We start from the raw sequence: 54,960 nt of genomic DNA, 5'->3' as shown, positions 1-54,960 counted from the left end.
GCGGGGGGATCGACGGCATCCCCTACCTCGGCCAGCTCCCCTGGGCCGTTCTCATCGCCGCGGCGGCGGCCGTCGCCGCGGTGCTCCTCATGCGCTCGCCCTTCGGCCGCTCTCTCATGGCGACCGGTGACAACGACACGGCCGCCGCGTTCTCCGGGGTGCGAGTCCAGCGCGTGCGCACGCTGGCCTTCGTCGGCTCCTCTCTCATGGCCACCCTGGCGGCCGTCCTCATCGGCGGGTTCGCCGGTGTGACCGCGCAGGTCGGCGAGGGGCTGGAGTTCACCGCGATCACCGCCGTCGTCCTCGGCGGGGTCGTACTCGGCGGCGGCCGGGGCACCGTCGTCGCCGCCTGCCTCGGCGCTCTCACCATCGAGGCACTGTTCACCCTGTTCAACCAGCTCTATCTGCCCTCCACCCTCCAACCGACGGTGCAGGGGCTCATCATCATCGCCGCGGTGGCCTACGCCTCGCTGCGCGGTGAACCACGACGGCCGGAGCGCCCGCGACGGCTGCCGGACCATCAGACCGGGCAGCGACCCGGAACTTCCAGGAGGTAACCCCCCATGCGTATCCCCCGTGCAGTGTTCGCCGGCGCGGCCGGCGCGGTCCTCGCCCTGACCGCGTGTTCGGCAGAGGGCCCGGGCGGCTCGGACACGGACCTGACCCCGGACCCCGATTGGTTCGACCAGGCCGAGTTCGACGCCCAGCTCGCCCAGCGCGACATCGAGCCGGAGGGCCCCGCCGACCAGCCCTGGCTCCAGGCGATCGACCCCGAGTGGACCGACACCTCCGGGTTCGCAATCGACGCCCCCGAGGACGCCACCGTGTGCTTCTCCAACGCGTCGGTCTCCAACCCCTGGCGGGTCACCGGCTTCATCACCATGGAGCAGCAGGTGGAGGCGCTCCAGGCGGAGGGCCGCATCGGCGAGTTCCGCGTCTCCGACGCCGCCGACGACGACAACCAACAGATCTCCGACATCCAGGCGTTCGTGGACTCAGGCGACTGCGACACGATCATCATCTCCCCCTCGACCACCGCCACCCTCACCCCCGCGGTGGAGACCGCCTGTGAGAGCGGCGTGCCCGTGATCGTCTTCGACCGGGGCGTCAACACCGACTGCATGGCCACCTTCATCCACCCGATCGGCGGCTACGCCTACGGCGCGGACGCCGCCGAGTTCCTCGTGGAGAACCTGGAGCCCGGTTCGACCGTCCTGGCGCTGCGCATCCTGCCCGGTGTCGACGTGCTCGAACACCGCTGGGCGGCGGCACAGACGATCTTCGGCGAGAGCGAACTGGACGTGCTCGGCTACGAGTTCACCGAGGGCGACGGGGCACAGATCAAGGACCTGGTGTCCCAGCACCTCCAGCGGGGAGAGGTCGACGGCATCTGGATGGACGCCGGGGACGGCTCCGTGGCCGCGCTGGAGGCGTTCGAGGACGCGGGGCGGCCCTACCCGGTGATCTCCGGTGAGGACGAGCTGAGCTTCATGCGCACGTGGGACGAGGAGGGCCTGACCGCCATCGCCCCGGTGTACTCCAACTTCCAGTGGCGCACCCCGGTCCTGGCCGCCGCCATGGTCCTGGCCGGGGAGGAGGTCCCCTCCGAGTGGGTGCTTCCCCAGGAGCCCATCCGCCAAGACGAGCTCCAGGAGTATCTGGACCGCAACGCTGACATGCCGTCCCTGCACTACGCCAAGTTCGGCGGCGAGGACCTGCCCGGGTTCCCCGAAGCCTGGATGGACCGCTAGATGCGTGCGCTGGGGGTGAACACCTGGGTGTGGACGTCACCGGTCACCGACGCCGGTGTGGAGCACATCGCGCCGCGCACCGCGGAGTGGGGGTTCGACGTCCTGGAACTGCCCGTGGAGGAGGTCGGGGACTGGAGCCCCCGGCGCACCCGCACACTGCTGGACGGCCTCGGCCTGTCGGCGAGTGTCGTCCTGGTCATGGGACCCGGCCGGGAGCTGGTGGCCACGGACCCGGGAACCCGCACGGCCACGCAGGACTACCTGCGGCGGGTGGTGGACGCGGCGGCGGAGGTCGGCTCCCCCGTCGTCGCGGGCCCCGCCTACGCCTCGGTCGGCCGGACCTGGCGCATGGCGCCCGGCGAGCGGGCGGGGCTGCGCGCCGAACTGGCCGAGGCGCTCGCCCCCGTGGTGGAGCACGCAGCGTCGGCGGGCGTCGCCGTCGCGGTGGAACCGCTGAACCGGTATGAGACCAGTGTGCTCAACACGGTGGACCAGGCCCTGGACGCCCTCGCGGACCTGCCGGAGGAGCACTGCGGGCTCGCCCTGGACGTGTACCACCTCAACATCGAGGAACGCGGCCTGGCGGAGGCCGTGGAACGCGCCGCCGGTCGGATCAAGCACGTGCAGGTGTGCGCCAACGACCGGGGCGCCCCCGGCGCTGACCACCTGGACTGGCCCGGTCTGCTCTCCGCCCTCGACCGGTCCGGCTACGAGGGTCCGCTCGTCATCGAGTCGTTCACGGCGGACAACGCCGCCATCGCCACGGCCGCCTCGGTCTGGCGGCCGCTCGCGGAGAGCCAGGACGCGATCGCGGTCGACGGCCTGGCGTTCCTCCGCTCCCTGTCCTCCGAGACCGCCCGTCCGGCCCTCGGCTCCCGTTCACCGTCACCACGGAGGTAGTGAGACATGCCGCGCCCCGTCACGCTCTTCACCGGCCAGTGGGCCGACCTGCCCTTCGAGGAGGTGTGCTCCCTGGCCTCCTCCTGGGGCTACGACGGCCTGGAGATCGCCTGCTGGGGCGACCACCTCGACGTCGTACGCGCCGCCGAGGACGACGACTACGTGCGCGATCGGCTAGACGTCCTGGAACGGTACGGGCTCGGCGTCTGGGCGATCTCCAACCACCTGCTCGGTCAGGCGGTCTGCGACGACCCCATCGACCAGCGCCACCGGGACATCCTGCCCCCCCGGGTGTGGGGCGACGGCGACCCCGAGGGCGTGCGCCGCCGCGCCGCGGAGGAGATGCGCACCACCGCCCGGGCCGCCGCCCGGCTGGGGGTGTCCACCGTGGCGGGCTTCACCGGGTCGGCGATCTGGAAGTACGTGGCGATGTTCCCTCCGGTCGGCCCGGAGGTCGTCGAGGCCGGGTACCGGGACTTCGCCGACCGGTGGAACCCGATCCTGGACGTGTTCGACGAGGTGGGCGTGCGGTTCGCGCACGAGGTACATCCCTCGGAGATCGCCTACGACTACTGGAGCACCCAGCGGGCGCTGGAGGCGGTGGGGCACCGGCCCGCGTTCGGGCTCAACTGGGACCCCAGCCACATGGTGTGGCAGGGCATCGACCCGGCGGGGTTCCTGTGGGACTTCCGCGACCGGATCTACCACGTGGACTGCAAGGACACGCGTATGCGCGCCTCCGACGGGCGCAGCGGGCGGCTGGGCTCCCACCTGCCGTGGGGCGACCCCCGGCGGGGCTGGGACTTCGTGTCGACCGGGCGCGGAGACGTGCCCTGGGAGGACTGCTTCCGCACCCTCAACGCCATCGGCTACGACGGGCCGATCTCCGTGGAGTGGGAGGACGCTGGGATGGACCGGCTCGCCGGGGCCGCCGAGGCAGTGGACTTCGTACGGTCACACGCGTTCGACCCGCCGCGCGCGTCCTTTGACTCGGCCTTCGGGTCAGCCTGAACCCGGCCGGGGCGGCAGCCGTTGCGGGATGCTCGCGGGCGGTTCACATCATCGGGGCGATGACCACCCGGTAGCGGCCGCCGTCCCCGGTGGACACGTCCCGGCGGAAGTCGTTGACGCGGTTGACCGACCGCTGCACCGCGTCCCCGCCGATGCCGGAGGTGTCGGCGGTCGGCAGGTGCCTGCCCAGAGCGAGCAGCGCCTCGTCCACGGTCATGGCGGTCTCCCGAAGCTCCGGGGTGATCCGCCACCCGTCGTCGGTGAGGCGGCTGACGGCGATCCGGAACATACCGGTTCTCTCCCTGCGATGTGGGGGGCTGTGCGGGTATTCTCCCGCATCACCTCCGGCGGCGTGAAGGCCAGGTCCGGGGCGGAGCCTGGTATCGAATCGGGCAAGCTTCGGTGAATGTTACGTCAATGTTTCTTAAAACGACACATGGCTACTGACCAGGCACATCGCAGCAGGTAGATTGATGCGCTATGTCCCGCATTCTCCCGTTCACTCCGAACCCTGGTGCGACACGTCCGCTCGCCGCCGCGCTCCGGAGGGGAACACCGGAACGGGGCGCCACCCCCCACGGGACACCCACCGTCGGACCGATGACGGCAGCCTCCCGAGCACCACGAACCGAATAATCCCCCGGCAGCGTGGTAAATCGTTTCACGATTCTTTTCCGCAGCAGCCGGAGGAATGGAGAAGCACCAGTGATCGAGCACCTCCTTCAACACCACCAGCCGGGCGTTTTCCTGATCACCATCGTCGTCGCGGCGATCGGATCCCTTCTCAGCCTGGGATTCGCCTCACGCGCCCGCGGCGCCCAGGGTGCCTCCCGGTGGCAGTGGCTGGCCCTGGCCTCCCTGACCCTGGGTGGCGTCGCGGTGTGGTCGATGCACTTCATCGCGATGATGGGCTACTCCCCCGGCGACCTCACCGTGCGCTACGACCCCCTCCTGACGATCGTCAGCGGGCTGCTGGCCGTCGCCGTCATGGCCGTGGCCCTCACGCTCACCCTCAACCAGGACAGCCCCCTCCGGCTCCTCGCGGGCGGCGCCATCGCCGGCATCGGCGTCGTCTCCATGCACTACATGGGCATGTTCTCGATGAACTTCCGCGGCACCATGTCCCACGAGACCGGCTACGTGGCCACCGCCATCGGCATCGCCCTGGTCGCCGCCACCGTCGCACTCTGGTTCGCCACCCGCCTCAGGAACGCCGTTTCCCTGGTGGGGGCCTCCCTCATCATGGCCCTCGCGGTCAACGCCATGCACTACGTGGGCATGGCGGGTGTCCGGATCACCCCCGACGCCGAGTGGGACGGTGTGGCGCTCCAGGGCTCGGGCGTCACCGAACTCATGATCCCGCTGATCCTGGGCCTGTTCGCCATCGTCCTCGCGTGCAGCACCGCCCTGATGTTCACCGAGAACGGCCGGGACGACGCCCCGTCATCACACAACGGGCCGACCGACGCCCCGGAGACCGGCTCCGACCGCCGGGCCGCTCCGACCAGTCGGAACACCCCCGGGGACGACGTCTGGGGCAGACGCGGCTGACCCCCGCCCCCCAGCAGCGGAAACACACCCCATGGGCCCACCGGATTCGATCCGGTGGGCCCGTTCTCCATGAGCGCAACCCCCCTTATTCATATTGGCCGACATCGGCCATCTCTTGATAATCCTGCATATAAGTGTCGCAATTTCACTACTTTCGTACCGACTTACCCCCCAATAGGCCATGGAGAGCCGTACAGTGATCGAGCACCTCCTCAGCCACGGACCCGCATTCCCGATCTCCGTCGCAGTCTCGATGATCGGATCCTTTCTCGGCCTGGCCTTCGCCTCGCGCGCCCGCCGCGCCCAAGGCCCCCTCCGATGGCAGTGGCTGGCCCTCGCCGCCTTCTCCCTCGGAGCCATCGCCGTGTGGTCGATGCACTTCATCGCGATGATGGGCTACTCCCCCGACGGGCTCACCGTGCGCTACGACCCTCCCCTCACGGTCGTCAGCGGGCTGCTGGCCGTCGCCGTCATGGCCGTGGCCCTCACGCTCACCCTCAACCAGGACAGCCCCCTCCGGCTCCTCGCGGGCGGCGCCATCGCCGGCATCGGCGTCGTCTCCATGCACTACATGGGCATGTTCTCGATGAACTTCCGCGGCACCATGTCCCACGAGACCGGCTACGTGGCCACCGCCATCGGCATCGCCCTGGTCGCCGCCACCGTCGCACTCTGGTTCGCCACCCGCCTCAACGGGGCCGCCGCCCTGGCCTTCGCCTCACCGCTCATGGCCGTGGCGATCGCCTCCATGCACTACACCGCCATGATGGGCGTACGGATCACGCCCGACGCCGACTGGGGCGCCGCGCAGCCCCTCCCCGGCGGCAGCGCCACCGAATTCCTGCTGCCCCTGATCGTGGGCCTGTTCGTGACCATCCTCACGGCCAGCCTCTTCCTCATGCTCTCTGACGACATGGAGACCAGGCGCCCCCGCAGAACGCCCAGCCCCGCCGCCGCACCGCCCGTGGGCCGTTCGGCCCCAGCGGCCGACGACGTGTGGACCCGCCGCCGCTGACACGGCCACCCCGCGGAAGCGGGGAAAACCACTGGCGCCCCCGGAGCCGACCGATCTAGGATCGGCTGGTCCGGGGCGCCTCGCGCCCGGACCGGAAGCGACCAAGGAGAGGACCTCGCGATGACTGTGTTCGACCCCGCCCCCCGCAACGGTTCACCGATCATCAGCGAGCCCTGAAGCACTCACGGGGCTCACCCGTACAGAGAGCCCGACGTGTACCACCACGACCCCGACGCGCACGCGTCACACCCGCTCACCCGCCTCGGCTGGACCGACCGTGTCGCTGAGGCCTTCGACGCCCTCGTCCCGACCAGTCCGCACACCCTGGTCCCCGCCCGGGTGGCCGCCGCCCGACGCGGCGGCGCCGAGGTGCTGCTGCCCGGGCCGGAGAACGCCGAACACGCGCCCGCCGTGCGCCGGGCCGCCCGCACCGACCCGGCCGCCGCACCGACGAGCGGCGACTGGGTGGCCCTGCGCCGCTCCGGCGACACCTGGCTGGTCGAGGCCGTCCTGGAGCGCTCCTCATCACTCGTCCGCCAAGGCGTGGCCGCCGACTCCCACGACCAGGTCCTGGCCGCCAACGTCGACGGGGTGCTCATCTGCGAGGCCGCCGACCAGGGCCCGAACCCGGGCCGTCTGGAGCGGTTCCTCAGCCTGGCCTGGTCCGGCGGGTCCGCGCCCACCGTCGCCGTCACCAAGGCCGACCTGGCCGGCGACCGCCTGCCCGAAGCGCTCGAACTGGCCGCGTCGGTCGCCCCGGGCGCCGACGTCCACCCGGTCAGCGCCCACACCGGCGAGGGTGTGGACGCCCTGGCACGGATCCTGCTGCCGGGCAGCACCTGGGTGTTCCTGGGTACCTCCGGGGCGGGCAAGTCCAGTCTGGTCAACGCGATCGCCGGACGTACGCTCATGGCCACCGGCGAGATCCGCCAGGACAAGCGCGGACGGCACACCACCACCCACCGGCAACTGCTGGTCCTGCCCGGGGGCGCGCTGGTCCTGGACATCCCGGGGCTGCGCCGGGTCGACGTCACGGGTGACACCTCGGCGGTCGACCGCACCTTCGACGACATCCGGGAACTGGCGGAGCTGTGCCGCTTCGCCGACTGCTCGCACGGCCCCGAACCGGGCTGCGCGGTCACCGCCGCCGCCGCCGAGGGCGACCTCGACCCGGCTCGGCTGGGGCGGTGGAACAAGCTCCGCAGGGAGGCCGAGCGCAACCGCGACCGGACCGAGCACCGGCTGCGGGCGCGGGACAAGCAGCGGACGAAGACCTACGGCAGGATCGCCCGGGACGCCCGGCGCCGCAAGGGCGGCCGGTAGGAGGGAGAGGCCTCCGGCGGCGGGTGCTCCGCCGCCGGAGGCGCTCAGATACCGAAGGCGCGGCGGGCGTTGTCGGCGACGGCGGCGGCGAGGACGTCCTCGTCCATGCCCTTGGTCTGCGCCAGCGCGCGCAGTGTGTGCGGGACCAGGTAGGGCGCGTTGGGCCGCCCCCGGTAGGGCTTGGGGGTGAGGAAGGGCGCGTCGGTCTCCACCAGGACCAGCTCGGGCGGTGCGGCGCGCGCGGCCTCGCGCAGCGGTTCGGCGCTGCCGAAGGTCACGTTGCCAGCGAAGCTCATGAAGTAGCCGCGCTCGGCGCACACCTTCGCCATCTCGGCGTCCCCGGAGAAGCAGTGGAAGACCACCCGGTCGGGCGCGCCCTCCTCCTCCAGGACGCGCAGCACGTCCTCATGGGCCTCACGGTCGTGGATCATCACCGCCTTGCCGTGCCGCTTGGCGATGGCGATGTGGCGGCGGAAGGACTCCTCCTGCGCGCGCTTGCCCTGGGCGCCGGTGCGGAAGGTGTCCATGCCGGTCTCGCCGACCGCGACGACATACGGCAGAGCGGCCAGTTCGTCGATCCCGGCCAGTTGCTCCTCCAGGAGCCCGTAGCCGCCGCCGGGACGGGCCTTGCCCGCCCAGTCGGTCTCGTCGACCTCCACGCCCTCCGCGCCGTCGCCGTGCACGATACGCGGCGCCTCGTTGGGGTGCAGGGCCACGGCCGCCCACACCCGGCCCGGATACGCCTCAGCCGTCTCCGCGGCCCAGCGCGAGGAGGACAGGTCCACCCCCACCTGGAGCAGCGGCGCCACGCCCACGCTCTCCGCGGCGGCGATGATCTCCTCGACCCCGGGCTCCTGCATGTCCATGTGGGTGTGGCAGTCGGGCACCGCCGTGCGCAGGGGTTCGGGCAGGGGCGGCGGGGTCCTGCTGTTGCGCTCGCGTACCGCCCGGCCCTTGCGCCTACTCACCGTCGCCCTCCAGGCGGGCCAGCTCCTCGTCCACCACGGACGGGTCGAGCTTGGCGAACAGCGGCTGCGGGCGGCTGAGCGGGGTGCCCGGCAGGATCGGGGTCGTCCCCCAGTACGCCTGGTCGTCGGCGTAGTCCCCGGTGATCACCGGGTAGTCCACCGCCTCGCCCGAACCGCCGATGCGGTCGTGTCCGGTCTCCAGACGGGGCATCCCGGTCCACGTGCCGGTGCCGCCGAGCATGGCGTGCACCTTGTTGGCGGACTCGGGCAGGAACGGGGTGAGCAGCGTGTTTGCGTCGCTGACCAGTTGGAGCGCCACGTGCAGGACGGTGGCCATCCGGTCCGGGTCGGTCTTCTTCAGCGCCCACGGGGCCTGGTCGGAGATGTACTTGTTGGCCTCGGCAACGGTGCGCATGGCCTCCTGGAGCGCCGCCTTGAACTGCGACCGCTCCAGCCTCTGGCCGACCGTGTCGAAGGCCGTGCGCGAGTGCTCCAGCACCCGCAGGTCCTCCTCGGTCAGCTCGCCCGCCTCGGGGACCGCACCGATGTTCTTGGCCGCCATGGAGATGGAGCGGTTGACCAGGTTGCCCCAGGCCGCCACGAGTTCGTCGTTGTTGCGGCGCACGAACTCGGCCCAGGTGAAGTCGGTGTCCTGGGTCTCGGGGCCGGCCGCCATGATGTAGTACCGCAGCGCGTCGGCGGAGTAGCGCTCCAGAAAGTCGCGCACGTAGATGACCACACGCCGGGAGGAGGAGAACTTGCGCCCCTCCATGGTGAGGAACTCGCTGGAGACCACCTCGGTGGGCAGGTTGAACGCGCCCATCTCGCCCGCCTCGCCGCCGCGGTCGCCCTCGCCGCTGACGCCCATGAGGATCGCGGGCCAGATCACCGAGTGGAAGACGATGTTGTCCTTGCCCATGAAGTAGAACGACTCGGCGTCCTCGCCCTGCCACCAGCGGCGCCAGGCGTCGGGCTCCCCGACGCGCCGGGCCCACTCGATGGAGGCGGACAGGTACCCGATGACGGCGTCGAACCACACGTACAGGCGCTTGTTGGGGTTGTCCGACCAGCCCTCCAGCGGAATGGGGACGCCCCAGTTGAGGTCGCGGGTGACCGCGCGCGGCTGGAGGTCCTCCACCAGGTTCATGGAGAACTTGAGGACGTTGGGCCGCCAGCCCTCCCGTCGCCCGCCACCACCCTCAACGGACGCCTCCAGCGCAGCCTCCTTCCCCCGTCGCCCGCCACCACCCTCAACGGACGCCTCCAGCGCAGCCTCCTTCCCTTCCTTGCCCTTGAGCCACCGGGTGAGGATGTCGGCGAAGGCGGGCAGGTCGAGCATGAAGTGCTCGGTGTCCACGAACTCGGGGGTCTCCCCGTTGATCCTGGAGCGGGGGGCGACGAGGTCGACCGGGTCGAGTTGGTTGCCGCAGTCGTCGCACTGGTCGCCGCGCGCGCCGTCGTAGCCGCAGATCGGACAGACGCCCTCGACGTAGCGGTCGGGCAGAGTGCGGCCGGTGGAGGGCGAGATCGCGCCCTTGGTGGTGTGGGTGAAGACGTAGCCGTTCTCGTACAGCGTGGCGAACAGCTTCTGGGCCACCTCGTAGTGGTTGCCGGTGCTGGTACGGGTGAACAGGTCGTAGGACAGCCCCAGGGCGACGAGGTCCTCGGCGATGAGCCGGTTGTAGTGGTCGGCGACCTCGCGGGGGCTCTGGCCCTTCTGGTCGGCGAGGACCTGGATGGGGGTGCCGTGTTCGTCGGTGCCGCTGACCATCAGCACGCGGTTGCCCGACATTCGCTGGAAGCGGGAGAAGACGTCGGAGGGGACTCCGAAGCCGGACACGTGGCCGATGTGGCGCGGGCCGTTGGCGTAGGGCCAGGCGACCGCGGTCAGGATGTGGCGATTCGACGACATGCCTCAAGACTAAAGCCGCCGGGACCCACTCGCACCCGGGAGCAGGGCCGTGGCGGGAGGGCACCGAGGCGGGTAGTGCCGCGGCGGGGACCCGTGGGACGATGCCCCCGGGTCCGACCGGACCCGTATGCTCTGCCCAACGCCGCCGGACCGCGACCGTCATCCGGCGACGACCGGACATCCTTCAGGCGAGGCGGTGATCACCACGGACACCCGTGCGCCGCTGCGCCCTGCCCTGGACACCACGGTCCTCGTCACGAGCGTGGTGCTCCTGGTCGTGCTCACCCTGCCGTTCGGTTCCGGGTTCCCTGGGCCGGCCTCGCAGGCGCGACCCGCCGCGGAGGAGGCGGTCGCGGCGCACGGCGGAGATCCGGCGGGCGAGTACGCCTCCGTCCCGGCCGACCACCCCGTGCTCGCCGACGGGCCGACGGTCGCCGCGTGCGACCAGCGTTCGGCTCCGCGCGACCTCCCCGACGCCGTCCCCGCGTGCGCCCTGCGCCTGGCGGCGTGGGAGCAGCCGTGGTGGCCCCTGGAGCGGCCCCAGCCGGACCCCCTGCCCGAACAGGCCGCGGCGGGGGAACTGCCGCCCACACGGGCACCGCCTCTCACCGCGCTCTCCACCACCTGACACCACCCCCCTCCCGGCGGCGCCGCGCCATGGCACGGGCGCGCCGGGCGATCCGACCATCCGTAGTGAGAGGCCCTACCCCTTGTCCAGTCAAACGGGAGCACAGGGGCGCTGGATACGCGCGCTCATCTCCCTGCTCGTCATCGTCGTCGCGTTCGGCGCGGCATGGTTCATCCCGCCGCGCCTGGGGCTCGACCTCAGCGGCGGTACACAGATCGTCCTGGAGACCCAGGACGGCCCCGACACCCCGGCCAACGCCGAGAACACCGACAAGGTGATCGAGGTCCTGCGCCAGCGCATCGACAGCCTCGGCGTGGCCGAGGCCAACATGTCGCGCTCCGGTGAGAACCGGATCATCGTCGAACTGCCCGGCGTCCAGGACCCGGCTGAGGCGGCCGAGATCATCGGCCAGACCGCCCAACTGGGCATTCACCCCGTGCTGGGGACCGGCCAGTCCACCACCGGCGTCATGCCCGGCGACACCGCCAACGCGCCGCAGGGCACCGCCGACGAGGCGCGGGTGCCCGCCGACGCCGAGGAGGAGCCCGCCGGGGGCGAGGAGGGCTCCGGCGAGGCCGAGATGACCGAGGAGGAGATCGCCGAACTCCTCGAAGGCATGGGGGACGGCGGCGTCACCGGCGGCCAGGGCGGCGGCCAGAGCGCGGAGAACCCCGAGGACGTCGTGATGACGCTCCCCGACTCGCAGGGCACGTACCTGCAACTGGGGGAGGCGGCCGTCCAGGGCGACCAGATCTCCGGAGCGGACGCCCTGCTGGACAACACCACCGGAGCGACCTGGAACGTGCGGGTCGACTTCGACAGCGAGGGCCGCGACCAGTGGCAGGCCCTGACCGCCGAGGCCGCCTGCTACAACATGGGCGACCCGCGCCGCCGCGTGGCCATCGTCCTGGACGACCAGATCATCTCCTCGCCGGAACTCGGCCAGGACTACGCGTGCGGGACCGGGAGCGCCGAGGGCTGGACCAACATCACCAGCACCCAGTTCACCAGTGAGACCGCGGGCGACCTGGCCGTTCTGATCGAGGGCGGCTCGCTGCCGCTGCCGGTCACCGAGATCCAGCGCCAGACCGTCGGCCCGACCCTCGGTGCCGCCGCCATCCAGGCCAGCGCGTTCGCCGCGCTGCTCGGTATCGCCTTCACCGCGCTGTACATCACGCTGGTCTACCGCCTCGTCGGCCTGCTGGCCTCGGTCGCGCTGGCGTTCTACACACTCATCGCCTACGGCGCCCTGGTCGCGATCGGGGCGACACTGACCCTGCCCGGCCTGGCGGGTTTCGTGCTGGCCATCGGTATGGCCATCGACGCCAACGTGCTGATCTTCGAACGTTCCCGTGAGGAGTACCAGCGCCAGAAACAGGTGTTCGAGGCCAACAAGGGCGCACGCGGCTCCGAAGACGACAAGGGCTCCGCCTCGGCCAAGGCCCGCCGTCGCCGCCGGGCCATCCCGCCGAGCCTGGAGAAGGCCTTCGCCGAGGGCAGCCGCAAGGCGTGGAGCGCGGTGCTCGACACCAACGTCACCACGCTCATCGCCGCGGCGCTGCTGTTCTTCTTCGCCTCCGGCACGGTCCAGGGCTTCGGTGTCACCCTGAGCATCGGCACCATCGCCTCGATGATCTCCGCCCTGGTCATCGCGCGCGTGTTCGTCGAGTGGGCGGTCCGCCGCGCGGTGGTGAAGAAGAACCCGGCGATCACCGGAATCGACCGGATCGGCCAGGTGCGCGCCTGGCTGATCCGCAAGAGCCCCGACCTCATGCGCTTCCGCAACGTCGCGCTGATCGCCGCCGGCGCCATCGTCGTCGTCTCCGTCGCCGCCCCGTTCGTCCGGGACACCAACCTCGGTGTGGAGTTCACCGGCGGGCGTGTCCTGGAGTACGAGATCACCGGCGACGAGACCCTGAGCGTGGACGACGCCCGCGAGACGATCGCCGCGCTCGACTTCCCCGGTTCGGACACCGCCGTGGTGCAGGAGGCCGGCGACGGCGACATCTCCGTGCGTACCGGTGAGCTCTCCGACGCCGACGCCGCGGCGGTCGAGGACGCCCTGGCCGCCAAGACCGGCGGTGTGGAACTGGTCAGCGACGAGCTGATCGGCCCGAGCATGGGCGACGAACTGCGCAACAAGGCCATGATCGCCCTCGGCGCGGCGCTGGGCCTCCAGTTGATCTACCTGGCCTGGCGCTTCCGCTGGTCCTTCGGCGTCTCCACGATGCTGTCGCTGGCGTTCAACATCACGCTGGTGATCGGCCTGTTCATCTGGTGGGGCAAGCCGATCGACGGGGTGTTCCTCGCCGCGATCCTGAGCGTCATCGGCTTCACCGTCAACGACACGGTCGTGGTGTTCGACCGCATCCGCGACGAGTGGGCCAGAGACGAGACGTCCTCGTTCACGGAGATCGCCAACCGGGCGGTGCTCAACACCCTGCCGCGTACCGTCAACACCTCGGTCGGAGCACTGATCATCCTGGGCTTCCTCACCGCCCTCGGCGGGTCCTCGCTCCAGGACTTCTCGATCGCGATGCTGGTCGGTCTGAGCACCGGCGTGGTCTCCACGGTGTTCGTGGCGGTCCCGCTGGCCATCTGGTTGCAGAGGTGGGACAAGACGCCCGCCCCGCACGTACTCAAGGCGCTCAAGAGCAAGAAGCGCGACGCCGCCAAGGCCGCGCGCGAGGAGGACGACGGCGCCGTCGTCTGATGCCGCTGGCACAGCGGCCGCAGGGCCCGGACTCCGCTCGGAGTCCGGGCCCTGTGCCGTTCCCGGGACCTGCCCCGCTCAGGCCTGGGGCACGGGCGGCGCGCCCTCGGAGGCCTGGACGAGCACGAATCCCTGCCCCTGGAAGGCCAACTGGACCGCCTCACCGCTGCCGCGGCCGATGAGGGCCCCGGCCTTCACGGTGCTCCGCACCCCGGCCTGGAGGGAGCTGGACCAGGCGACCGCCGCGTCGGTGTCGACGAAGGTCGGCTGGTCGACGTCGAGGAGCACCGGCGCTCCATGGCAGGCCACGGCCACCCGTCCGTGGCCGGTGAACACCGTGTTGAACAGGCCCCCGGCCGCGATACCGGCGCCCTTGATCCGGTTGATGTCCCAGCTCAGACCCGCCTCGAAGGCCAGGACGTTGTCGCCGTTGACGGTGAGGGAGTCGCCTTCGAGGTCGATGAGGTGGATGTCCCAGGCGTCACGGGCGAGGAACACGTCGCCGCGCCCGGTGATCCGCATGAGCGGCATCCCCTCACCCGTGAACGCCTTCTTGAGGAACCTGCCGACGTTGCCGGAGCCCTCGTAGGAGAAGTCGACGTCGCCCTGGTAGGCCACCATCGACCCCTGCCGGGCCAGGACCTCGCCGTTCAGGCCCACACGGAGCATCTTGTCGTTCTGGAGGGCCATGCCCTCCCGGCCGATCTCCTGGGAGCTCTGGAAGAGTTCACTACGCATGCCACGATCATCCCCTACGGAGAGGTCACCCGTCCTCCCCCTTCCGGCCCACACCGTGGACGAGGTCGTAGACCCGGCGCTTGGGCACCCCCGCCTCCCTGGCCGCCCGAACGATCGCCTCCTTGCGGCGCACGCCCTCCTCCTCCAGCTCCGCGACCGCCGCGAGGAGGTCGGTGTCTCTGGTCCCCCCGCCATCCCGGCGTGCGCCCTCCACGACCACGGAGACCTCCCCGCGCACGCCCTCGGCCGCCCAGGCGGCCAGCTCCCCGAGCCCGCCGCGGCGCACCTCCTCGTAGGTCTTGGTCAGTTCCCGGCACACGGCGGCGCGCCGGTGGGGGCCGAAGGCCTCGGCCATCGCCGCCAGGGTCGCCGGTGTGCGGCGCGGGCTCTCGAAGAAGACCATCGTGCGGCGTTCGGCGGCCAGTTCCGCCAGGTATCCGGCCAGGCCCTTGCGGGGCGGAAAGCCCTCGAAGCAGAACCGGTCGGTGGGCAGTCCGGAGACCACGAGCGCGGTCGTCACGGCCGAGGGCCCCGGGATGGAGGTCACCCGGATCCCCTCCTTCGCGCAGGCCGCGGCCAGGCGGTAGCCCGGGTCGGACACCCCCGGCATCCCGGCGTCGGTGACCACGAGGACGTCGGAGCCGGACCTGAGACAGTCCAGGAGCTCGTCGGACCTGCGGCTCTCGTTGGCGTCGTAGTAGGAGACCGTGCGCGCCCCCGTCTCACCGCCCAACCGGACTCCCGCACGGGAGGCGAACTGGCGTAGTCTGCGCGTATCCTCGGCCGCGATCACCCGGGCCCCCTCCAGGGCGCCCAGCAGCCGGGGGGTCGCGTCCTCCAGGTTCCCGATGGGCAGACCCGCGAGCGTCAGCGTCCCGGCGCCGCCCATACCTTCCTCACCCTCGACCACTGTCATCCCCGTCCTGTCACGCTACGGTTGGCCTCATCACCGACCGATCGACCCGCCGCGTGATCCGTCCGCGGGCGGATCACGCATCTGACGATCCCAACCTACGAGCCGCCCATGACCACCACCCCGCCTTCCTCCGAGACCCAGACCTCCCCGGCCGAGCCCCCGTCGCGCCGGGGGGCCACCTCTGACACCGACGGGCCTGAGCGCCCTTCCCCAGCCCACCGGGGGTGGCCGGGCTGGGCCGCCGCCGTCGTGGTGGCCCTGTTCGCCGGAGCCCTGAGGTTCTTCAACCTGGGCGAGCCCGCGCGCATCTACTTCGACGAGACCTACTACGCCAAGGACGCCTACGGGCTCTGGACGTTCGGCTACGAGCACGAGACCGTCGAGCGGGCCAACGAACTGCTGGCCAACGGCGACCAGGACATCTTCGGCGGCGGCGGCGACTTCATCGTGCACCCGCCGGTGGGCAAGTGGATGATCGCCCTGGGCGACTGGGTGTGGTCCCTCACGCCCTTCGCGGGGACCATGACGCCGGAGGGGTGGCGGCTGGCCGCGGCGGTGGCCGGAACGGTCTCGGTGCTCGTCCTGGTGCGCCTGGGGACCAGGATGACGCGGTCGGTGCTGCTCGGTTGCACGGCGGGGCTGATCATGGCCGTGGACGGCCTGCACTTCACGCTGAGCCGGATCGCCATGGTGGACATGTTCCTGACGCTGTGGCTCCTGGCGGGGTTCGCGTGCCTGGTGGTGGACCGCGACAGGACGCGGGAGCGGCTGGCCCGCCTGACGGCCGCCGGCACGGACATGGCCACGGTGGGCTGGCTGGGCCCCCGGTGGTGGCGCTGGGGCGCGGGACTGTGTTTCGGTCTCGCCATCGGCACGAAGTGGTCGGCCCTCTTCTTCGTAGCCGCGTTCGGCCTGCTGACCGTGGCGTGGGACTACGGTGCGCGGACCAGCGCGGGGCAGCGGCGTCCGTTCTGGCGGTGGCTGCGGATCGACGCGGTTCCGGCGTTCGTGCAGACAGTGGTGGTGGCGGCGGTCGTCTACCTCGTGTCGTGGACCGGCTGGCTGGTGACCGCGGGCGGCTACAACCGCGACCGCGGCGCGGGAACGGCGCCCGACTGGCTACCCGAGGCCCTGCACGGGCCCGCGGAGGCGCTCTGGAGCCTGTGGGACTACCACGACCGGATGATGAACTTCCACAACGGCCTGGAGAGCGACCACGCCTACATCTCCGAGCCGTGGGAATGGCTGGTCATGCGCACCCCGGTGATGTTCCACTACAACGGTGAGGCGGTGGGGTGCGGTACCGGGGACTGCGTGGCCTCGATCGTGTCCATCGGCACGCCGGTCATCTGGTGGACCGGCATCCTCGCCCTCGTGGCGCTGACCGTGTGGTGGGTGCTGCACCAGGACTGGCGCGCGGGGGCGGTCCTGCTGGCGGTCGCGGCGGGCTGGCTCCCCTGGTTCGCCTTCCCCGACCGTCCGATGTTCCTGTTCTACGCCCTGCCGTTCCTGCCCTTCCTCGCACTGGCCATCACCCTGGTGCTCGGAATCGTCCTCGGCCCGGACGGGGACGGCCACCGCTATGGTGTGTACCGGCGTGCCGCGGGCGGGACCGTGTTCGGCGTCGTGCTCCTGCTGTTCCTCGCGCACTTCGCCTACCTCTACCCGGTCCTGGCGGCCTATCCGATCGACGGCTCCCTCTGGCGCGAACTGCTCTGGTTCGACGTGTGGATCTACGGCAGTGACGCGTGACGCGCGAGGAGTTCACCGAAGTTTTCCCGAGACGTGGGGAGTTCCGCTCCATTAGTACCGGAGGCGAAGGAAAGCAATAGTTTCCCGTAGCCGAAAGAGGACAGTCGGCGGCACATTTTCTGCCGGGAAAGCCTCGGCAGGAGAGCACCTGTCCTGGTAATGTCACCAACGGTTGCTGTTGTTGTTTCCATGGATGCCCGAGGCGCCTCGCGGAACTGCACGTGGGCGCTTGTCGGGGGGACGACCTCGCCGGACGGCGCCCGGCGACCCGGGGCCAGCAGGGTGCGGCCCCGAAGTAGTCCCCAAGGGAGAGCACATGGCTCAGGGCACCGTGAAGTGGTTCAACTCTGAGAAGGGTTTCGGGTTCATCGCCGTCGACGGCGGTCAGCCCGACGTGTTCGTCCACTACTCGGCGATCGCGGGTACCGGCTTCCGGAACCTGGAAGAAGACCAGACGGTCGAGTTCGACATCATCCAGGGCCCGAAGGGCCCGCAGGCGGCGGACGTCCGTACGATCTGACCGCCACACGTCCTTTCCGGCCCTCCGCTCCCTGTGGGCGGGGGGCCGGCCTGGTTCCAGACGGAAGACCATCTTCCGGACACTGTTCCGGATCCGGGCGGATACCGGTTAACCTGCATGGAGCCGGTCGGAGTCACGAAGGGCGTGGGCACGCATGTTCAACATCAGCGGTGGCGAGTTCGTCCTGCTGCTCCTGCTCGGGGTCCTGATCTTCGGCCCCGACCAGCTTCCGAAGCTGGCCCAGCAGGTGGGACGTGTGCTCCGCCAGCTCAGGACGATGGCCAACTCCGCCTCCTCCGACCTCAAGGAGGGGCTGGGCCCCGAGTACAAGGACTTCGACGTCAAGGACCTCAACCCCCGGCGCTTCGTGCAGAAGCACTTCTGGGACGCCGACGGGGAGGACGAGCCCAGGCCCGCGGCCCGCCTGAACGGCAAGCGCCCCCCGTTCGACGACGAGGCCACCTGAGGGACCGGTCATTCCAGCAGCATCACGACGAACAGACCGAGGCCCAGCAGGATCAGCGAGCCGACGATGACCGCCGGCGACCCCGTCAGCGGCACCAGGACCTCGACGGCGCTCGCCCCGCCCAGCGCCGCGGCCATCCAGGGCCAGCGCGGCGCTGGCTCCCATCCGTGGCGCTCCTCGCGGACGACCGCGACCAGCAGGGCCAGGCCGATGAGCGACCAGAAGACCAGGTGCCCCAGGGCGCGCGTCCCGGGTTCGGTGTAGTCGGCCATACCGCCGACCACCATGACGTAGACGACCGTCCCGAAGAGCAGCCGCCAGTGGCCTCCGCTCCTGCGCGGGGGGATGGGCCTGCGCCGGGCCGGGGTGGTGCGGCGGAAGCGCTCCGAGGCGATCGGGCCGCGGCCGTCTGTCCTCTTCTCGCTCGGTTCCTCAGCGGCCTCCGCGGGAACCTCGGGGGGGTCGGCGCCGGGGGGTTCGTACCCTCCGCCCCGGTCGGGCTCCTCCGGTCGCTGGTAACCGCCGGTGTCGTGGGGGGAATCGGACACGTGTGGCTCGTCCCCTTCAACGTCGGTTCGGTCCGGTCCCGGCGGGGACCGGGGCAGTCGGTGATTCCCTACCCCGCCGAGGCGGGCGTATCCGCCCAAGAACGGCCACCGCGTCCTGGTCGTGGCCCTCGCGGGACCGAAACCAGGACGCGGCACGGGTCTTTCAAAAGTCGGCTACTGCCAACTCCAGCCGTTAGGGCGCAACCCCTGGGCATGCGTGGTCATGGCGGCTACCTTTCATGCGGCTTTCTACCCATCCCGCAGACCAAGATGTCCCATCTGACCCGGGATGCACAAGTCCGGTAACGCACTGGTCCTCCCAAAAGCCCCGCAGAACCGGGGGTCCGGCGCCCCTTGCTGAGGAGTTTCCATACTCTCCGTGTCACAGCAGATCAGACAGCACAGACGTGACGGGGGAGAATGCCGGGAATCCATTGACCAGGAAGGACAAGATCTTCCTTTCGGTCAAAGAAGGCTCTGTTTCCGGTCAGGGGGAACCGGGACCGCCCAGCCCCTCTCGGGACACGCACTGACGTGTACCTGCTGCACCGCCAGTCCCAGACGCGCCGCGCGCCTCACACACCGCACCGGGGACCGCCGCCCGCCACCACGCTCCGTCACCACCGCGCCTTCCAGTCATCCCGCTTCGCGAAATCCGGCAGGGACCACTTTCACCCCCGGTTTCGGGCATGCATGAACAGGGTTATCGAACTTTCCATTCACGGGTCCTTCGGGTGCCGGGGGCCGAAGAGCAGCCCGGCGCTCCGCCGGGTGATCTCCACGAGGTCGGTGTCGTGGAACAGCTTCCGAACGCCTGAGGAATCCAGGTTCCCGGTGAGGGCGAGGGTGGCGATACCGTGCACCACCGACCAGCCGGCGACCACGGCGGCCGCCCTGTCCTCGATCTCCTCCCCCTCGCGCGCGAGGGCGTCCACCCCGGCCGTGAGCTCGGCGAACGCCGCCGAGCGGGCCGCGCTCAGCTCCGTGTCGGCCTCGTCGAACAGGGTCGGGGCGAACATCACCTGGAAGTGGGCCGGCCGGTCCACGGCGAACCGCACGTACTCCACCCCCGCGTCGAGAAGGCCGCCGCCGGCCTCGCGCACACGCCGCAGGCGCCCGGCGAGCTCGGTGAACCCCTCGGCCACCAGCGCGTTGAGGACGCCTTCACGCGAGCCGAAGTGGTACCGGGGCGCCGTGTGGCTGACCCCGAGGTCCGCTGCGAGCGAGCGCAGGCTGAAGGCGTAGGGCCCCTCGCTGCCGATGACCTCCGCGGCCCGCTCCAGGACGGCCGCACGCAGATTTCCGTGGTGGTAACCGTCTGCCATGCCCGAACTCTACAGCGGCAAGTTTCCGGCGGGGTGGAGCGGCGGACCCCAAGGCCCACGGGACTCTGGAGAAGCTGGGAGGGAAGGCGATACAATGCGGCAGTGCCCGGCCCGCCCCGGTTCGAGGGGATAGCAGCTTCGCCGGTGACACTCGGGGCTCCGGTCCGGACCAGGACCCGTGTGCAGGGAACAGCGAGACACCGGACCGCCCCGCGGCGAAGGCCCCAACCCCCGGGACGGGGCCTTCGCCGCGAGACGCCCGGGCACGCGAGCGCCCGGCCGCGCTTCGCCGCCGCGCACCACGGAAAAGGCCCCGCTCCCCTTGGGAAGCAGGGCCTTCGACCTGCGGTGGAGCTATGGGGATGTGAATCCTCGGCGCGTTTCTCTGACTACGGCCGACCAAAAGATTGAATCCGCCTGCTGGATCGACACCTGCGTGAGACACTGCGGCTGCCCAGTCCCGCATACGATCACCGGGGAACCCTATGACACTCCGCCCCGCCCCTCTCGACAACAGACACCCCCTGGAGGACTCTGAGGGGGAAGGTGTGCCAGGCTAATTGGGCTACTGGAACAAGCACCCCAAGAAGGACGGCCAGGACGCACTGGAGGAGTTTCATCGGCTCGGATGGCGGATCGGGGATCCCCCGAAGTACTACCAGGTGAAGTGCCCGTGCGGCTGGCACATGACACATGTCCACATCAGCCCGTCGAACCCGAACCACTACAGGCAGCGCCTCCAGTGGGCCAAACGCCAGAGCTGCACGAAGGAGGAGGACCAGTGAAGGCTCAGCCGATGGTCATGGTCACTGTCGACATCCATGTCAACACCATGAGCCCAGTCCCCGTCGAGCAGTTCCACCAGCGTGCGACGAAGTTGATGGATGAACTGATGGCCCTCAACGAGTGCAACCCGGACATCTCCGACCCGACCGTCAGCAGCGATGCGGAGCGGAGCATCCTGAGTGTCGAGATCCTGGTCGGCACCGCGGATCAGCTCAAGGCGGTCAACAAGGCCTTCGAAGTCCTCCACACCGCCCTGCACGCTGCCGGGGCGAAGACCACCGGTTGGCCGCCCATCGCCATCGACCATCTGGAGAACCGCACAGAGCCCGTGGCCGACATCGCCGCCACCTGAGCCCACAGCGGTGCCCCTCTGTGGGCGCTCGTCCGGAACCACCGTGGCTTCGCCGCCGCGCACCACGGAAAAGGCCCCGCTCCCCTTGGGAAGCAGGGCCTTCGACCTGCGGTGGAGCTATGGGGATTTGAACCCCAGACCCCCTCGATGCGAACGAGGTGCGCTACCGGACTGCGCCATAGCCCCGAAGACGAGACCAAGCCTAGCAGGAGTCCCCGGGTGGTCCGAACCGTGTCCCGGGGCCCGGGCTCAGTCCCCGGCCGCCCGGAGCCGGGCGTCCGCGTACTGGTCGTAGACCTGGTTGCGGCGCTCGCGCAGGGCGATGACCTTGGCCTCGCGCTCCGCCTCGATGCGCTGCTCCTCCTCGGCCTCGCGGCGCTCCCGGAGTTCGACGCGCCGACGCGCCCGGACCCGGGCCCGCCTGCGTTCGGCATCGGCCTTGGCCGCCTCCCTGAGCAGGACCAGGTGTCCGGCCAGCAGCAGGACGGGCGGTGCGACCACCCACCACGGTCCGAGACCGAACACCACCGCCAGGGCCGTGGCCACGTTCAGCAGCGAGAGCCCGGACGTGCGTCGGCGCCTGCGGGCGATGATCCGTGCGCGCGACTCGACGCGGTGGCGGCCCCCGGCGCGCCGGGGCCGGTCGGCCTCGGGCTCACGTCCGGCGGACCGGTCGTCGGCTTCCTCCTCCGGCACGCCGTCCGGGTCGCCGTCGAGCTCCTCGCCGAAGGCCTCGGGCGTCTCGTCGCCGCGCTGCTCGTCCTCGTGGACGCCGTCCGCCGCGTCCTTGCGCAGCAGCATCGGCACGAGGACGATAAGCCAGACCACCACGATGGCCAGGTACAGAGGAGAGCTGCTCATCACCCCTCCTCACGATGACGGCCAGCGGATATCGGTCTGTGGACACCTCGCCGACACCCCGCAACGCGGTTCTCCGCCCCCGATTCCCCGGAGGCATATCCCCGCGTCGTCCGCATCGTCAATGCGTCTACGTTCCGCACGTTACGACCCCGTGTCCATAAATGAACCACATTCAGGCCGGAGTGTCGCGAGATTTTAGGCCATCTGTTTCAGCTCCCCCTGTCCTCTACGGGAAACCGCAGGTCAGCGAATGAACACGGAGAGGAGTTGAAATTTAACGCAAAGTAATTAGCCAATCTGACTAAAGAGAGGTTTGCACCCTGTGTTCGGCGATGATCGAACCGTGTTCAACCGGTCCAGGGCCGCTGGCGCGCCCGATCGTGCTCCCCCCGGCCTCCGTTCGGGCCTTCCGGCCCCAATGGCGGACCGGAACCCGCTTCCGGGAAGGGAACACTGTCGCGCCAGCGGCGCAGCATCCCCTGCGGAACCTCCTCGGCCGTGACCGCGTAGCAGATGTGGTCACGCCAGGCGCCGTCGATGTGCAACTGGCGTCTTCGGACCCCCTCGTCGCGGAACCCGAGTTTGGCGACCACCCTTCTGCTGGCCCGGTTCTCGGGCCGTACGTTGGCCTCGATCCGGTGGAGGCCGACCGCGAAGAAGGCGTGGTCGACGGCGAGGGCGACCGCGGTCGGGGTGATCCCGCGCCCGGCGTGGGCACTGTCGATCCAGTACCCCACCTGCGCGGACCTCGCCGAACCCCAGACGATGGAGCCGACGGTCAACTGCCCCACGAACACCCCGTCGTAGGTGATGGACCAAGGCATGGACAGCCCCTGGCGCGCCTCGGCCCGGATGGCCTGGATCATCCCGGCGTAGGGTGCCAGCCCGCCCGTCCGCAGCGGCATGTCCGGGTAGGTCGGCTCCCACGGGCGCAGCCACCGCTCGTTGCGCACACGGGTCTCCCTCAAGGCGGCGGCGTCGCGCAGGCGTAGCGGGCGCAGCACGACCGGGCCCTCATGCAGGACCACGGGCCACCCACGTCTGCGATACACGGCCGTCCCTTTCACGCCTCTCGGAGAACCATCGGTCACGGATACGCCCCCGTGTTCACGGACCTGCGGCACACCCGTCACCGGGAGAGTCTCCCAGTATTCCACCACCGAAGGGCACCACGCCGATCGTCACACCAGCATCGTGCAAATCGGCTTCCACCTAACTCCCATAGTTGTGTTCCGAAAACCGCAACAAGGTCAAGGGATTACCCGTGAAAGGAATGCCGCAGATGTGATTCCGGTCATTGTGCCACCTCATTCAGGTCGAACGTGATCCCCGCCACGCAACTGGTCGACCGCGTGGACGAGCACGGATTCCAGCACATCCATTCCGTCCTTCACACCGCCACGGGAACCCGGCAGGTTCACCACGACCATGCGGTGTCCGTCCGCCTCGACCACCCCCGCCAGGCCCCGCGACAGGACGGCGGTGGGCACGCCCTTCTCCCGTCCGGCCCCCCGCAGCGCCTCCGCGATCCCGGGGATCTCGAAGGACAGCAGGGGACGCGTGGCCTCGGGTGTGCGGTCCTGGGGCGTAAGCCCCGTACCGCCGGTCGTGAGCACCGCGTCCACCCGCTCACCGAAGGCCCTGCGGATCGCCTCGGCCACGGGCTCACCGTCCGGGACTACCCAGGGCCCGACGACCGCGCACCCCATGGCGCGCAGCCGCTCGGCGATCACCGGGCCGGACCGGTCCGGGTACACCCCGGCCGCGGCCCGGTTGGAGGCCGTGACCACCGCCACGCGCACACCGCCCTCACTCACCGCGCCTCCAGTGCCCCTTCTTCCCGCCGGTCTTCTCCTCGACCCTGACCCGGGTGACCTCGGCCTCCGGATCGAGCGCCTTGACCATGTCGACCAGCCCGAGCGCGGCGGTCATGACACAGGTGAGCGCCTCCATCTCCACACCCGTGCGATCGGCGGTGCGCACCGTCGCGCTGATGTCCACACCCTCGTCGACGACCGTCAGGTCCACGTCCGCGCCGTGCACGGCGATGGGGTGGCACAGCGGGACCAGGTCCGGGGTCCGCTTGGCCCCCTGGATCCCGGCGATCCTGGCCACCGCCAGGGCGTCCCCCTTGGGCACCCCGCCCCCGCGCAGCGCGGCGACGGTCCCGGGGGCGAGCAGGACCCGCCCGGTGGCGGTCGCGGTGCGCGCGCTCACGTCCTTGCCCGAGACGTCGACCATCCGCGCCGCTCCGGTCTCGTCCAGGTGGGTGAAGCCGGAGGGGTGGTCGGCCCCCTCCGTCCGTGGGGTGTGCCTCATCGTCGGCCTCGTCTGCGCTCGAACGGCGGGGCGGCCCCCAAGGGCCCGCCCCGGACACGCCCGGACGCGCGCCCACCACGACCGTAGTGCACCCGCGCTGGGCGCCGGGCCGGTCGGGTCAGCACATCTCCGGCAGGCGCATGGCGTCCACGACCGCTCCGGCGGGCAGCGCGGTCACGTCCTCGGGCACCACCACGAAGGCGTTCGCGTCGGCCAGCGCCGACAACTGGTGGGAGCCCTGCCGCGACGCGGGCACCACCGTCGGCAGGTCCGACCCCGGCTCGGGCCCCCGCAGGACCCCGCGCAGGAAGGAGCGCCGCTCGGACGGGGAGGTGACCGCCGAGGACAGGACGGCGCGCACGGTCGGCAGCGGCCCCGGGTCCAGGCCGCGCAGCTTGCGCAGGACCGGGCGCACGAACACCTGGAAGGAGACGAAGGCGCTCACCGGGTTGCCCGGCAGGGTGAGGATCGGGGTCCGGTCCGGGCCGAGGGTCCCGAACCCCTGGGGCTTGCCCGGCTGCATCGCGACCTGGGTGAACTCCACGGTGCCCTGGCGCGCGAGCACCTCCTTGACGACGTCGTAGGCGCCCATACTCACCCCGCCGCTGGTGACGAGCACGTCGGCCCCCGCGAGCAGGCCCTCCAGCGCGCCGAGCACGGTGTCGGGGGCGTCGCCGACGAAGCCGTGTCGGTGCACCTCGCACCCCGCGTCCAGCGCGGCGGCGGCGAGCATGTGGCTGTTGGACTCCCAGATCTGTCCGGGACCGAGAGGGCGGCCCGGTTCGACCAGCTCCTCCCCCGTCGCCAGCACCACCACGCGCGGCCTGGGGAAGACCGGGACGGAGCGCCGCCCGACCGCGGCGAGCACCCCCATCTCACCGGCGCCGATCCGCGATCCGGGAGAGAGCACCTCGGCGCCTTCGAGGACGTCGCCCCCGGCGGGCCGGACGGCGTCGCCGACCCGCGCCGGACGCCGCACGCGGACGTTCTCCGTTCCCCCGTCGGTCCACTCCACCGGGACGACCGCGTCGGGCCCCTCCGGCATCGGCGCGCCGGTCATGATGCGGGCGCACGAGCCGCGCACCACCTTCGTACCCGCGCCGGCGCCGGCGGCGAGGTCGGCGACCACGGGCAGCACGACGGGGGCGTCCTCGGCCGCCTCGGCGACGTCGGCGGCGTACACGGCGTAGCCGTCCATCGCCGAGTTGTCGAACCCCGGGAGCGACACCGGGGAGGCCACGGCCTCGGCCAGGACCTCGCCGTGCGCCCGGAGCAGGTCCACCTCGACCGGCGCGGGTGCGGCGACCAGGGCCAGGCAGTCGCTGATGTGCCGTTCGACGCTCTTCACAGGGGGTCCTCCCGATCGTGGTGCACGCGGGGCGCGCCCCGCGCCCGCGTCCCATTGTCACCACGGGAGGCGTCGGCCGCGCGTCACGGGCGCGGCGCCGACCGGGGGTCAGGCGCGTGCGGGGCCGCGGCTCTCGACGAAGTCGCGCAGCCACGGCAGCAGTTCGGCGGCGAGGTCGGGGCGGCGGCAGGCGAAGTCGACCACGGTGCGGATGTAGTCGGCCTTGTTGCCGGTGTCGTAGCGGCGGCCGCGGAACAGCACCCCGCGCACCACGCCCCCGTCCTCCGGCTTGCGCCGGGCGAGCTCGCGCAGGGCGTCGGTCAGTTGGATCTCCCCGCCCCGGCCGGGCGGGGTCTCGTGCAGGATCGGGAAGACCGCGGGGTCGCAGACGTAGCGGCCGATGATCACCCAGCGGCTAGGCGCCTGCTCGGGGTCGGGCTTCTCGACGAGGTCGGTCACGGTGACCACGTCCTCCTCATCGGTGGGTTCGATGCCCGCGCACCCGTAGAGGGAGACCTGCTCGGGCTCCACCTCCATGAGCCCGACCACGCTGCCCCCGAACCGCTCGCGCACCTCGATCATGCGGCGCAGCAGGTCGGCGGTGTCGATGAGATCGTCGCCGAGCAGGACGGCGAACGGGTTGTCGCCCACGTGGGCCTCGGCGCACAGGACGGCGTGCCCCAGTCCGCGAGGCTGGCCCTGGCGGACGTAGTGCACCTGGGCGAGGTCGCTGGACTCGCGGACCGCGCGCAGGCGCTTGTCGTCGCCCTTCGCCTCCAGCGCCTCCTCCAGTTCGTAGGCGCGGTCGAAGTGGTCCTCGATGGAGCGCTTGTTGCGTCCGGTGATCATCAGGACATCGGACAGACTGGCGGCGACCGCCTCCTCCAGGACGTACTGGATCGCGGGCTTGTCCACGATCGGCAGCATCTCCTTGGGCGTGGCCTTGGTCGCGGGCAGGAAGCGCGTTCCCAGACCCGCGGCCGGCACGACGGCCTTGGTGACGGAGGTGGCGGCGGGGCCCTGCCGCGTCTGGTCGGTGTCGGCGATCATGTCGGCACTCTAGGACAACAGCTCGTCCCTTGACGATGGCCGCGCCACGGGCGCGTCGAGAAGTCCCGAGGTCTTCGCGGCGATGACGCGGAGAGGCAATCAGGAATTCACCAACGGTGGTAACGACCCCTCTTCATGACGGAAGGGGCCATGGGAGACTGAACGCCATGAACGGCGAAGGGCGGACGGTAACGGACAAGCAGCGGACACGGCGACGCGTCCTGGCGGCACGGCGCGCCCGGAGCGCGGACGATCGCGAGCGCGCGGGCGAAGCGATCCTGGGCGCACTCCTGGAGGCCCCCTGGCTCACCGGGGCGGCCACCGTGGCCTGCTACTACTCCGTCGGCGGCGAACCGGACACCCGCGCCCTGGCGCCAGCCCTGGACCGGCTCGGCGTACACGTGCTCCTGCCGGTGTTCCTGCCCGGCGGCGACCTGGACTGGGCGGCCTTCGACGGGCCCCGCAGCCTGGCCCCGGCCGGACACGGGCTGCTCGAACCCGTCGGACCCCGGCAGGGAACGGACGCCCCGGCCCGCGCGGACGCCGTGGTCTGCCCCGCGCTGGCCGTCGACCGCCGGGGCATGCGCCTGGGGCGCGGCGCCGGATGCTACGACCGCGTCCTGGCCCGCACGGGGCCGCGCACGCCGTCGGTCGCGGTCGTCTACGACGAGGAGTTCGTGGAATCGGTGCCCGGCGAACCGCACGACCGCCCCGTGGACGCGGTCGTCACCCCGGAAGGGGGGCTGCGCGCCTTCGAACCCCGCGCCCCGCTCTGGGCCGGACGGAGCGTCCGCGCCGTGGCGGCGCACCGGGATTAACCCGCCCGCCGAGGGTGTTGTGCCTGGCGGTCGCGCCCGGCCGCCGCAGTGGTTCCCGCATCTCCCGCCCGGGGACCGTGTCGGGCACGGGGTCCGTCACGGTCCGGACCGGCGAGCGACTACTATTTAGCAGTCAACGGGCGAGAGTGCCAGCTTAGGAGGACCCGAACAGTGCCTACGTACCAGTACGCGTGCACCGAGTGCGGCGCCCAGATGGAGGTCGTGCAGAGCTTCACCGACGACTCGCTGACCGTCTGCCCCGAGTGCGAGGGCCGCCTGCGCAAGGTGTACTCCGCCGTCGGCATCGTCTTCAAGGGCTCGGGCTTCTACCGCACCGACAGCGGCAAGGGCTCGAACAGCTCCGTCACCTCCGCCTCCGGAGAGAACGGCAAGAGCGACCCCTCCTCCGCGTCCTCGGACTCCGCCAAGGGCTCCGACACCCCGGGCTCGTCGGGCTCGTCGGGCTCGTCGGGCTCGTCGGGCTCCGGCGACTCCTCGAAGGGCTCCTCCGGCGACTCCGCCAAGAGCACCGCGAGCAGCGGGTCCGGCGCCGCCGCCAAGGCGAGCTGAGGCACGGCCCCAGCCTACGCGCCGCCGCCTCCGCGGCGGCGCACATCCCGCCCTGTGGACAACGCCCGCGGCGGCCCTCCCGCGCCTAGCGTCGGAGTATGGCCCACCCTCCGCGCCCGCACCGGCACCGCCGGGTCCTGACACGCCTGCTCGACCGCCACCGCCGCCCCCTCGCCGCGCTGCTCGCGGCGGCCGCACTCACCAGCGGCGTCCTGCTCCTGCGCCCCCCGCCCCCGGCCACCGCCGGGGTCCTGGTCGCCTCCCGCGACCTCGACGCCTCCCGTCCGCTCGCCGACGGGGACCTCGTCCACCGCGCCCTGCCCGAGCGGGCCCTGCCCCGCGGCGCCCTCGCGCCCGGCACCGCCACCTCCGGTCTCCGGCTCAACGCACCGGTGCGCCGCGGCGAGGTGGTCACCGACGCCCGCCTCTCCGACCCGCCGGCACGGGCCTACGGCCCCGACCTGGTCGCCGTGCCCGTGCGTGTGGCCGACCCCGAGGTGGCGGGGCTGCTCTCCCCCGGCAGCCGTGTCGACGTACTCGCCGTCCCGGCCCCCGCCGACCCGCACCCCTTCCACACAAAACCGGCACGGCGGGTGGTGGGCGACCGCCCCGTCCTGGCCGTGCCCTCGGGCGGGGAGGGGAGGGGCGGCGCACTGGTCCTCATCGCCGCCACCCCCGACGAGGCCCGGGAACTGGCGGGACACGGCGCCTCCTCCCGCCTGTCGATCACCATACGAAGTTGACCCATGACGAAACGTAGTGAATGCTGACCAAGCGCACTACCGTGCGCGTCGCCCCCGAAACCCCGAGTACATGTAGGGCAAAAACCCATGAACGGCTTCAAGGCATTCCTGCTCCGCGGCAACCTGGTCCAGTTGGCGGTCGCGGTCGTGATCGGCGCGGTCTTCGCCGACCTCGTCACCGCCTTCACCGAAGGCTTCGTCACCCCGTTGATCGGCATCTTCGGCGGGGTCCCCACGTTCGGCGACCTGTACTTCGAGGTCAACGGCAGCCGTTTCCTCTACGGCGCGTTCGTCAACGCCCTGATCGCGTTCCTCATCACCGCCGCGGTCCTCTACTTCCTCGTGGTGCTCCCGGTCGCCAAGCTGCTGGAGCGCGACACCGAGGCCGAGGAGGCCACCACCCGCGCCTGCCCGCACTGCCGCACCCAGGTGTCCAAGGAGGCCACCCGCTGCTCAGCCTGCACCAGCGAGATCAGCGCCGAGCTCGTGTAGACCCGCGCGGCCCGCCGGAGGGGGCCGTGTCCTCCGGCGGGCCCCGTCAGCGGGTGTACTCCCAGTGCCAGGGCTCGAACGGGCTCGACTTGGCCCAGGCCGGGTGGATCCACCCGAAGTCGGCACCGTTCTCCTGCATCCACAGCCACCGCTCGGACTGGTAGTTCTGGATGCCGCAGCCCAGGTCGATGGCCTGCCCCAACCCGTGGTTACTGGTGCCGGGGACGGCCGCGAAGCCCGGCGCGACCTCGCCGTACACGCGGTGCTGGTTGGGCAGGTCGCGGTAGGCGCTGGTGATGCAGATGTTCTCGCCGAAGTCCTCCACGTACCTCAGGTTGAGTTCGAGGAAGTCCACGGCCGCGTCGGCGCGCAGGTACTTGTCGTCGTCGTAGAGCTGGCACAGCGAGGACTGGGGCAGCAGGCCGTTGGCGTAGCCCTCGGCGTCCGACGCCCGGTCCGAGTCGCAATCGGCCGCGGCCATGTACGTCCCCGGGTCGAGTCCCAGGCGCTCCAGCTCCTGAGTCAGCTCCTCCGTGCTCTCCTCGGACTGCTCGCGCAGGTCCTCCACCTCGGCTGCCAGCTCGACCTCCTCCAGCTGGGTCTCCGTCTGGAGCTCCTGGGCCTGGCTAGCCAGCTCGATCTGCTCCTCGCGCAGGTCGGCGGCGTCCTGGATGAGGATCTCGTTGTCCTCGGCGATCTTGCCCGCGTAGGACTGGGTCTGGAGGTCCTCCTCCAGCGTCCCGGTCGCGAGCGTGGCGAGGACGTTGCCGCCGGCGGGCTGCTGGTAGAGCGTGCTCGCCAACTGGGCGAGCGGTTCGCGCATCTCGCGCAGGTCGGACTCGACCCCCTGGAGGTCGTGGAGGATCCCGATCAGCTCCTCCTGGGCCTCCGCCACAGCGTCCTGGCGTTCGACGTACTCGTCGGTCGCCGCCCCCAACGCCTCCGAGGCCGCCTCGGCCTGCTCGCGCAGCTGGCGCAGCTCGTTGTCCTGCGCCGACGCGGGGGCCGCGGCCCCGAAGGAGCCCGGCATCACGATGAGCACCGAGACCGCGAGGGCGGTCGCCCGCCGGAGACGACCACGGTGGGGTGCCGCAGGGGTGGTCGGCGTCCGGTTCTGCGGTGCGCGAGCTCCCCGGCGCGCCGAATCAGCGGTGAACGGCACGAATGATCCTCCGGCTGCATGTCTTCCAACACCTGACCCGTTGGCCGCAAGGCAACGTACTACATGTCCACATGCGGCCACACGGAGCCGATTCGGCGGGTGGTGTCCGCCAGGAACGGCACTGCGGCACCCATCGGCACCGACCACCCGACATTCGGCGTCTTTCCTGGTCGCCACGGTGCGAGGACATACCTCACTTCCCGCACCAAACGGCAGAAGCACGGCTTATAACTTAAAACACGCCATGCGTGGTGAAAAACATCACACTACTACCAGGACAACCCATCGTAGGTCAGCGTACTCCGATCTCCCCCGCCGATCCCGGAAGGCAAGGCCCCGAAACGCGGGCCGACACCCCAAAGCACCCCGGTTCTGGGTTACGCTTGACCCGGAAACGGCCGGGGACCGACCGTCCCGGGTTTCCGATGGCTCCATAGCTCAGGGGATAGAGCACCGCTCTCCTAAAGCGGGTGTCGCAGGTTCGAATCCTGCTGGGGCCGCACGGGGTGACCTGCGATGACATCGCGGAGTCACCGAGGAAAGAGCCCCGTGGATCGCTGCTCCGATCGCGATCCACGGGGCTCTTTCCTTTTCCACGCCCCATCACCTGAGAGGGCCCGCGCGCCCGGGAGGCTTCCAGGGGCCCGAGCGCGCGGAGACCAGGCGACCCGGCGACACCTGTGCGCGAGTCGGGCGCGCAGCGCGGCGGTGTCGGGTGCGGTGCCCGCCTCACCGCACCGTCGAGGTTCGCCCCAAGACGAAACTCAGCGCCGAGGTTCGCCCCAGGACGAACCTCGACCACACGACAACGCACCTCGACCCCGCTCGTTGGGCGGAGCCCGCACCGAGAACTGCGTCGAGGTCGCCGGTTTCCCCGGTGGCTCGGCTGTGCGTGACACCCAGAACCGTGGGCTGGGGCACCTGGAGTTCCCCGGTTCGGAGTGGGCGGCGCTGCTGTCCACAGCAAGCGCCCGGGACCTGCAGCGGGAACGGCACGGCCCCCGACCAACGGTCGGGGGCCGTGCCGTGCTTTACCTGAAGCATCCCGCACCGAGTCTATCGCCGGAGCGTTCCACCGACCAGACGGCGAGCCCGCAGGGCTGCGCGCGCGAGCCCAGGGAGATTCTGTTGAGAACAGACCGCGCAGCAGATATCACAAGAAGATAAAGCACTGCGTTGTCCCAGGTCGTTTAGGTGAGCCCCGCGCACGCGGGGATGGACCCAGGCGAAGGCGCCGGCGGTGAAGGGAAACGGCCTCAAATCCGGCCACGGCAGGGATTCCGACAGATTCGGCGAAGGCGGTACAGAAGCCGCACCCCCCACGGAACGCGATACGGTGTGCACGGAACCACTTCCGTACGCGATACGGGCGGTGGGCCGTGTCCCCGGTTCGGTGGGCGGACGCCGCCTCGGGGCGGGTGAGTCCGGCCAGACCGTGACCGGAGCCGCAGGCCACGGCACCGCACGGAGTCCCACCCGGCTCTCCACCCACTCCCCCTCGCACAGTCTGCCGCGGGCACGCGTCCCACCGTGGCCGCACTGTGTGAACCGGGCGGACACCGCGAAGTCACGAGCCGCACAACGCCGCGAGCACCGCTCCTGCGACACTGTGGTTCCCCCCTGTGACTCACCCGACGAACCCCATCCGGCCGACCGCTGCACCTCCCCGGTCCACCACGGACCGCCAGCGGCCAGCACGAAAGGGCGGTACGTGCTCCCTCCACACGAGAAACTGATCGCGCGCCTCGAACAGGCCGGGGACCTGCGTCCGCGCTGGCGCCCCGCCTTCGAGCGCGTGGAGCGCCACCGCTTCCTCACCGACCGGATCACCGCGCCGAACGGCACGGTCGTGGACCGGCGCACCGACGAGGGCCGGTGGCTCGCCCTCGCCTACTCCGACGAGGACCTCCTCGTCCGCACGGACGGGGGCCCCGCCGATCCGGCGTCCAGTCCGTCGACCGTCGCTCGGATGCTCGCCCACCTGGACGTGTCCCCAGGTATGCGGGTCCTGTCCGTGGGCAGCGACACCGGCTACGGCAGCGCGCTGCTCGCGCACCGGCTGGGCGACGAGCAGGTCATCACCGTCGAGGCCGACCCGGTCCGCGCCGAACAGGCCCGGGTCAACCTGATCGGCACCGGCTTCACCCCGCTCGTCGTGACCGGCGACGGTCTCCAGGGCTGGCCCGCGCGGGGACCCTACGACCGGGTCATCAGCACCGTGTCCGTGCAGCGCGTCCCCTACCACTGGGTGGCCCAGACCGAGCCCCGAGGCCGCATCCTCACCCCGTGGGGCACCTCCTACCGCGGCGGTGTCCTGGCGGATCTGCGGGTCGGGCCGAGCGGCACCGCCTCGGGCCGCTTCATCAGCGGCCCCTTCTCCCGGCCGTGGCCGGGGGTCACGCCCCCCGCCGCGCAGGACCACCCCCGCCTCCCCGAACCCAGGGGGTTCTCGGTCACCCGCACCGGCCTGTGGCCGAACGAACCCGTCGACGACTTCGACGCCTCCTTCGCGGTCGGCCTGCACCTGCCCGGCGTCACCGTCCGGGCGCTGCCCGACGGCGACCCCGACGGCCCCGGGTTCACCGTGCACCTGGCCGACGCGCGCACCTCCTCCCAGGCCTCCTGGCACGTCGACCCCGAACGGGACTCCGGCGGACACGAGGTCCGCCAGTACGGACCGCGCGAACTGTTCACCGAACTGGAGGCGGCGTACCGCTGGTGGACGGAGGCCGGTCGGCCCGCGCACACCAGGTTCGGGCTCACCGTCTCCTCCGAACTCCAACTGGTGTGGCTGGACGAGGAGTCCCGCCTGGTCGCCTCCACCACCTGAGAAACCGCACGCCCCCACCGTGTCGCAATGACAGCGGACGGTCACTGTCCGATCATGGCTGGCGAGAGCGAACACGGCCGGTCACGGACCGGCCGTCCAACGCAGGGGGGCGCACCATGGCGGAAGCTGAACGGTCCGACGACGGCGAACCGCCGCGCCCCCGCGGCCGGCAGCGCGGCGCGTCCCCGTCTGCGATCTCCGGAGCACTGCACCGCACCCCCCACCCGGGCCCGCAGCACTGGGGCGGCCCCCGGCCCCGCCGCGCCGAGCGCGATCCCCTGTTCCCCAAACGCCTGAAGCCCTGACCGGGTTCAGAGGAACGGCCGCCAGGGGGCGAGGACGAGCTCACCGAACTTGGCGGCCACCGGCCGCCCGCACCACTCCGCCATGGTGAGTTCGCGGGCGTTGGTGAGGTCGTTGGCGAAGACCTCCTCCAGGTGCCCGGCCACGCCCTCGTCGAAGATCTCGACGTTGATCTCGTAGTTGCCGGTCATGCTCAGGCGGTCCACGTTGGCCGTGCCGATGGTGCTCCACTTGCCGTCCACGGTCGCCGTCTTGGCGTGCACCATGGCATTCTCGTACAACCACAGCCGCACGCCGCCCCGCAGGAGCGCCGTGTACTGCCCCCGGGCCAGCCAGTCGGCGATGACGTGGTTGGAGCAGTCGGGGACGAGCACGTTGACGTCCACGCCGCGCGCGGCGGCCTCGGTGAGGGCGTGCAGCAGTTCTCGGTCGGGGATGAAGTAGGCCTGGGTGAAGAGCACCCGTTCGGTGGAGCGGTCGATGGCCTCCAGCAGCATCGCCCGGATGGGGTAGATGAGCTGTTCGGGCACGTTGCGCTGCACCCGCATGCGGGAGTCCCAGCCGGTGTCGCCGATGTGCTCCAGGGCGGGCTGGCCCTCGCGCCGGTTGGTGTTCCAGAAGTCGACGAAGGCGTTCTCCAGCTCCCACGTGGCCGGGCCGACCATCCGCAGGTGCGTGTCCCGCCACTCCGTGGCGTACAGTGACCCCACGTTGTACCCGCCCACGAATCCGGTCTCCCCGTCCACCGTGAGGATCTTGCGGTGGTCGCGTCCGGACTTGCGCACGTTGAGCAGCAGGATCCCGGGCCGGAACGCCGGGTACCGCAGCACCCGCACGTTCGGCGGGAAGTCGAAGAAGGACTGGGGGACGACGAGGTTGGCGAACCCGTCGTAGATGACACAGACCTCCACGCCCCGGTCGGCGGCCTCGATGAGCGCCTGCTTGAACTCTCCGCCCACCCGGTCGTCCTTGACGATGAACGACTCGAACAGGATCCGGCGCCGCGCCCCGCGGATGGCGGCGAGCATGTCCTTGTAGACGTCCTCGCCGTAGGTGTACACGGTGATGGCGGTCTCGCCCACGGTCATTTCCGCGGGGGGCGTGCGGGGAAAGCCGATACGGCGCGAGCGCGCCTGTTTGCGCCAATGGTCGACCCCGACGACCGTCGCGGCGACGCCCACCTGAGCCGCGAGCAGCCCCGCGACCCCCCATTTGAGCACGGACACGAGCCTGGCGCGTCGCACTGTCGCCTCCCGAACGGACGCTTACCGGCACGGGGAGTGCCCCGAATACCGGTATTCCGATACGAAGTGGACTTCCAACGTATCCCGCTGAGCGCCGCCGTGCGGTGTTCCGGGCCCGTGTCGGCGCTCAGTCGCGCAGGCGGAAGACCACCAGTTCCGTGGTGGGGCTCTCCCGCCGGGTGCGGACCATGCTCCGCTCGAACGGGTACAGGGCGGCGCCCGCCAGCCAGCCGGTGGGCGCGGTGACGGTCGCCGCCCGCAGCATCCCGCCCCACAGCTTGCGCCAGAGCAGGGAGGAGTCGACCTGCGCGTTCATGAGGACGAGCATGGGCACCCTGCGGACCATGTCGAACCCGGCCTTGTCCGCGGTGGCGCCGATCCACTCCAGGGTCCGGTTGACCTGGTGCTCGCCGCGCTGTTCGGGGCGTTGCAGGCAGTTCTCCGAGACCACCAGGTACCCGCCGGGGCGCAGCACCCGGGCCAGTTCCCGGAAGGCCCGCGCGTAGCGGTCGTCGTCGGTGATGTGGAAGAGCACGTCCACGCACGAGGCCGTGTCGAAGGCGTCGGCGTCAAAGGCGTCCAGGTCGGACACGTCTTGGCGGACGAACCGGTGGTCGGGGAAGCGTCCGCGCAGCCGCGCCACCGCGGCGTCGGTCATGTCACACCCGGTGATGTCGCCCGCGCCGAGGCGCTCCCACAGCCGGATATAGAAACCGGTACCGCTGCCGGCGTCCAGGACGCTGTGGCCGCGCGGGGCCAGGCGGGCGGCCTCACGGAGGAAGACCTCCTCCCGTACCCGGTACATCCACCGGTTGAAGGGGCGCCCGAGCGCCCGGTACCCGACCCCGCTCTCGGTCCAGTCGCCTTCGAGGCGGCGTTCCCAGAAGTCGCGCAGTTCGCTGTGCCTAGCCATGCACCAACTGTCACACTACGCACACGAACAGTCGCGTTTCCGGGGCGGTGTTTCGGTACTTCGCCCTCGGTCCGCACCGCCCCGGGGGTGTGTTACGGCCGGTGGGCGGTCACCTCGTCCAGGAGTCCGAACGCCGATCTGCGCACACGGTCGACGGTGAACCCGGCTTCGGCGGCGACCTCCACCGGCCTGCGGCGCGGCCGTTCCTTACGGGCCTCCCTGCCCCGGAGCGGCCACCTGGTGTACTCGACGTGGTCGGCCAGCCGCAGGGATCCGCCGGGCCTGAGGACCCGCCGCATCTCGTCGAGGGCCCGGCGCTGGTCGGGGATGGTGCACAGCGCCAGCCCGCACACCACGGTGTCGAACCCCCCGTCGCCGAACGGCAGGTGCTGGGCGTCGCCCTCGACCAGGCGCGTCCGGAGGCCGAGCGCGGCGGCGCGCTCCCTGGCCCGGTCCAGCATGGCCGGGGTGAGGTCCACTCCGGTGACGTCCGCTCCGTCTGCGTAGTACTCCAGGTTCTGGCCGGTGCCCACCGCGACCTCCAGGATCCGCCCGCGCGCCGGGCCACACAGGCGCTTCCGGAGCCCGCCGAGCAGCAGTCTCTGCACCCCGCCGCCACGGTCGTACCCGTCGGCCTGGCGGGTCCACCGCTCACGCGTCGCCTGTGTTCTCTCGTCCACCACGAACTCCCCCTGTCTGCGCCGGTCTCTCGGCCCTTGACTGCATCGCCAGTGTGCGAGTTCATGTCGACATGAAGTCAAGCGGGGAAGAACTGTCCATCGGAGACCTGGCGGCCGGTTTCGGTCTGGCGACGCACGTGCTGCGGCACTGGGAGTCGGCGGGGGTGCTCCGCCCGGCCCGGCGAGTGGGCGACCGGCGCCGGTACACCCGTGAGCACCGCCTGCGCGTGGCACTGATCCTCCAGGCCCAGGCGGCGGGGTTCAGCCTGGAGCAGATCCGGGTGCTGGTCGAGGCCCCCGACGGTCCGGCGCGGCGCGGCCTGCTGCGCGAGCACCTGGCGGAGCTGGACGAGCGGATCGCGCGGTTGCGGGCCACCCGCGACATGATGGCCTGCGCGGCCGACTGCGGTTCGGAGGACGTTCTGGAGTGCCCGACGATGCGCTCCGGACTGGAGTCGGTGGCCGCCGAGGGCGGCTGCGCCGCAGGTCTCGCCGCCCACCGGGCACCGTTCGGGGCGTCGTGACCACCGACCGCACGGTGTTGCCGGTTGTGGCCGCGGGCGGGGCTCGCGATGGTCGGCACCGACCGGGATAATCCGATCATGGTCTCTCCCCGGGTCATCGCGACCGACCTCGACGGCACGCTCCTCCGATTCGACGGCTCCCTCTCCCCCCGTACCCTGGACGCCCTGGCCGCCGCCGACGGCGCCGGCCTGAGGGTGGTCATCGTGACCGCCCGTCCGCCGCTGGCCACCACGATGGTCTCCGACCGCTTCACCTGGGCCGCGCGGGTGTGCGCCAACGGCGCCTTCGTCCACCTGCCCGACGGGTCGGACCCGCTCGTCCGGGCCCTGGAGCCGGAAGCCGCCCGGACCGTCATCGAGAAGCTGGCCGCGGCCGTGCCGGACCTGGGGTTCGGGATCGAGACGGGTGAGGGCTTCCTGCACGAGCCCGGGTTCGAGCTGAGCTCGTGGGCGGGGGATCCGGGCGCGCCGTGGCTCACGGCGGTCGGGTCGGTCGATGAACTCCTGGAGCGGGCGGCGCCGATCGGCAAGCTGATCACGCGTTCTGCGGCCACCCCGCTGCACGTGCTGCGGCCCGCCGCAGCGGCGTCCGTCGGTCCGCTCGCGGAGATCTCCTACTCGGGCGGCAACCGCATGCTGGAGCTGAGCGCTCCGGGGGTGAACAAGGGGCGTGTGCTGGCCGAGCTGTGCGAACGGTGGGGGGTGACCGCCGACGAGGTTGCCTACTTCGGTGACATGCCGGCGGACCTGCCGGCGCTGACGTGGGCCGGGCACGGGTACGCGATGGCCAACGGCCACCCGGACCTGCTCGACCCGGCGCTCGGTCTGCGGGTGGCGCCCTCGCACCAGGAGGACGGCGTGGCCCAGGTCGTGGAGGGCTATCTGGCCGGGCTGTGACCAGGGGTCGCGGGACACCGACACAGAGCCACGAAATCGCTGCAAAATAGTAAGAAAGCACCAAAAGTACTGTTCGTGGCCGCGCAGACCTTCTACGCTTCCCAGGCGGAACGTTTCACGCTCGACCCGGAGGGCCCTGTGCCGCACCCCACCCAGATCGCCTCTTCACTCGCCGACCCCGAACGGCTGAACCTGTTCGCCCGAGTGGTCTGCGCGGGACCGGAGGGACTCGCCTCGGGGGACCTGCGGGCCGACGGACCCCAGGCGGCCAAACGGCTGGCACGCCTGCTCCGCGACGGCCTCCTCCAGGAGAGGAACGAACGGATCGTGGCCGACACCGGTGTATTCCAGGAGGCCGTGGAGGGCCGCCGGCCCGTGGACACCGCACCGGTCGACACGCTGTTCCACGAGGGCCGCCTTAGGGAACTCCCCACCAAGCGGACCCTGCGCCGGGCCACCCTCCGGCGTGTGGCCGACCGCCTCTTCTCCCCCGAAGAGGAGTACACGGAGAAGCAGGTGAACTCCGCTATCCTCACCTGCTTCGACGATCCTTCCGCGATGCGCCGCTACCTGGTCGAGGAGGGCTACCTCGAACGCGAGGCAGACGGGAGCAGGTACCGCGTCGCACGGGCCTGAGCCCGCCCCGCCGTGCCCTGGCACGACGGGGACGGGACGGGCGGAAAGCGCCGACGAGATCACCAACCACGAGGGGGGCGGGGCGCATGGGACGGTCCACGGTCAGGGGAAAGGTCCTGCGAATCAGGGACGGGGCGGCGAGCGAACGGGTGGACACCCTCATCGCCGAGGAGCCCCTGGAGATCAGGTTGGACGGCACTCCGCTCGCCATCACCATGCGCACCCCGGGGCACGACTTCGATCTGGTCTCGGGGTTCCTCGTCGGTGAGGGCGTGGTCGCCGCCCGCTCGGAGATCCAAGCCATCCGGTACTGCGCAGGGGCCGTCGAGGACGGCACCAACACCTACAACGTGCTCGACGTGTCCCTGGCCCCGGGCGTGCCGCGCCCGGACACCTCGCTGGAGCGCAACTTCTACACCACGTCCTCCTGCGGTCTGTGCGGCAAGGCCAGCCTGGACGCGGTGCGCATGCAGGCCCAGTGGCTGGTCTCCGACGACGCCCTGCGCGTGGGCGCCGACACCCTCGGGCTGCTGCCCGACCGTTTGCGCTCCTACCAGCGGCTCTTCGACCGCACCGGGGGGCTGCACGCGGCGGGGCTCTTCGACGGCGAGGGGGAGATGCTCGCGGTCCGCGAGGACGTGGGGCGGCACAACGCCGTGGACAAACTGATCGGCTGGGCGCTGAACTCGGGCCGCCTACCGTTGAGGGAGACCGTCCTCGTGGTCTCCGGGCGCGCCTCGTTCGAGCTCGTGCAGAAGGCGTGGATGGCCGGCGTGCCGGCCCTGGCCGCCGTCTCGGCGCCTTCGTCCCTGGCCGTCGACCTGGCCGCCGAGGCGGGGATGACCCTCGTCGGCTTCCTCCGCGGCTCCTCGATGAACGTCTACACGGGGCAGGACCGGGTGCTGTTGGAGGAACGAGCCGGCACTGCGCCGGGCGCCGGGAGCCGTGAAGCCCTGGACGGGTAACGGGACCGCTTGCGGACGGGCCCACCCCCTGTCCGGGGGCGGGCCCGCATCGATGGTGGCCTTCGGAAGCCGCCGGGCTAGTAGGCGCCGCTGAACACGTTGTAGGACGACGCTCCGTAGGGTCCGGCGAAGCTGCCGCTGGCCTTGTAGAACGAGCCGCCGCTCCAGTAGCCACCGCCGTAGCCGTAGCCGTAGCCGTAGCCGCTGCCGGCGAAGCTCTTCACGTGGTAGCTGGACGCTCCGCCGTACCCGGCGAAGGATCCGTGGGACGACCAGTACGAGTCCGCAGAGGCCGCGGCGGGTGCCGCCAGAGCCAGAACGGGAGCGGCGAGGACCGCGGCCGCCAGACGGCGTGCGCTGCGCTTGGCCATGGTCTGCTCCTTTGCAACGGAGAATGGTTGTATCCGCAACCACCAACCAATCAAGCACCCTCACGGCCCAAACGCAGTCGAACTGTCTCCTAGATGACCGAATCAGTGTCCTGCGTCACCGCGAGCCTTCTTGACGAGGCCGTCGGGGTCCAGGATCTCGATCGCGGCGTAGCGCATCTCGATGAGCCGCTCCCGCTCCAGCCTCTTCAGGACGCGGTTGAGGGAGGGCCTGCGCACCCCGAGCATCGCCGCGAGGGTCCGCTGGGGCAGTGGCACCACCGCGCTGGAGGCCTCGTCCAGCAGCAGTTGCGCGGTCTGCTCGGTCAGCGACTTGCCCAGGAGGTCCATGATCCGCATCTGGCTGGCGTCGAGGCGGCCGGCGATGCTGGCGAGCCACCTGCGGGCCAGGGCGCGGTGCTCGGACATGAGGCGTTCGAAGTCCGCGGCCCGGAGGTAGAGGAGTTCGACCTCGTCGGCGGCGCGTGCCGTGTAGGGCAGGGGCTTGTTCAGCAGGAACTGGATGTCGCCGTCGACGTCTCCGGCGTGTCTGATCTCGACGACGGTGTGCTCGTCCCCCGAGCCCACCGAGAGTTCGATGTGGCCGGAGCGGACGATCCACACCCGTGAGGCGGGGTCGCCCTCGCGGAAGGCCACGGCGCCCCTGCTCAGGGTCTGCCGGTGCAGGTACGCGGCGAGCGCGGAGAGGTCGCGGGGGGTCAGCGGCGCCGCCGGGCCCCGGCCGACGGAGCGGGCCACCCATGCGGCCTGCTGGATCAGCGGATCGCCGGTGTCGGCGCCGTTGAACCGGCCCGTGGTCACCGGTGTCGCCCTCACGTCCATGTCCGTCCTCCGTCCACTCCCACCGCTCCCCGGGGCGCGCCCCGCAGGAAAACGCGTGAGCGGGGGTCCCGCACGCGGGCGGGACCCCCCTTCGCGGTGATCGGACCGGCCTCGCCGGGCCGAGCGGAAGGCCACCGTCTCCGGCGTTCCGTCCCGGCGAGGCCGTCACCGCCTATCTCTTGTCGGGCAACTAGTTGGCGAAGCTGAAGATGTTCTGCGACCCGGCGCCGTGCGGGCCGGCGAACGAGGCCTTCGCCTTGTAGAACGACCCGCCGCCGTAACCGCCGTAGCCGCCGCCGTAGCCGTAGCCGTGGCCGTTGCCTGCGAAGGCGGTGATGCTCTGGGACATCGCGCCCTTGGGTCCGGCGAACGAGCTGTGACCGTGCCAGAAACTGTCGGCCATGGCGACGGACGGCAGACCCAGAGCGAGCATCGGGGCCGCGACACCGGCGACCAGGACACGGGCGATCGTCTTCGACTTCATGGAATACCTCCTAGCTCAACGGACGGGCCGAGGCCCGGTCCGAGCCCTTGGCCGGTTCCACCCGGCGCACCGGTTCCGGTGTGCCTGGCGGTTCCCGCCCCGGGTCTTCCCCTCCAGAAGTCCTCGGAAGGAACCCGGGTCACCGATGCGCAGATCCGGGAATACCCGGCTGCTCAGCGGCAACGGGCTCCACATAACCACATGAAATCAGACGCACAGGCCTATCTGTGATCGAAGCGACAGTATTTCTGTCATTTTGCCCCATACATGAGAGCAGTTGCCGAAGCACCATCAAAACCATTCCAGCTCCCATGGACCCCTCGGAGCACCACCACGAAAGAGCCCTCAATTGCCTCGCTCAGGCAAAAGACAACGGAACTGTCGTAAGTGCGACACATTTCCCCCGCCGGAGCAGCGTGCCGGTGTTCTGATAGCCGACGAATCCACGAAAAACTGCGACTACCTGCATCCGATGCATAGGAGTGCAAATGTCTGAACTCGTTCGACGCACCGTCCTGAACAAGAAGTTCTGGCCCGGGGTCGCGATGGCCGCCCTCATCGGCGGCTCCCTGTCGGTGGCGGGTGTGGCCACCGCGGACACCGTCGACGACAACGCCGAGCAGGCCGCCGAGGACACCAACCGCGGTGGCCGCGACGACCACCACGGCAACGACGGTGCCGGCGTCCACAGCGAGGCCGACGGCGCCGAGTTCCACGAGGTCTGCGACGGCGCCGGCCCGGGCGGCGCCTTCGAGGGCCCCTGCCCCGTCGCGGAGGAGGGTGGCGCCGCCGCTGTTGGCGGGGCCCCCGAGGAGCTCGCCACGACCGGTCCGTCCGAGGACCTCGCCCTGGTCGGCGGTGCCATCGCCCTGACCGGCGGTGTGGTCATGTACATGACCCGCCGTCGCCGCGAGGCCGTCTCCTCCGAGGCCGCCGAGTAGCGTTCCCGACGTCGGAGAACGCGGGGGCGGGGGCCCGAAAGGGCCCCCGCCCCTTCTTCTTCCGTACCTCAGTCCGCCCGCTGGGCCAGCCCGTAGGGGTCGAGGATGTCCACGGCCCCGTAGCGGAGCCGGATGAGGCCCTGCCCCTCCAGTTCCTTGAGCACCTTGTTCAGCGACGGACGGCAGACACCGAGCATCTCCGACAGTTTCTGCTGGGGCACGTCGACCACCCCCGAGGCGGCCTCGTCCAGCAGCAGTCGGGAACTCTGCTGTGTGAGCGTGCGCCCGAGCATCCCCACGATCCGGTCGTGCGAGTAGGACAGCCGCTCCGCCATGGTGGACATCCACATCCGGGCGATCTGGGGATGCTCTGTCAGCAGTTCCTCGAAGTCCCGGGGCGCCAGGGTCAGGCACTCGGTCTCCTCCAGGGCCCGCGCACGGTACGGGAACGGCATGCCCAGCAGCTTCTGGATGTCGCCGTCGATCCCCCCCGAGCGCATGATCTGCACGATCAGCGGACGCTGGCGCCCCTTGACCGCCAGTTCGAGCCGCCCGGCCCGGACGATCCACACCCCCGCCTCGCTGTCCCCCTCGCGGAAGGCCAGCTCACCGCGGCGGAGCAGACGGGTCCTCAGCCTGGAGGCCAGGGCCACGATTGCTCCACGGCCGGGCCGGGCCGCTGAGCGGCCCTCCAGACACGAGACGACCCACTCGGCCTGGTGGAGCCGCTCCGCGTCGACCGTCTCCTCTGTTGTCCTCGGTGCGGGGACTCGGTAGCCCTCCGCACGCCCCACACTGGGCGCCTGCATGTTGTTCAACGGTCCCTCACCCGAACTCGTGCTCGCCTGACCGGCGACGTGGACGGTGGATACGTGTGGCCGCACAGCCACAGGCAGTGGGGAGGGCGCGCGCCGCGTGCACCGCGGACCGCAACGGCGGTACACGGTGGTGGAACCGGTGCGTGTCCGGGCGGCCGCAGCCGTCTCCCCCCACGCGAACGCCAGCCTTCCTCTTGTCCGCGATTACAACACGACGGAGCGTAACGGCCCCGGACGGCGCATCGCTCCGAACCGAGAGACAACGAAAATATTCCTTTACCGAGGAACACATCCGGAAACGCACCATAATCCGGTGCTTGCTAACGGCCCACCGGCGGAGACGGGCGGGACCGGGGAGAAGAGGCGCACGAGAGGGGCGCCCGGCCTTGACGGCCGGGCGCCCCAGAGAACTCAGGAGATCCAGGTTAGAGCTTGCCCTCGATCTGGTTCGCCTCGACGCGGACCGACTGCTGGTCCTCGTCGTCGGTGATCGTGAGACGGGCGTTCTGGCCCTTGCCCTGGACCTCGTGCACCTGGCCGGTGCGGATCTGGTCGTTGTGGCGGCTGCTGCGGAACTGGACGCGATCGCCCTGCCTGTAGGTCATCTGTATCTCCGAAATGATGAGTTGTATACGGTTCCAGACGCTTAACACCATGAGTCCGCAAGGACCGGTAGCGCCCGAACACCTCGCAATCTAGACCGCGTCCCCGGAGGCCGACACGACGTGGCGAGCCGAATGTCATATCGATGACAGTCCTTGTCATAGGGTCCGCATATCGGGCATCACTCCATTAAGAAGTTGAAACCCTAAAGAAAGAGTCATAACCACCGCACAAAGCGTACGAATCATCACCCGGTGTGCTTACGTGGGGATGTCGCCATCGCGTGGCGTCCTACCGCTCCGCCCGGATCCTCGGCAGGGTTCATGGGTACAAGGGGCCCCCGTCGACCGGACGGGCGGAACGCGGACGGACTGGCACGCCGTGCGCGGATCCCGGCGCACCGAGAGGGGGATCCCATGAACAGGAGGCACATCGCACGAGCCCTGTTCGCAGGATTCGCGGTCCCGGCGCTGGCGTTCGGCGTGCCGTCCACCGCGATGGCCGACACCGCGTCGTCCTCCAGCAGCTACCACCAGATCTGCCACAAGCACGACTACTTCCGCTACCACTGCCACGTCTACGGCTACGGCAGCTACTACGTCAGCTCGGTCGGCCACGACGGCGACCACGGCGGCAAGTACGGGGACAAGGGCGGCCACCACGACGGCGACCGGGGTGACGGCCACGGCAAGCGCGGCGGCGACGGATACTGAGGAGCCCAGCACCGTCACGGAATGTGACGAAAGCGCGTGTCATTGGCCGCGCCTCCGACACGCATAGGACAGGCTCCCACTGTGGCGACGGGCCTTGGACCCGAAGCCGCCCTCGTGAGAGGGACACGTGCCGACGCACGCACACCCGGGGAGGACCGGCCCGTGCGGGCCGGCCCTCCCCGATCACGCGCCGCCCCGAGGGAAGGACGCCCATTGACCGTGGACCGCACCGCACCGTCCCAACGCACCGCCGCCCGGACCGGCCGCGCCCGCAACGCGCCGCGCGCCTTCCGGCTGGTCCTGCTCTCCCTCGCCGCCGCCGCGGCCGCCGTCACCGGAACGGCCACCGGCGCCGCCGCCGACGACGACGGCACCGACGTCGCGGCCGGCGGACGCACCGGGCACACCGAGTTCGAGATCGGCTACGAACACCGCACCATCCGCATCGGCGGCGACGGTGCCCGCCTCACCCTCGTTCGGAGCACCGTCGACGAGGACGGATCGGCGACCTACACCGAGACCGAGTACTTCGCCGGCCCCGGCGGCGCCGGCGCCGACATCGTCCGCACCTGGGTCGAGTGATCCCGGCCCTGGGGCGGCGCACTCCACCGGCCGCATCCCGCCCCAGGGTCCGCTCGGCGACCGTTCAGCGCTCCATCCGACCGTTCGCCGCACGCTGGGCGACCGCTCGACGCTCCACCCCCGCGTTCGGCGCTCACGAAGCCACAGCGCCTCCTCCCCCGGCGTGTCCCTCCTTACAGTTCCCAGTAACGCAGGTCACACCGCCGCAATCATCACGAAACCGGCGGGAACCGCTCATCCCCCTGAGGAGGACACATGGCAGAAGAGAAGCAGACGGGCAGTCCGCCGACGAACGGCGACATCTCCGAGGAGGCGCTGATCGCCATGCACAGCGATCCGCGCTTCAACGAGCTCAAGCGCCGACTGTACCGGTTCGTCTTCCCCATGAGCGCGGCCTTCCTGGCATGGTTCTTCCTCTACGTGCTCATGTCGGCCTTCGCACGCGACCTCATGGGCACCGTGCTCTTCGGCAACGTGAACTTCGCGCTGGTGTTCGGCCTGCTCCAGTTCGTCTCCACCTTCGGTATCGCCGTCGCCTACACGTCCTACGCCCGCGGCAAGCTCGACCCCCAGGCCACCGAGCTGCACGACGAGCTCGTCCGCAGCAGTGAGGAGGCCACCCGATGATGCTCGCGGCGGAAGCGACGAGCGAGAGCACCCGCCTCGTCACCCTGGTCCTCTTCGGCCTCATGGTCGCGGCCACGATCGGCATCACGATCTGGGCCAACCGCAACACCCGCAACGCCACCGACTTCCACTCGGGCGGACGCGGCTTCTCCCCCCTCCAGAACGGCCTGGCGATCGGCAGCGACTACATGTCGGCCGCCTCCTTCCTCGGCATCGCCGGCATGATCGCGCTGTTCGGCTACGACGGCTTCCTCTACTCCATCGGCTTCCTGGTGGCGTGGCTGGTCGCCCTCCTGCTCGTGGCCGAACTCCTGCGCAACTCCGGCCGCTACACCATGGGCGACGTGCTGTCCTACCGCATGCAGCAGCGCCCCGTCCGTACGGCCGCGGCGGTGTCCACCGTCGTCGTGTCGATCTTCTACCTTCTCGCCCAGATGGTCGGCGCGGGCGCGCTCATCGCCCTGCTGCTGGGCATCCAGGAGGGGCAGACCTTCCTGGGCATGAGCGCCGACGTCGCCAAGATCGTCGGCATCGTGGTCGTCGGCCTGCTGATGACGCTCTACGTGTCGCTGGGCGGCATGAAGGGCACCACCTGGGTCCAGATCGTCAAGGCCGTCATCCTCATGGGCGGCGCGGCCCTGCTGACCCTGCTCACGCTGTCGCTGTACGGGTTCAACCTGGGCGCGCTGATGAACGACGCGGCCAGCGCCAGCCAGCACGGCGCGGCGCTCCTTGAGCCCGGACTGCGGTTCGGGGTCGAGGTGCCCGGCGACGCCGTCGCGACCATGTGGAACAAGCTGAGCCTCATCAGCCTCGGTATGGCCCTGGTCCTGGGTACGGCCGGCCTGCCGCACATCCTCATCCGCTTCTACACGGTCCCCGACTCCCAGAGCGCCCGTAAGTCGGTCAACTGGGGTATCGGCCTCATCGGTGTCTTCTACCTCATGACGCTGGTGCTCGGCTTCGGCGCCGCTGCCCTGGTCGGCCACGAGGCGATCACCGCGCAGAACCCGGGAGGCAACACGGCCGCCCCGCAGCTCGCCCAGACCGTGGGCGAACAGATCGGCGGCCCGTTCGCGGGCTCCGTCCTGCTGGCGCTCATCGCCTCGGCGGCCTTCGCGGCCATCCTGTCCACCGTGGCGGGGCTGGTCATCGCCTCCTCCTCGTCCCTGGCGCACGACTTCTACAACTCGGTGCTGCGCAAGGGCAAGGCGACCGGCAGCGAAGAGGTCAGGGTCGCCAAGTTCACCGCCCTGGGCATCGGTGTCGTGGCCATCGTCCTGGCAGTGTTCGCGCAGAACCTCAACGTGGCCTTCCTGGTCTCGCTGGCCTTCGCGATCGCCGCCTCGGCCAACCTGCCTACCCTGCTGCTCAGCCTGTTCTGGAAGCGGTTCAACACCAGGGGCGCCCTGGCAGGCATCTACGGCGGCCTCGTCTCCGCCGTCGGCCTGGTGTTCTTCTCGCCGGTGGTGTCGGGCTCGGAGACCGCGCTCATCCCGGGCGCCGACTTCGCCTGGTTCCCGATGCCCTACCCGGCGCTGGTGTCGGTGCCCTTCGGCCTGCTGTGCGCGGTCCTGGGAACGCTCAGCTCCAAGGAACAGGACTTCGACAAGTTCGCCATGCTCCAGGTCCGTGCCCTGACCGGCGCCGGAGCGGAGAAGGCGAGCAGCCACTGACCGGCGGGCGCCCGGGCTCCGGGCGCCCGCCCCCGAACCATCTCCCCGGAGCCGGGGCCGCCTACGGCGGCCGCTCGGGACCGCACTCCACCCCAGGGGGCGGCCGCCGCCCCGGCTCCACCCCGCACCGGGCCCGCCCCTTCCCACGGGGGGCGGGCCCGCCCCCGGGCCCGCCCTTCCCCCGTGTGCGCCCTCACCCACGAAAGGTGACGCCCGGACGTGACCACCGACACACTCCGCTGGGATAAGGTCGATTCGTGGCGAAAAGGTGGCTGTCGCGGAAGCTCCCCTCCCGGCGGCGCCCGGCGCCCTCGGAGCGGCAGGCGAGCGTCGAACTGATGCGCCGGATCCACGCCCTGGGCCTCGACCTGCGCAGCGGGCTGCACGGCAGGGACGCGCCCTCCGCGGCCCGGCGGCTGCGACGGCTGCTCGCGGTCGACGGGGTGGTCCTGGCCGACCTGGACGGACCGGTCGTCTCCCACGGCCGACACATCCCCTCATCCCAGATCGATGCGCTGCTGGCCCAGGTCTTCGAATACGGGGGCGGGGTCTGCGAGCGCATGGCCGACGACACCCCGCTGTACGCCACGCCGCTCATGGTCGCCGACGAGCTCTCCGGGGCCCTGGTCGCCGTCGGGGAGACCGTCGAGGCGGACGTGGAGGCCGCCGCCGCGCTGGTCGCCGAGCACCTGGACCACGCCGCACTGCGCCGGGCCCGCGCCCGGATCGCCGCCGCGGACCTGCGCTCGCTGCGCGCGCAGATCTCCCCGCACTTCGTGCACAACGCCCTCGCCGTGATCGCGGCGATGGTGCGCACCGACCCCGACCGCGCCCGGCAACTGCTCTCCGACTTCGCGGACTACCTGCGCTACGGGTTCTCCGAGAAGGGCGACTACGCCACGGTCGCCGACGAGCTCGAAGCGGTGGAGACCTACCTCGAACTCCAGCGGGCCCGCTTCCACGACCGCCTCGACATCACCGTGCGCATCGCGCCGGAGATCCTGCCCGTGGCCGTCCCGTTCCTGGTGGTGCAGCCGATCGTGGAGAACGCCGTCCGGCACGGCCTGGAACGCAAGGAGGGCCGGGGCCACATCAGCGTGTCCGGTTATGGCGAGGGGCCGCTGTGCGTCATCGAGATCGAGGACGACGGGGTCGGCATGCACCCCGACCTGGCCCGTTCGCTCCTGGCGGGCACCGGCCCGGAGACCCGCGGCGTGGGTCTGGCCAACGTCGACCAGAGGCTGCGGGCGGTCTATGGCCCCGAGTACGGTCTGGTGATCGAAACGGCGCTCGGTGAGGGAACGAAGGTCACCGTGCGCGTCCCGCGATTCACCCGGGGGGTGGTGGCCCAGTGAAGGCCGATCTGAGGGTCCTGGTGGTGGAGGATGAGGCGTCGACCCGCCAGGAGATGGCCGCTCTGCTCGGGGAGATGCCCGAGGTGTCGGAGGTGCTGGTGGCGGAGAACGGCGCGAGCGCCGTACGGCTGCTGGGCACCACGAGCATCGACGCCGCCTTCCTCGACATCCTCATGCCGGGGCTGGACGGCATGGACGTGGCCCGGGTGCTGAGCGTGCTCTCGGAACCGCCGTCGATCGTGTTCGTCACCGCCTCCGAGGCGCACGCCGTGGAGGCGTTCGGGATCGGCGCCGTCGACTACCTGCTCAAACCGATCCGTCCGGAGCGCCTGGCCGAGGCGGTGGGCCGGATCGCGCAACTGCGCCGGCCCGCGGCCGCCGGGGCACCCGCCGAGGACCTGCACGTGGTGCAGATCGACACCGGTCGGCGCACGGTGTTCGTCAAACGCGACGACGTGCAGTTCGTGGAGGCCCAAGGGGACTACGTGCGGCTGCACACCGCCGACGGCACCCACCTGATCCGGCTGTCGCTGTCCTACCTGGAGGAGGTGTGGTCCGCCGCCGGGTTCGTGCGCGTGCACCGCGGGTACCTCGTCGCCATCCCGTGGGTGCGGGACCTGCGGGTGACGTCCTCCTCGGGCCTGGTGGCGGGCACCCCTGCCGGGGACGTGCCGGTGAGCCGCAGGCACGGCCGACACCTGCGCGAACAACTGAAGGAGGCGGCACGCAGGGACCAGCTCGGCCGCGCCGCCCACGCCCACGCCGGTCCACAGGGCGCACCAGGTCCCGGGGACGGTGAGGGCCCCCGGAGGGCCGCGCCGTGAGCCCGCGCCGTGAGAAGCTCACCAGCCCGCAGACCCGGGTGGCGCTCGCCCGGGGCAACCGGCCGGCCCAGCACCTGCTGCCCCTGCCCGAGCCCGTCGACGCCGAGGCGGCCCGGCGGTTGTTCCGCAGGCAGCGGCGGATCGCGGTCCGTACGGTGGCACTGCTGTCGCTGCTGCTGTTCGGGATGAGCGGCGCGTTCGCGCTGCTGCCCGTACTCGGGGAGGTGCGGATCGCGGAGCTGCCGCTGTCGTGGCTACTGCTGACGGTGGCGATCTACCCGCTGCTGTTCGGCCTCGCGCTGTGGCACGTGCGCGCGGCCGAACGCGCCGAGGACCGGTCCCAGGCGGACGGCCCGGGCGGGGGCGAGCGGTGATCTCCGTCCTGACCATCGGCCTGGTCCTGGTCACGAGCCTGGCGATCGGGCTCTACGGGGTGCGGGCGGCGCGGTCGGCATCGGACTTCCTCGTGGCCTCCCGCAGGGTGAACCCGAACTGGAACGCGATGGCGATCGCCGGGGAGTACCTGTCGGCCGCCTCGGTGCTCGGACTGGCCGGGCTGCTGCTCAAGAACGGGCTCGGCACGATGTGGTACGCGGTGGGGTTCACCGCGGGCTACGTGGCCGTGGTGGCGCTGGTCGCCGGGCCGATGCGCCGGTCCGGGGCCTACACGGTGCCCGACTTCGCGGAGTACCGGCTGGGCGCGCCGCCGCTGCGCAAGCTCTGCGGCTGCGTCGTCCTGGTGATCATGCTGCTGTACCTGGTGCCTCAGTTCAAGGGGGCCGGTGTGGTGTTCGCCCTGGTGAGCGGCACACCGTACTGGGTGGGCGTGGTATTGGCGGGCTTGGTGGTGAGCGGGTCGATCGCCGTCGGGGGGATGCGGTCGGCGACCTACGTGCAGGCCTTCCACTACGTGGTCAAGCTGGGCTTCATCGCGGTGCCCGCCGTCTACCTGGTGGTGGTCGCGGGCGCGGACACGCGTTCGGAGGCGCTCCACCCGGAGTGGGGCACCCGCTTCCCCGAGAGCACGAGTGTGGAGTTCACCGTGGGTACCCGGTTCGACCTGGACCGGCCGGTGACCGTCACCGACTCCTCGGGGGCCGAGGTGGAGCTGGCGGCGGGTGAGCACACCGCCGAGGAGGGCACGGAGTACGTGTTCCCGGCCGGTGCCCCCGTGCCGCACCCGGCGGGGCTGCCGGACCTGGGCGGCGAGCGGTGGAGCACCCCCCTGCTGGACACCGGCGGGCACCCCGTGTTCGAGACGTGGTCGACGCTGCTGGCGATCACGTTCGGGTGCATGGGGCTGCCGCACGTCATCATGCGCTTCCACACCAGCCCGAGCGCGCGGGTCGCCCGCCGGGTGGCGGTGGGGGTGATCGCGCTGCTGGGGCTGTTCTACCTGTTCCCGACGGTGTACGGGCTGCTGGGGCGGGTGCTCACCCCGCAGTTGGTGCTGCTGCGGGGCACCGACACCGTCGCGGTGGTCCTGCCCGCGCAGGCCGAGCCGGGGGCGGTGGGGACCCTCATGACCGCGCTGGTGGCGGCGGGCGCGTTCGGGGCGTTCCTGTCCACGTCCTCGGGGCTGCTGCTGGCCCTGGCGGGCGGCCTGTCCCACGACCTGTTCCAGGGCAGCGTGCCGCGGCTGCGGCTAGCGGTGGCGGTGGGGGCGTGCGTGGCGGTGGTGCTGGCGCTGCCCGCCCAGCGGATCGACATCAACGTGCTGGTGCTGTGGGCGTTCACCGTGGCGGCGTCGACGTTCTGTCCGCTGCTCGTCCTGGGGATCTGGTGGCGCGGCCTGACCCTGCCCGGAGCCGCGGCCGGGCTGGTCGTGGGCGCGGTGACGGCGACGGGCGCGGTCGGGTGGTCGATCCTGGCGGAGGCGCCGTCCTGGTTGCCGGGTGTCCTGCTCGCCCAGCCCGCCGCGTGGACGGTTCCGCTGGCGTTCGTGACGATGGCGGTGTGCTCGCGGCTGGCACGCCCGCCCGAGTGGGCCGAGCACGCGGTCCTGCGTCTGCACTCTCCTTGAGTTTTCGGGAGGTGGAAGTGGGACGGGCGGCGTACGATCACCATGTGAACCCACGCCACCACGAGGAGTGATATGCCCCCCTTCCTCCGCTTTTGCGGCTTCACGGCCCTGAGCGCGCTCCTGTTCGCGTGCTCCGCGCCCGCCTCGCTCGCCCAGGAGACCGGCCCCCGGGTGGAGGTGGGGCCCTCGGGGGTGGAGATCGTGACGGGCGACGCCGAGGTGTCGGTGGGGTCCGACGAAACCGCCGTGCGGCTCCAGGACAGACACGCGGTGGTGCGGCCCGGCTCCTACGTCCTGGTGTGTGCCGACGGGGTGCGGGTGGTGGTGCACGTGGGAACGCCGCCTCTGTGCCCCGCCCCGGCCGAGCCCCCGGCGCCGGAACCGGAGCCCTACCCCGAACCCGAGCCCGTCCCGGAGGAGGAGACGCCGGCCCCCGCACCCCCTGAGGTGGAGCCGCAGCCCGCGGATCCTCCCGCGACTGCGGCCGCGGTCCGGCCGGAGCCCGCTGTGGAACGGCAGGATCCCCCGGTGGAGCCGGAGCCCTCCGAGCCCGCTCCGGAGGAGTCCTCGGCGTCTCCGCCGCCGCCCGAGGTCCCCGACCAGGCACGGGAGCAGATCCTGGCCGACCTGTCCGCGCCCGGCGGCTCCCAGGCGGCCGGGGCGTTCACCCCCATGCGCACCATGGCGGTCATCGCCGTGATCGGCGCCCTGACCGCCATGGGTTCGGGCCGGGCCGCCGCCGCGCGCTCGGGTGGCTGACGGCACGGGCCTCCCGGCTAACCGAGGCCGAGCATGGCGCGGTCGGCCCGCTCGAAGGCGGCGAGGGTGCCCTCGATCCCTTCGGCGTCGGTGGCGAGGACACCGGCGTAGGGGTTGCCCATGAAGAAGAGCAGGGCCACCGTGCCGAAGACGAACGCCAGGTTGACCGCGGCCCAGAAGTAGGCGACGCTCGCACCCTTCTTGATCATCGCGAAGGGGAGGACGGCGACCGGGATCGCGGTGAGCACGGTGATGATGAGGACGAGGCCGGGGATGCCGTCCCCGGCGGCGTCGGCCCGCGCGATACGCGCGTCGCTGAGGTTGGTGAGCTCCTGGCGGGCGGTCAGCCGGTCCAGCCCGTCGCTGTTCTCGGTCTCGGGCAGGACCCGCACCGACGCGGTGAGGTCGGCCAGCGCCATGTCCCCCTGGGCGCTGAGCTCGCCCGCGTTCACCATCATGGGCCAGTCCTTCTCCACCACCGTGGACAGGTAGGTGCGCAGGCTGTCGCGGACCGCCTCCCCGTCCTCCTCGGGCAGGGCGGTGGTGCTCCAGTACAGCGCCTGGGCTGCGCCCGCCTCGGTGGCGACGCCGTCCTGGGAGTCCTTGAAGTCCTCCCAGCCGATGACGACGCCCATCGCCGCCGCCACCAGGTACAGGGCGAGCACACAGGGGGCGATGACGATACCGACCGAGCCGCCGGAGTAGTCGTCGCTGACGCGGAACCGGCGCACCGCGAGCACGGCCCCGGCCACCATGGTGAGAAGGACGGCCAGGACCGGGATGAGAGTCGTCATGGAACTGTTCCTCGGGCAGTGTGCGGATGTCAGATCATCCGTAACACGCCCGTGGCCAGCGCATACGACGAAGTTCGAAACGTCCTGGAATGTACGGTCCACGCCGGTCGGCGGCCCCGGCCCTCAGGCGGGGAGCAGGTTGAGCAGGAGCGGCACCACGAACCCGAACAGGACCGCCCCGAGCAGGAATTCGAGGTTCAGGTGGGGCGCGGTGCGGATCTCCTCCCTACGGGAGCGGTGGCCGGCCTTCTTGTCGGCGGCGAGGAAGTCCTCGATCTCACGGGCGCACCGCTGGTTTGTCGAGTGTCCGGTGAGCCTGCCGAGCAGTGATCCGTCCAGGTTGAAGCAGGAGAACGCCTGCCCGCCCCTGGTCTCGATCCGGAGCCGGCCCTTCCCGTTCACTGCGGTGATCTCGCGGGCCGGGATGTCCACCCGGTGGAAGACGTTCTTCACGACGACGCGGTCGCTGGTGAGTTCGACGCGGGTGAAGAAGGTGACCTTGAGGAAGAACCACCAGAAGAAGGGGAAGAAGACCGCCATGAACAGGAGGTTCTGCACCCGCAGCGGCTCGCCGTCCAAGGCCTCGAACACCACCATGAACAGCCAGGCGAGGAGGAAGATCACGGTCACGGCGATCCCGAACCCCGCCGTCCACCGGTTCCGGAGAACCCTTCCGGTCTTCACGTCTTCGCCCGCCATGGGTGCACCCCGCTCCTCGTGATCCCGCAATCCTCGCGAAAGCTACCCAACCACCGTAAACCGCCGCAAGCGGCTCCAAGCCCGTCCAAGCTGGTCAGAGCCCCCGGAGGAGCGACACGGACCCCGCCGAACAGGGCGTTCGGGGATCGGACTCCACCGGGTAACGATCCGCGCGGTCCCGGAGGCGCCAGGGGACGCGGCAGGCAGCCTCAGCAGCCGAAGACCAAGCAGAACGGATACCGGACCACCTGGTACAACGCGGAGGCACCGCAGAAGAACAAAAGCCCCTTCACAAAGTATTTATTCAATTTCCAGGTCTACTTCTTCTTCTCCTCCTCTATCTGGGAGGGATGCAGCATGGACCTGTAGAAGAACCCTTGGATCCCGTCGAACTTCCCTGTAGGAGAACCAGGCTGCGAGGAAGAAGAGCAGCGACAGCGCGCACCCCACGAGCATGCCCTGCCAGGGGTGGTCGTCCATGGCCGTCAGCCGTCCTCACGGCACGGAGCAGCGAAGGCCGCTTCGACCAGGGAGGGTCTGACTGCCGTTCGGGACGATGAGAGATGCACGGGGGTGTCCATCCGGTCGGAAACGATCGCCCTGAACAGGCGGGCACGGCCCCTGATTCCAGCATAAGGACCGAAACATTGCAAAATTCTGCAAGCAGTCCCGCGCTCCGCTCTATGGCGAAGTTGGTCTCCTCGCCCGTAGGCATCGATCGGAAAGGGGGGGCGGGTGATCAGATGTCGTCGTAGATACTCGACCGGTGTCCGACATGATCTCCGCCATCACATCCTCCATCGGGATGCCCGACTCGGGGTTGGCCATCCGCTCCTGGAGCATGCGGAGGATCTCCTGCTCCTCCAAGCACTGGTAACGGCGCAGAACGTGGATGGGGACGACGGCGGCGACCTCTTCCCCCGTCTGGTGATCACCGTGGTCACGTCCTCCCGGTCGGCGCGATCGACGACGTCGGCGATGTGGTCACGGACCTGGCGGATGGACTCCACCTGCATCTCGCTCATGTTCCAGTGGTACACAACGGACCCTCGATACCGGAAGCTCACCCGGCACGCCGGAACTCGACTCCGCCCCGCCCCGGCGACGCCAATCCGTGCCGAGCTTCGCTCTACGGAGAAATGAAACACCCGATTTCACCCTACGGCGGAATCTGCCCGGGACGATCAATCTCGAAAACGGGCAAAAAGAACTATTCATATCAATTTACAGTGAAGCACAAAATCTACCCTGAACTGGGGAAACAGCGAAATCAAGGACTAAAGGCGACGACTTCGCGGTAGCGGTGCCATCGACCCCGAAC

Annotated in this window: 60 protein-coding genes and 2 tRNA genes (1 of these 62 only partly in view); 36 read left to right on the top strand and 26 right to left on the bottom strand. The window is 70.7% G+C overall.

Translation table 11 applies throughout. The features are described 5' to 3' along the window. The 4 genes in view from ACFHWE_RS10125 to ACFHWE_RS10110 are tightly spaced (at most 6 nt apart) and all read left to right on the top strand, a layout consistent with a single transcriptional unit that may run on beyond the window. Positions 1-557: the 3' portion of an ABC transporter permease gene (locus ACFHWE_RS10125; protein ID WP_416600521.1), read on the top strand. The gene continues 484 nt to the left of window position 1, outside the view; the window shows 557 of its 1,041 coding nt (coding positions 485-1,041); the start codon falls outside the window, past its left edge; the stop codon is at positions 555-557. Between the two features lie 6 nt (positions 558-563). After that, the gene (locus tag ACFHWE_RS10120) at positions 564-1,751 is read left to right on the top strand and encodes a substrate-binding domain-containing protein (protein WP_416600520.1); all 1,188 of its coding nucleotides are present in this window, start codon (positions 564-566) and stop codon (positions 1,749-1,751) included. Next, positions 1,752-2,651, top strand: a complete 900-nt coding sequence (locus tag ACFHWE_RS10115; RefSeq protein ID WP_416600519.1) for a sugar phosphate isomerase/epimerase family protein — start codon at positions 1,752-1,754, stop codon at positions 2,649-2,651. It abuts the gene before it with no gap. 6 nt (positions 2,652-2,657) lie between these two features. Further along, a complete protein-coding gene (locus tag ACFHWE_RS10110) occupies positions 2,658-3,662 on the top strand; it encodes a sugar phosphate isomerase/epimerase family protein (protein WP_416600517.1) in 1,005 nt (334 codons plus the stop codon). Between the two features lie 43 nt (positions 3,663-3,705). Here the strand turns inward: ACFHWE_RS10110 and ACFHWE_RS10105 are convergent, their stop codons facing one another. Continuing rightward, complete coding sequence (locus ACFHWE_RS10105; RefSeq protein ID WP_416600516.1) at positions 3,706-3,951, bottom strand: hypothetical protein; 246 nt, start codon at positions 3,949-3,951, stop codon at positions 3,706-3,708. Between the two features lie 416 nt (positions 3,952-4,367). Here ACFHWE_RS10105 and ACFHWE_RS10100 point away from each other — a divergent pair, with 416 nt between their 5' ends. The 3 genes from ACFHWE_RS10100 to rsgA all read left to right on the top strand — a co-directional run bounded on the left by ACFHWE_RS10100 (position 4,368) and on the right by rsgA (position 7,551). After that, positions 4,368-5,213, top strand: a complete 846-nt coding sequence (locus ACFHWE_RS10100) for an MHYT domain-containing protein (protein ID WP_416600515.1) — start codon at positions 4,368-4,370, stop codon at positions 5,211-5,213. A gap of 253 nt (positions 5,214-5,466) precedes the next feature. Next, on the top strand, positions 5,467-6,228 hold the full coding sequence (locus ACFHWE_RS10095; protein ID WP_416600514.1) for an MHYT domain-containing protein: 762 nt from the start codon (positions 5,467-5,469) through the stop codon (positions 6,226-6,228). Between the two features lie 213 nt (positions 6,229-6,441). After that, on the top strand, positions 6,442-7,551 hold the full coding sequence (gene rsgA / locus ACFHWE_RS10090; protein WP_416600513.1) for a ribosome small subunit-dependent GTPase A: 1,110 nt from the start codon (positions 6,442-6,444) through the stop codon (positions 7,549-7,551). A 44-nt stretch (positions 7,552-7,595) separates the two neighbouring features. Here rsgA and ACFHWE_RS10085 read toward each other — a convergent pair whose 3' ends face one another. Both ACFHWE_RS10085 and ACFHWE_RS10080 read right to left on the bottom strand, forming a co-directional pair. After that, positions 7,596-8,519, bottom strand: coding sequence for a TatD family hydrolase (locus ACFHWE_RS10085; RefSeq protein WP_416600512.1), 924 nt, complete (start codon positions 8,517-8,519; stop codon positions 7,596-7,598). Beyond that, on the bottom strand, positions 8,512-10,431 hold the full coding sequence (locus ACFHWE_RS10080) for a methionine--tRNA ligase (protein WP_416600511.1): 1,920 nt from the start codon (positions 10,429-10,431) through the stop codon (positions 8,512-8,514). The genes ACFHWE_RS10085 and ACFHWE_RS10080 overlap by 8 nt, the downstream gene beginning before the upstream one ends. Positions 10,432-10,627: 196 nt before the next feature. Here ACFHWE_RS10080 and ACFHWE_RS10075 point away from each other — a divergent pair, with 196 nt between their 5' ends. Both ACFHWE_RS10075 and secD read left to right on the top strand, forming a co-directional pair. Next, positions 10,628-11,059: a hypothetical protein gene (locus ACFHWE_RS10075; RefSeq protein WP_416600510.1), complete on the top strand. Its 432-nt coding sequence runs from the start codon at positions 10,628-10,630 to the stop codon at positions 11,057-11,059. A gap of 82 nt (positions 11,060-11,141) precedes the next feature. After that, positions 11,142-13,772, top strand: coding sequence for a protein translocase subunit SecD (secD, locus tag ACFHWE_RS10070; RefSeq protein WP_416600509.1), 2,631 nt, complete (start codon positions 11,142-11,144; stop codon positions 13,770-13,772). A 78-nt stretch (positions 13,773-13,850) separates the two neighbouring features. Here secD and ACFHWE_RS10065 read toward each other — a convergent pair whose 3' ends face one another. Next, the gene (locus tag ACFHWE_RS10065; protein ID WP_416600508.1) at positions 13,851-14,510 is read right to left on the bottom strand and encodes an AIM24 family protein; all 660 of its coding nucleotides are present in this window, start codon (positions 14,508-14,510) and stop codon (positions 13,851-13,853) included. 25 nt (positions 14,511-14,535) lie between these two features. Then, positions 14,536-15,426, bottom strand: a complete 891-nt coding sequence (gene rsmI, locus ACFHWE_RS10060) for a 16S rRNA (cytidine(1402)-2'-O)-methyltransferase (protein WP_416600507.1) — start codon at positions 15,424-15,426, stop codon at positions 14,536-14,538. Between the two features lie 108 nt (positions 15,427-15,534). Between rsmI and ACFHWE_RS10055 the strand changes: the two genes are divergently transcribed. The 3 genes from ACFHWE_RS10055 (at position 15,535) to ACFHWE_RS10045 (ending at position 18,164) form a co-directional block, all read left to right on the top strand. Then, positions 15,535-17,178, top strand: a complete 1,644-nt coding sequence (locus tag ACFHWE_RS10055; RefSeq protein WP_416600506.1) for a dolichyl-phosphate-mannose--protein mannosyltransferase — start codon at positions 15,535-15,537, stop codon at positions 17,176-17,178. Between the two features lie 316 nt (positions 17,179-17,494). Next, positions 17,495-17,698: a cold-shock protein gene (locus ACFHWE_RS10050; protein WP_416600505.1), complete on the top strand. Its 204-nt coding sequence runs from the start codon at positions 17,495-17,497 to the stop codon at positions 17,696-17,698. Positions 17,699-17,852: 154 nt separating this feature from the next. Continuing rightward, complete coding sequence (locus tag ACFHWE_RS10045; protein ID WP_028647301.1) at positions 17,853-18,164, top strand: sec-independent translocase; 312 nt, start codon at positions 17,853-17,855, stop codon at positions 18,162-18,164. Between the two features lie 8 nt (positions 18,165-18,172). Here ACFHWE_RS10045 and ACFHWE_RS10040 read toward each other — a convergent pair whose 3' ends face one another. After that, on the bottom strand, positions 18,173-18,712 hold the full coding sequence (locus ACFHWE_RS10040; protein WP_416600504.1) for a hypothetical protein: 540 nt from the start codon (positions 18,710-18,712) through the stop codon (positions 18,173-18,175). Positions 18,713-19,431: 719 nt separating this feature from the next. After that, positions 19,432-20,037: a TetR/AcrR family transcriptional regulator gene (locus ACFHWE_RS10035; protein ID WP_416600502.1), complete on the bottom strand. Its 606-nt coding sequence runs from the start codon at positions 20,035-20,037 to the stop codon at positions 19,432-19,434. A gap of 560 nt (positions 20,038-20,597) precedes the next feature. Here ACFHWE_RS10035 and ACFHWE_RS10030 point away from each other — a divergent pair. Beyond that, the gene (locus ACFHWE_RS10030) at positions 20,598-20,822 is read left to right on the top strand and encodes a hypothetical protein (RefSeq protein ID WP_416600500.1); all 225 of its coding nucleotides are present in this window, start codon (positions 20,598-20,600) and stop codon (positions 20,820-20,822) included. After that, on the top strand, positions 20,819-21,175 hold the full coding sequence (locus ACFHWE_RS10025) for a hypothetical protein (RefSeq protein WP_416600498.1): 357 nt from the start codon (positions 20,819-20,821) through the stop codon (positions 21,173-21,175). The genes ACFHWE_RS10030 and ACFHWE_RS10025 overlap by 4 nt, the downstream gene beginning before the upstream one ends. A 112-nt stretch (positions 21,176-21,287) precedes the next feature. Here the strand turns inward: ACFHWE_RS10025 and ACFHWE_RS10020 are convergent. The 7 genes from ACFHWE_RS10020 to galU all read right to left on the bottom strand — a co-directional run bounded on the left by ACFHWE_RS10020 (position 21,288) and on the right by galU (position 26,753). Beyond that, positions 21,288-21,361 (bottom strand) — tRNA-Ala (locus tag ACFHWE_RS10020). Positions 21,362-21,424: 63 nt separating this feature from the next. After that, positions 21,425-22,036, bottom strand: a complete 612-nt coding sequence (locus ACFHWE_RS10015; protein ID WP_416600496.1) for a hypothetical protein — start codon at positions 22,034-22,036, stop codon at positions 21,425-21,427. 347 nt (positions 22,037-22,383) lie between these two features. Further along, positions 22,384-23,088 carry a GNAT family N-acetyltransferase gene (locus ACFHWE_RS10010; protein WP_416600494.1) on the bottom strand — a complete coding sequence of 235 codons (705 nt, stop codon included), beginning with the start codon at positions 23,086-23,088 and terminating at the stop codon, positions 22,384-22,386. 255 nt (positions 23,089-23,343) lie between these two features. Continuing rightward, on the bottom strand, positions 23,344-23,853 hold the full coding sequence (locus ACFHWE_RS10005) for a MogA/MoaB family molybdenum cofactor biosynthesis protein (protein ID WP_416600492.1): 510 nt from the start codon (positions 23,851-23,853) through the stop codon (positions 23,344-23,346). Beyond that, positions 23,846-24,355, bottom strand: a complete 510-nt coding sequence (gene moaC / locus ACFHWE_RS10000) for a cyclic pyranopterin monophosphate synthase MoaC (protein ID WP_416600490.1) — start codon at positions 24,353-24,355, stop codon at positions 23,846-23,848. The genes ACFHWE_RS10005 and moaC overlap by 8 nt, the downstream gene beginning before the upstream one ends. Positions 24,356-24,473: 118 nt before the next feature. Next, a complete protein-coding gene (gene glp, locus ACFHWE_RS09995; protein WP_416600489.1) occupies positions 24,474-25,703 on the bottom strand; it encodes a gephyrin-like molybdotransferase Glp in 1,230 nt (409 codons plus the stop codon). 108 nt (positions 25,704-25,811) lie between these two features. Beyond that, entirely contained in the window at positions 25,812-26,753 is a 942-nt protein-coding gene (galU, locus tag ACFHWE_RS09990) for a UTP--glucose-1-phosphate uridylyltransferase GalU (protein ID WP_416600487.1), read from the bottom strand. Between the two features lie 167 nt (positions 26,754-26,920). On the opposite strand from galU, the gene ACFHWE_RS09985 reads away from it, so the two are divergent. From ACFHWE_RS09985 to mscL, 4 genes are all read left to right on the top strand, one after another. Continuing rightward, complete coding sequence (locus tag ACFHWE_RS09985) at positions 26,921-27,571, top strand: 5-formyltetrahydrofolate cyclo-ligase (RefSeq protein ID WP_416600485.1); 651 nt, start codon at positions 26,921-26,923, stop codon at positions 27,569-27,571. A 171-nt stretch (positions 27,572-27,742) separates the two neighbouring features. Then, a complete protein-coding gene (locus ACFHWE_RS09980) occupies positions 27,743-28,141 on the top strand; it encodes an FmdB family zinc ribbon protein (protein ID WP_416600484.1) in 399 nt (132 codons plus the stop codon). Between the two features lie 98 nt (positions 28,142-28,239). Then, on the top strand, positions 28,240-28,884 hold the full coding sequence (locus ACFHWE_RS09975) for a Flp pilus assembly protein CpaB (RefSeq protein WP_416600483.1): 645 nt from the start codon (positions 28,240-28,242) through the stop codon (positions 28,882-28,884). An 87-nt stretch (positions 28,885-28,971) separates the two neighbouring features. Further along, on the top strand, positions 28,972-29,376 hold the full coding sequence (mscL, locus tag ACFHWE_RS09970; protein WP_416600482.1) for a large conductance mechanosensitive channel protein MscL: 405 nt from the start codon (positions 28,972-28,974) through the stop codon (positions 29,374-29,376). Positions 29,377-29,422: 46 nt separating this feature from the next. Here mscL and ACFHWE_RS09965 read toward each other — a convergent pair whose 3' ends face one another. Further along, a complete protein-coding gene (locus ACFHWE_RS09965; RefSeq protein ID WP_416600481.1) occupies positions 29,423-30,538 on the bottom strand; it encodes a D-alanyl-D-alanine carboxypeptidase family protein in 1,116 nt (371 codons plus the stop codon). A gap of 427 nt (positions 30,539-30,965) precedes the next feature. On the opposite strand from ACFHWE_RS09965, the gene ACFHWE_RS09960 reads away from it, so the two are divergent. The 4 genes from ACFHWE_RS09960 to ACFHWE_RS09945 all read left to right on the top strand — a co-directional run bounded on the left by ACFHWE_RS09960 (position 30,966) and on the right by ACFHWE_RS09945 (position 33,673). Continuing rightward, positions 30,966-31,038: transfer RNA gene (locus tag ACFHWE_RS09960), tRNA-Arg, on the top strand. A 16-nt stretch (positions 31,039-31,054) separates the two neighbouring features. After that, positions 31,055-31,705 carry a DUF397 domain-containing protein gene (locus ACFHWE_RS09955; RefSeq protein WP_416600480.1) on the top strand — a complete coding sequence of 217 codons (651 nt, stop codon included), beginning with the start codon at positions 31,055-31,057 and terminating at the stop codon, positions 31,703-31,705. A 544-nt stretch (positions 31,706-32,249) separates the two neighbouring features. Continuing rightward, on the top strand, positions 32,250-33,368 hold the full coding sequence (locus ACFHWE_RS09950) for a protein-L-isoaspartate(D-aspartate) O-methyltransferase (RefSeq protein WP_416600478.1): 1,119 nt from the start codon (positions 32,250-32,252) through the stop codon (positions 33,366-33,368). Positions 33,369-33,484: 116 nt separating this feature from the next. Next, complete coding sequence (locus ACFHWE_RS09945; RefSeq protein ID WP_416600477.1) at positions 33,485-33,673, top strand: hypothetical protein; 189 nt, start codon at positions 33,485-33,487, stop codon at positions 33,671-33,673. A gap of 6 nt (positions 33,674-33,679) precedes the next feature. Here ACFHWE_RS09945 and ACFHWE_RS09940 read toward each other — a convergent pair whose 3' ends face one another. The 3 genes from ACFHWE_RS09940 to ACFHWE_RS09930 all read right to left on the bottom strand — a co-directional run bounded on the left by ACFHWE_RS09940 (position 33,680) and on the right by ACFHWE_RS09930 (position 36,508). Continuing rightward, the gene (locus tag ACFHWE_RS09940; protein WP_416600476.1) at positions 33,680-34,915 is read right to left on the bottom strand and encodes a phospholipase D-like domain-containing protein; all 1,236 of its coding nucleotides are present in this window, start codon (positions 34,913-34,915) and stop codon (positions 33,680-33,682) included. 127 nt (positions 34,916-35,042) lie between these two features. Further along, a complete protein-coding gene (locus ACFHWE_RS09935) occupies positions 35,043-35,828 on the bottom strand; it encodes a class I SAM-dependent methyltransferase (protein WP_416600474.1) in 786 nt (261 codons plus the stop codon). A 92-nt stretch (positions 35,829-35,920) separates the two neighbouring features. Next, a complete protein-coding gene (locus tag ACFHWE_RS09930) occupies positions 35,921-36,508 on the bottom strand; it encodes a class I SAM-dependent methyltransferase (protein WP_416600472.1) in 588 nt (195 codons plus the stop codon). Positions 36,509-36,579: 71 nt separating this feature from the next. Here ACFHWE_RS09930 and ACFHWE_RS09925 point away from each other — a divergent pair, with 71 nt between their 5' ends. From ACFHWE_RS09925 to fdhD, 4 genes are all read left to right on the top strand, one after another. Continuing rightward, positions 36,580-37,032, top strand: coding sequence for a MerR family transcriptional regulator (locus tag ACFHWE_RS09925; RefSeq protein WP_416600470.1), 453 nt, complete (start codon positions 36,580-36,582; stop codon positions 37,030-37,032). A gap of 78 nt (positions 37,033-37,110) precedes the next feature. Then, positions 37,111-37,929: an HAD family hydrolase gene (locus ACFHWE_RS09920; RefSeq protein ID WP_416600468.1), complete on the top strand. Its 819-nt coding sequence runs from the start codon at positions 37,111-37,113 to the stop codon at positions 37,927-37,929. Between the two features lie 75 nt (positions 37,930-38,004). After that, positions 38,005-38,565, top strand: a complete 561-nt coding sequence (locus tag ACFHWE_RS09915) for a DUF2087 domain-containing protein (RefSeq protein ID WP_416600466.1) — start codon at positions 38,005-38,007, stop codon at positions 38,563-38,565. Between the two features lie 86 nt (positions 38,566-38,651). Next, positions 38,652-39,530: a formate dehydrogenase accessory sulfurtransferase FdhD gene (gene fdhD, locus ACFHWE_RS09910; protein ID WP_416600464.1), complete on the top strand. Its 879-nt coding sequence runs from the start codon at positions 38,652-38,654 to the stop codon at positions 39,528-39,530. Positions 39,531-39,607: 77 nt separating this feature from the next. Here the strand turns inward: fdhD and ACFHWE_RS09905 are convergent, their stop codons facing one another. The 3 genes from ACFHWE_RS09905 to ACFHWE_RS09895 form a co-directional block, all read right to left on the bottom strand. After that, on the bottom strand, positions 39,608-39,901 hold the full coding sequence (locus ACFHWE_RS09905) for a hypothetical protein (RefSeq protein WP_416600462.1): 294 nt from the start codon (positions 39,899-39,901) through the stop codon (positions 39,608-39,610). A gap of 102 nt (positions 39,902-40,003) precedes the next feature. Then, complete coding sequence (locus ACFHWE_RS09900; protein WP_416600460.1) at positions 40,004-40,741, bottom strand: Crp/Fnr family transcriptional regulator; 738 nt, start codon at positions 40,739-40,741, stop codon at positions 40,004-40,006. A gap of 190 nt (positions 40,742-40,931) precedes the next feature. Further along, a complete protein-coding gene (locus ACFHWE_RS09895; protein WP_416600459.1) occupies positions 40,932-41,225 on the bottom strand; it encodes a hypothetical protein in 294 nt (97 codons plus the stop codon). Between the two features lie 488 nt (positions 41,226-41,713). On the opposite strand from ACFHWE_RS09895, the gene ACFHWE_RS09890 reads away from it, so the two are divergent. Further along, positions 41,714-42,166: a hypothetical protein gene (locus ACFHWE_RS09890; RefSeq protein WP_416600457.1), complete on the top strand. Its 453-nt coding sequence runs from the start codon at positions 41,714-41,716 to the stop codon at positions 42,164-42,166. Positions 42,167-42,234: 68 nt separating this feature from the next. Here the strand turns inward: ACFHWE_RS09890 and ACFHWE_RS09885 are convergent, their stop codons facing one another. Then, on the bottom strand, positions 42,235-42,975 hold the full coding sequence (locus tag ACFHWE_RS09885) for a Crp/Fnr family transcriptional regulator (RefSeq protein WP_416600455.1): 741 nt from the start codon (positions 42,973-42,975) through the stop codon (positions 42,235-42,237). A 434-nt stretch (positions 42,976-43,409) separates the two neighbouring features. Beyond that, a complete protein-coding gene (locus ACFHWE_RS09880; protein WP_028650076.1) occupies positions 43,410-43,589 on the bottom strand; it encodes a hypothetical protein in 180 nt (59 codons plus the stop codon). A 414-nt stretch (positions 43,590-44,003) separates the two neighbouring features. Between ACFHWE_RS09880 and ACFHWE_RS09875 the strand changes: the two genes are divergently transcribed. The 9 genes from ACFHWE_RS09875 to ACFHWE_RS09835 all read left to right on the top strand — a co-directional run bounded on the left by ACFHWE_RS09875 (position 44,004) and on the right by ACFHWE_RS09835 (position 52,146). After that, complete coding sequence (locus tag ACFHWE_RS09875) at positions 44,004-44,300, top strand: hypothetical protein (RefSeq protein WP_416600454.1); 297 nt, start codon at positions 44,004-44,006, stop codon at positions 44,298-44,300. Positions 44,301-44,519: 219 nt separating this feature from the next. After that, positions 44,520-44,882 (top strand): hypothetical protein, encoded by a 363-nt coding sequence (locus tag ACFHWE_RS09870; RefSeq protein WP_416600452.1) that lies wholly within the window; start codon positions 44,520-44,522, stop codon positions 44,880-44,882. A gap of 255 nt (positions 44,883-45,137) precedes the next feature. Continuing rightward, positions 45,138-45,509 carry a DUF485 domain-containing protein gene (locus ACFHWE_RS09865; protein WP_416600451.1) on the top strand — a complete coding sequence of 124 codons (372 nt, stop codon included), beginning with the start codon at positions 45,138-45,140 and terminating at the stop codon, positions 45,507-45,509. After that, positions 45,506-47,185 carry a cation acetate symporter gene (locus tag ACFHWE_RS09860; RefSeq protein ID WP_416600450.1) on the top strand — a complete coding sequence of 560 codons (1,680 nt, stop codon included), beginning with the start codon at positions 45,506-45,508 and terminating at the stop codon, positions 47,183-47,185. The genes ACFHWE_RS09865 and ACFHWE_RS09860 overlap by 4 nt, the downstream gene beginning before the upstream one ends. Positions 47,186-47,523: 338 nt before the next feature. After that, on the top strand, positions 47,524-48,540 hold the full coding sequence (locus tag ACFHWE_RS09855; RefSeq protein WP_416600623.1) for a sensor histidine kinase: 1,017 nt from the start codon (positions 47,524-47,526) through the stop codon (positions 48,538-48,540). Beyond that, on the top strand, positions 48,537-49,364 hold the full coding sequence (locus tag ACFHWE_RS09850) for a LytR/AlgR family response regulator transcription factor (protein WP_416600449.1): 828 nt from the start codon (positions 48,537-48,539) through the stop codon (positions 49,362-49,364). Before ACFHWE_RS09855 ends, ACFHWE_RS09850 begins: the two co-directional genes overlap by 4 nt. Continuing rightward, positions 49,361-49,738 carry a hypothetical protein gene (locus ACFHWE_RS09845; protein WP_416600448.1) on the top strand — a complete coding sequence of 126 codons (378 nt, stop codon included), beginning with the start codon at positions 49,361-49,363 and terminating at the stop codon, positions 49,736-49,738. Before ACFHWE_RS09850 ends, ACFHWE_RS09845 begins: the two co-directional genes overlap by 4 nt. Next, positions 49,735-51,387 (top strand): cation acetate symporter, encoded by a 1,653-nt coding sequence (locus ACFHWE_RS09840; RefSeq protein ID WP_416600447.1) that lies wholly within the window; start codon positions 49,735-49,737, stop codon positions 51,385-51,387. Before ACFHWE_RS09845 ends, ACFHWE_RS09840 begins: the two co-directional genes overlap by 4 nt. A 72-nt stretch (positions 51,388-51,459) precedes the next feature. Next, on the top strand, positions 51,460-52,146 hold the full coding sequence (locus ACFHWE_RS09835) for a hypothetical protein (protein ID WP_416600446.1): 687 nt from the start codon (positions 51,460-51,462) through the stop codon (positions 52,144-52,146). A 17-nt stretch (positions 52,147-52,163) separates the two neighbouring features. Here the strand turns inward: ACFHWE_RS09835 and ACFHWE_RS09830 are convergent, their stop codons facing one another. The 3 genes from ACFHWE_RS09830 to ACFHWE_RS09820 all read right to left on the bottom strand — a co-directional run bounded on the left by ACFHWE_RS09830 (position 52,164) and on the right by ACFHWE_RS09820 (position 54,119). Continuing rightward, positions 52,164-52,940: a hypothetical protein gene (locus ACFHWE_RS09830; RefSeq protein WP_416600445.1), complete on the bottom strand. Its 777-nt coding sequence runs from the start codon at positions 52,938-52,940 to the stop codon at positions 52,164-52,166. Positions 52,941-53,063: 123 nt separating this feature from the next. Continuing rightward, a complete protein-coding gene (locus ACFHWE_RS09825) occupies positions 53,064-53,639 on the bottom strand; it encodes a hypothetical protein (RefSeq protein ID WP_416600444.1) in 576 nt (191 codons plus the stop codon). Between the two features lie 300 nt (positions 53,640-53,939). Then, on the bottom strand, positions 53,940-54,119 hold the full coding sequence (locus ACFHWE_RS09820; protein WP_416600443.1) for a hypothetical protein: 180 nt from the start codon (positions 54,117-54,119) through the stop codon (positions 53,940-53,942). Between the last annotated feature and the right edge of the window lie 841 nt (positions 54,120-54,960).

The organism is Nocardiopsis sp. LOL_012, assembly GCF_048060475.1.
Taxonomy (GTDB): domain Bacteria; phylum Actinomycetota; class Actinomycetes; order Streptosporangiales; family Streptosporangiaceae; genus Nocardiopsis.
Note: the sequence above shows the minus strand (reverse complement) of the source record. Positions and strands in the feature narration are given on the sequence as shown.

Bases quoted from the DNA above. Each gene is read 5' to 3' on its own strand.
- ACFHWE_RS10120 (WP_416600520.1), top strand. From the start codon at position 564: ATGCGTATCCCCCGTGCAGTGTTCGCCGGCGCGGCCGGCGCGGTCCTC.
- ACFHWE_RS10115 (WP_416600519.1), top strand. From the start codon at position 1,752: ATGCGTGCGCTGGGGGTGAACACCTGGGTGTGGACGTCACCGGTCACC.
- ACFHWE_RS10110 (WP_416600517.1), top strand. From the start codon at position 2,658: ATGCCGCGCCCCGTCACGCTCTTCACCGGCCAGTGGGCCGACCTGCCC.
- ACFHWE_RS10105 (WP_416600516.1), bottom strand. From the start codon at position 3,951: ATGTTCCGGATCGCCGTCAGCCGCCTCACCGACGACGGGTGGCGGATC.
- ACFHWE_RS10095 (WP_416600514.1), top strand. From the start codon at position 5,467: ATGATCGGATCCTTTCTCGGCCTGGCCTTCGCCTCGCGCGCCCGCCGC.
- ACFHWE_RS10080 (WP_416600511.1), bottom strand. From the start codon at position 10,431: ATGTCGTCGAATCGCCACATCCTGACCGCGGTCGCCTGGCCCTACGCC.
- ACFHWE_RS10065 (WP_416600508.1), bottom strand. From the start codon at position 14,510: ATGCGTAGTGAACTCTTCCAGAGCTCCCAGGAGATCGGCCGGGAGGGC.
- rsmI (WP_416600507.1), bottom strand. From the start codon at position 15,426: ATGACAGTGGTCGAGGGTGAGGAAGGTATGGGCGGCGCCGGGACGCTG.
- ACFHWE_RS10055 (WP_416600506.1), top strand. From the start codon at position 15,535: ATGACCACCACCCCGCCTTCCTCCGAGACCCAGACCTCCCCGGCCGAG.
- ACFHWE_RS10050 (WP_416600505.1), top strand. From the start codon at position 17,495: ATGGCTCAGGGCACCGTGAAGTGGTTCAACTCTGAGAAGGGTTTCGGG.
- ACFHWE_RS10045 (WP_028647301.1), top strand. From the start codon at position 17,853: ATGTTCAACATCAGCGGTGGCGAGTTCGTCCTGCTGCTCCTGCTCGGG.
- ACFHWE_RS10035 (WP_416600502.1), bottom strand. From the start codon at position 20,037: ATGGCAGACGGTTACCACCACGGAAATCTGCGTGCGGCCGTCCTGGAG.
- ACFHWE_RS10015 (WP_416600496.1), bottom strand. From the start codon at position 22,036: ATGAGCAGCTCTCCTCTGTACCTGGCCATCGTGGTGGTCTGGCTTATC.
- moaC (WP_416600490.1), bottom strand. From the start codon at position 24,355: ATGAGGCACACCCCACGGACGGAGGGGGCCGACCACCCCTCCGGCTTC.
- galU (WP_416600487.1), bottom strand. From the start codon at position 26,753: ATGATCGCCGACACCGACCAGACGCGGCAGGGCCCCGCCGCCACCTCC.
- ACFHWE_RS09985 (WP_416600485.1), top strand. From the start codon at position 26,921: ATGAACGGCGAAGGGCGGACGGTAACGGACAAGCAGCGGACACGGCGA.
- ACFHWE_RS09975 (WP_416600483.1), top strand. From the start codon at position 28,240: ATGGCCCACCCTCCGCGCCCGCACCGGCACCGCCGGGTCCTGACACGC.
- mscL (WP_416600482.1), top strand. From the start codon at position 28,972: ATGAACGGCTTCAAGGCATTCCTGCTCCGCGGCAACCTGGTCCAGTTG.
- ACFHWE_RS09955 (WP_416600480.1), top strand. From the start codon at position 31,055: ATGACATCGCGGAGTCACCGAGGAAAGAGCCCCGTGGATCGCTGCTCC.
- ACFHWE_RS09945 (WP_416600477.1), top strand. From the start codon at position 33,485: ATGGCGGAAGCTGAACGGTCCGACGACGGCGAACCGCCGCGCCCCCGC.
- ACFHWE_RS09935 (WP_416600474.1), bottom strand. From the start codon at position 35,828: ATGGCTAGGCACAGCGAACTGCGCGACTTCTGGGAACGCCGCCTCGAA.
- ACFHWE_RS09925 (WP_416600470.1), top strand. From the start codon at position 36,580: ATGAAGTCAAGCGGGGAAGAACTGTCCATCGGAGACCTGGCGGCCGGT.
- ACFHWE_RS09920 (WP_416600468.1), top strand. From the start codon at position 37,111: ATGGTCTCTCCCCGGGTCATCGCGACCGACCTCGACGGCACGCTCCTC.
- fdhD (WP_416600464.1), top strand. From the start codon at position 38,652: ATGGGACGGTCCACGGTCAGGGGAAAGGTCCTGCGAATCAGGGACGGG.
- ACFHWE_RS09905 (WP_416600462.1), bottom strand. From the start codon at position 39,901: ATGGCCAAGCGCAGCGCACGCCGTCTGGCGGCCGCGGTCCTCGCCGCT.
- ACFHWE_RS09900 (WP_416600460.1), bottom strand. From the start codon at position 40,741: ATGGACGTGAGGGCGACACCGGTGACCACGGGCCGGTTCAACGGCGCC.
- ACFHWE_RS09895 (WP_416600459.1), bottom strand. From the start codon at position 41,225: ATGAAGTCGAAGACGATCGCCCGTGTCCTGGTCGCCGGTGTCGCGGCC.
- ACFHWE_RS09890 (WP_416600457.1), top strand. From the start codon at position 41,714: ATGTCTGAACTCGTTCGACGCACCGTCCTGAACAAGAAGTTCTGGCCC.
- ACFHWE_RS09885 (WP_416600455.1), bottom strand. From the start codon at position 42,975: ATGCAGGCGCCCAGTGTGGGGCGTGCGGAGGGCTACCGAGTCCCCGCA.
- ACFHWE_RS09880 (WP_028650076.1), bottom strand. From the start codon at position 43,589: ATGACCTACAGGCAGGGCGATCGCGTCCAGTTCCGCAGCAGCCGCCAC.
- ACFHWE_RS09875 (WP_416600454.1), top strand. From the start codon at position 44,004: ATGAACAGGAGGCACATCGCACGAGCCCTGTTCGCAGGATTCGCGGTC.
- ACFHWE_RS09865 (WP_416600451.1), top strand. From the start codon at position 45,138: ATGGCAGAAGAGAAGCAGACGGGCAGTCCGCCGACGAACGGCGACATC.
- ACFHWE_RS09860 (WP_416600450.1), top strand. From the start codon at position 45,506: ATGATGCTCGCGGCGGAAGCGACGAGCGAGAGCACCCGCCTCGTCACC.
- ACFHWE_RS09855 (WP_416600623.1), top strand. From the start codon at position 47,524: ATGCGCCGGATCCACGCCCTGGGCCTCGACCTGCGCAGCGGGCTGCAC.
- ACFHWE_RS09835 (WP_416600446.1), top strand. From the start codon at position 51,460: ATGCCCCCCTTCCTCCGCTTTTGCGGCTTCACGGCCCTGAGCGCGCTC.
- ACFHWE_RS09830 (WP_416600445.1), bottom strand. From the start codon at position 52,940: ATGACGACTCTCATCCCGGTCCTGGCCGTCCTTCTCACCATGGTGGCC.
- ACFHWE_RS09825 (WP_416600444.1), bottom strand. From the start codon at position 53,639: ATGGCGGGCGAAGACGTGAAGACCGGAAGGGTTCTCCGGAACCGGTGG.
- ACFHWE_RS09820 (WP_416600443.1), bottom strand. From the start codon at position 54,119: ATGGACGACCACCCCTGGCAGGGCATGCTCGTGGGGTGCGCGCTGTCG.